The sequence below is a fragment of the Streptomyces sp. NPDC086549 genome (genome assembly GCF_044746205.1).
GTDB lineage: Bacteria > Actinomycetota > Actinomycetes > Streptomycetales > Streptomycetaceae > Streptomyces.
In genome coordinates, this window is record NZ_JBIVBS010000014.1 from 1 (window position 1) to 54,275 (window position 54,275).

Genomic DNA, 54,275 nt, shown 5'->3' on the forward strand with positions numbered 1-54,275 from the left:
CGGTGCGGTGAGAGTCGCACGCCGGGTTCGGCGAGCGGCACGGAGAAACGGACCGGTGGCAACACCGGCACCGCGCTCCGTGCCGACTCAACAGTTCTTGCGGTTGTCCGTCCCGGTGCGGCGGCGGGTGCGCACCAGGGTGCCGTCCAGCAGGACCACCGCACCGCCCCGACGGGCGATCTTCTTCAGGGCACGGTCCAGACGCGGGGCCCGGGCAGCGAGCAGGCCGAGGACTTCCAGGACCCAGCGGCGCACGGTGGAGGCGGAGACGTCGTTGCCGCCGGCCATGTCGAGAAGCCGCTGGTCGTGACGGAGCACGGCGAGCACGATGATCGCCTGGGTCCCCGGGGTGACCTTGCGCCAGCGGGTGCCGAGCTGTTTGCGCCGCCCGCGTATCAGGCCGGCGACGAGTTCGATGGTCCGCTTCGACACGGGGAGCCGAACCTGGTAGACAGCATCGCGAGTGCCCTCGACGGGGCGGTGAGTCTTCACACGCGAACCAACTCCCGCCGGGGGCCCTCGCGTTACGGCGGGAACCGGCCGGTCCGCTGCCTCCCTCGCCGGTCAGCGCGGCAGGTAGCGCCCCGATCCGGTCCGCTTCAGCCAGCCCCGGTCGGCGAGTTTGCGCAGCTGACCGCGGACCGGCTCGACCTTGCCCGGTGTGAGTTCCCGGCCCAGTGCCATCGCGACGTCCTTGGCCATCACCGGACCGTCGGCCCCGGCCACGATCTCCATGATCCGCTGATACTCCGAGGTCAGGGACGCCAGCCCCATCCCCTCGACACGGTCCGGCACCAACCGCATCCCGCCCGCACCCGGCCCAGCCGCGACGCGCTCCGGCTCCGGCTCCGGCTCCGGCTCCGGCTCCACGATGCCCGACGGCCGCCGTCCCCCGTCCGTCGCCTCGGCCCACTGCCCGAACACCACCTCGGCCGCCTCCAGCCGGCCCAGCTCGGCGTCAACCTCCGCCAGCTCCTTGCGCAGCAGCTCGGCCCGCTCAGTCAGTCGCATCCGCCGCTCGATCGTCCACGTCAGCACGTCCACCATGCGCCTCCCTCCCGTTGCGGAACCTACGAGACGCCTCAAGCGGACCACCCCAGAACCCGCGAACCGGCCCGTGACAGACGATCACCTGCTAATGATCACGTCCTAGACCAGCACGAGCGAGTCAATCTCCACCCACGCCAGAGACCCGACCTGCGAGTTCAAGATGAAACGATCTCATTGGGCAGGCGGTTGCACCGAGCGGCAGGGAGGCAGCGAACTCCGGTGTCCGGCCACGGCCGAAGGCCACTTCGAAGGAGCCGCCGCCTATGTCGAAGAGGGCCCGCGGGCCTGAGCGGAGGCCTTGTCGACCGCGATCACCCCGCCTCGTCGCTCTCGTCGCCGGAGCCGGCCCGAAGCTGACACACCGCTACCGATCCTGTGTCCGTGCCGGCGATTAGTGTTCGGCAGCATGGGTGAGCCGAGAGGGGTAGTCATGGCTGAGGATCCGATCGACCTGATCCGCCTGGAGGGGGACGGCAATAGCGTCATTCTCCGGATCGTGGGGAAGGCGGAGCGGAAGCGTCCCAGCGAGGCCAATGTGCTGTCCGGAGAGTTCGTGGTCGATACGCCCTTCGTCCGAGGCACCGTCAAGACCTGGCTCCTCCCCGAGGACCTGCGGCAATGGCAGGAGGCCCTTGACTCGCTCGACGCGGGACAGGACATCGCCTGGTGCGAGGGGAAACGCATTCCGTGGCTGTTCATCGAACTCGACGAGGACGATGACCGGTGCCAGGTAACGATCAAGGAGCACTCAATGTCCCTGACGACGGTTACGGTTACCGTCCCCCTGGTCGATGACTGGTTCGACGACGCATACCGACGCCTGGACTTGGTCTGGGAGAGCTGGCCCACGACAGAGGACTGACCCCTTCTACGCCCACCGCATACCGATGGCGAAGAGCTGTTCCATCCGCTCCGGCGACAGCGTGGCGGCTCTGCTGCGGTGGTTTCCGATCCATGCCCCCAGCCGGAGCTCCCGCGCTTCCTGGTACTCGCCGAGGATCCGCTTGACCGTGCCTCCTGGGCACCGGTCGGTGTCCTTCGCGTTCGTAGGACTGCTGGGCGGCGGCGAGGTTGGTGGCCCATGTGTCGGCCCGCGTACGGCGCGCGGGCGGCTTCTCGTCCTTGGCCACGGGCTCGATGCCGAGGACCTGTTCGCACAGCCACTGCTGCACCGCGGACGGTGGCTGCAGGCGCAGCGGCTCGGACACTGGCGTACAACCTCACCCCGCGACGTATGCAGCGCACCGCCCTCTTCCAGGTGGAGCCGGGTGAGGTGGAAGGCGCGCTGCCATTCCACAGGCCAGATGGGCACCACGACGGGTCGATGTCGTCCAGCTGTTCGCGGCGTTCCTCGGACAGGGCGCCTGCCGACGGCCCGGCCGGGAGGCTCTCGGCACGTCGCTGCTCGATCTCGGCGGCCCTTCTCGCGGCGGCGCGAGCGTTCTTGAGCCAGGTGCCAAACTTGTCATCCCCGGTAGGTGGTGTCGGTCAGGGCGAGCAGGTGTCCGTGTTCGGCTGCCCACCCTTGCGCGGCCGCCAGGCCTTCTTCCCATGTGGTGTCGTAGTGCGACCAGACCATGTCCGGCTTTTCCAACTGTGCCAGAGGGGCCTCGTCCAGACGGTCCTCGTCGAGACGGCCGCGGGTGTGGAAGCGGCGGGCATCCGCGATCCACTGCCCGAGAGGGAAGCCTGCGAGCGCGGCTGGCCATCCGGCCTCCGCTGCTTTGGGCCCGACGGGCACGCGGTAGGTGAAGGGCATGCGGTAGGTGAAGGGCACGCGCAGGTCGCGGAGTTCGTGGGCGTACAGGTAGGCGGCTTCGATGCCGCGGCGCCAGTGTGCGTGTTCGGGGTTGAAGACGCGCAGAATGATGAACGCGGCCAGCTGCGCGGCTTCGAGCGGCGTGGAGAACTCCAGCGGGGTCCGCGCGGGGCTGCTCACGCTTGCGAGCCCGTCGTCCTCGTGACCGAGGTCCCGGCCGGTGCGCCGAGTCGACCACGATCAGGTCCCAGCCGGGCAGTCCGGCGGTGTGGGCGCGCTTGAGCGTGCCCGGCCTCAGACTGGCGTAGGTGGCGAACTCCGTGACCCTGTCGAACGGGCGAACCCAGGCGACCAGCTCGTCCACGTCCGTGGTGTTAGGGAAGGCAGCCTCGCCCCCCCCGCACAGGGAAGAGACCCCGATCATCGGCCCGTACGGCCTCTCTCACACCACGCGGTCTCGGTCTGCGCCAGCAGATCCAGCGAGGGCACGAGCACCGCCCCGCGCCAACTACCGGCCGACGTCGAAGGGGCGGGGATGGCCAAGCTCCGAAGGGAGATGCACCGCCGAATGCTCGGCAACGGCTACTGCGCTCGCCCCGTCGAGACGGACTGCTACTTCGAGTCGATCTGCGAGTCCTGCACGTTCTTCGTCACCACCATCGAGTTTCGGCCCATCCTCGAACGCCAGCGAGACGACGCGGCAGCCAAGGGACAGATCGTACGGGAGCGGATCTTCGACGGACTCCTCAGCCGCCTCGACGAAGATGCGTCCTGACAGACATCAGTCACCGAAGGCTGATGACCACCAGTTTCGTGGGACTGAACTCTGCTCAGACAAGGCGAGACCTCGCGATGCCGCCCGAGATTGGCTGCCAGCCGGTTTCGGCTGCCCAGCGTTCGGCTGCCATCATCAGAACGTCCGTGGCTGGGGCCTTGATCTGCCCATAGTCCAGCAGGCCCGGCACGCTGAGGGCCAGGCGCTTCTTGAACGCGGCGGCGCGAACACCAGCTTGCGGCACTCCTGCCCGCCCGAGAGCTCAGAGCGGTTCCACGGTTCGGGGCGGCAGCGGAAGCCGATGGCGGCAAGCAGCCCAACCTGCGGGACCTCGTCGATCACGGCGACGCGCACCTGGATGTCCACGCAGTCCTTCGCGGCCAGACCCGGCACCGCGGTGGATCCGAGGTGGTCGATCGCGCGAGCGTGGTCGCCAAGGGCGCCATACAATCTTCCGGCCAGCTGCTCGAAGTCCACCGCCCACTGCGGCTGGTGGTCCAACACGGCCACTGCTGTCGACTCATCGGGGAAAGGCATGCCCCCATCTTGGACCGACCGCTCGTACGTCGTGGGTGTCCCGTCTCAAGTGATCTGGTCCGAAGCCGCGGCTGTGACCTGGGGCGACCAGAACGGTTGAGACACCTGGGTGGACGAAAATCTCAGTTGATCTGGACCCTGGCGTATGAATACTGGCTGTCGTCTCAGTTGATCTGGTCTGCTTCCGGCGTTACGAATTGGGCTAGTGGAAGGGCCTGCGAGAATGACCATGCACGATGACCAAGTGGACGTGACCACCGACATCGTTGCGACCTTGATTCAAGAACAGTTCCCTCAGTGGAGCGGCAAGGCGATCCAACTCCTGTCGTCGACCGGGACGGTCAACGCCATCTTCCGCATCGGGAACGACCTCTCTGCGCGTTTCCCACTGCGTCTGGCAGATGCTGCCGAGGCGCTGGCGGTTCTGGAACAGGAAGCCCAGGCGAGCGCGGAGCTGGCACAGGTGTCTCGGTTCCCCGCCCCGGAACCCGTCGCCTTGGGAAAGCCTGGAGCGGGTTACCCCATGCCGTGGTCGGTCCAGACATGGCTGCCGGGAACGGTCGCCTTTGACGCCGACCCGAGTGGGTCGGACGCTTTTGCCGAGGACCTTGCGGCCTTCATCGCAGCCCTGCGGGACGCCGAGACGCGGGGGCGGCTTTTCAGCGGCGAAAATCGTGGCGGCGTCCTCGCTCACCACGACGATTGGATGGCGAAGTGCTTCGAGGAGAGTAAGGGGCTGCTCGACGTGCCCCGGCTGCGTCAGGTGTGGAGCCACCTTCGGGAGTTGCCACGCACGGGTGCCGACGTGATGAGCCATGGTGACTTGATTCCCGGCAATGTACTGGTCGCGGGAGACCGGCTCAGCGGCGTACTCGACACCGGCGGCTTCGGGCCGGCCGACCCCGCGCTGGATCTGGTCAGTGCCTGGCACCTGTTGCAGCCAGGCCCGCGGGAAGTGCTCCGGCGGACACTGGTCTGTGACGATCTGGAGTGGGAGCGCGGCAAGGCATGGGCGTTCGAACAGGCGATGGGTGTTGTCTGGTACTACGTCGAGAGTAATCCGACGATGAGCGGAATGGGGCGCCGGACACTCGACCGCATTCTGGAGTCGATGGAGTGATGTCGCCCCGATCGTAGGCCGTGAAAGAGACGATCGCTTGCCGCCCCCACCGACAACAGCACCAACAGGGACAGATTGGCTGAGACGGGACAGGGGGCACAGGACAACGAGCGGTGGCTTGACATCGAGACCCGCACATCAGAGGCATCCCGAAGGCGATCGTCTATGACCGCACCAGGACTGTTGTGCGCCGACACGTCGCCCCTGGCGAGGCAGTGCCGTTGCACCCGGAGGCGGTGGACTTCGCCGGGTACTACGACTTCGATATCGACGTGCTCGCCGCCTACCGACCGCAGAGCAAGGGCCGGGTCGAACGGCAGGTGAGCATCGTGCGCGATCACGTCTTGGCCAGTCGGGCCTTCGCCTCACCGGAGGAGCTCGATGCGGGGTTCACCGCCTGGGTGCCGATCCGCAGGGCCCGTACCCACCGCACCCACTGCGAGGGTGATCGGCCTCCCCGCCGCCCGCGACCATGCAGCCTTGCGGCCGCTGCCGCCGAGCCCGTATGTGGCCGCTGACCGGCACCTGCGGCACGTCGGCAAGGACTGCCTGGTCGCCTTCGATTCCAACTTGCGGCCGCTGCCGCCGAGCCCGTATGTGGCCGCTGACGGGCACCTGCGGCACGTCGGCAAGGACTGCCTGGTCGCCTTCGATTCCAACCTCTGCTCCGTCCCTGCCCGCCGGGTCCGCCATCGGCAGCTGGTCGAGATCCGCGCTTCCGCGGCGACCGTTACCCTGCACGCCACCGTCCCAGAGCGCGAGGGCAACACCCTGCTCGCCGTCCACCCACGCGCGGTGAGCCGCGGCGCCCGTATCATTGGCCCAACGCACTGGGACGCCCTGCCCGACGGCCACAGCCGCGCAATGATCTTGGGCCCAGACCCAGGCCCGGGCCCCGAGGGCATGCCACCGAGCACACCGCCCACCGAGGAGTATCGGCCGCTGCAGGCCCTGCTCAAACGATCCGCTGCCGTCGAACAAGAGCTTCATTGAATTCGGGCAGGCCTTCGGCGGTGAAGTCCTCGCCACCGCGATCCTCGACCGGCTCCTCCACCACTGCGACGTCGTCCCGATCAATGGCCCCAGCTACCGCTTCAAGAACCGCCTCACCGTCATGGAGGGCGAAGTCGGCGTTGCCTGATCGGGCTCCCAACGATCTCGCTTCCGACGGTCAGCTGGGAAATGTCTCAACCGCCGCCCTGACTGAGTACTGCCGGAGCCGGGCGGCGATGAGTTCCATCTCGACCAGCGTTCCCACCAGCCCGGTCGTCTTCAACTCATCTGCCAGGACCTTTGCTTGCGCGAGTGTCAGGCCATGCGCCTCTCGAAGAGCACGCAGGACGGCCACCGGACTCGTCTCGGGCCCAATCAGGCGGAGCCGGGCAGGTCCATGTTCGGCCAGGAGTGCCTGGCGGATCTCCTCCGGAGTCTCGCCGCCGCTGTCCTGCTCGCACCACGCGACGGTGCAGGACTGGCAGGCCCCTTCAGTTCCCCACCACAGGCGTCCGCGGTCGATGAACTGGCCGATGTCGCGTGTCAGCACACCGCCGCAGGCATCGCATCGCGTTGCGATCTTCACGCCCTGGGTGATCACCTTGCTCCTCGTCTTCGGCTCCTGCCCGAGTGGTGCTGCAACAGCTTCCGCTCGTCGACCGCTGATCGCACTCCGCATGTTCAGCCGTACTTCGCTCTGCACACTCACGAGTACGCGATACCCCCGCCCACCACTTCGCCCGCGGCCGGGCCGATCCGGCCTTTCGCACGAAACCGCAGCCGGCCGCTGCTCTCGCGGCCCGCGGGAAGGAGGCGGGCTTCGGCTGCCGGGCGGTGGTCGCCGATGCGTCTACTCGGTCAGCGACGACTGGTACCTCGCGCTACGCGAGGCCGGCCTGGCCTACGTGGTGGCGCTCAAGCCGCGCAGCGGTGTCTGGGCCCCGGTCCACCAGCCGCACACCCCCATTGAGGCTGCCCGCGTCCTGACCTGGAAGAATGCCGGTCATCCCGGCGACTGGACGCTGGTGGAGCGTCACTTCCGTGACGGGCACACGGAGACCTGGTGGGTTGCTGATGCCCGCCTGGGCGGCTGCGGCCCCGACGCACCCTGCCGCCTGATCGTGGCCACCACCGACCCAGCCCGGCTGCCGGAGAAGGCCACCTGGTACCTGGTCACCAACCTGCCCCACCCCGACGCTCCCCACGCGCCACCAGCCTGCACCCGTCGGCCGACCTAGCTGAGATCGTCCGTCGCTACGGTCTGCGGCCGTGGATCGAGCAGAGCTACAAGCAGGTCAAGGACGAACTCGGCTGGGACGACTTCCAAGTCCGCTCCGACCGCGCCATCGGGCGCCACCAGACCCTGGTCAACTGCGCCTTCTCCTCCTGCTGGGACAAGTGGTTCGCTCCACCGGGACCCCTGGATGCCGCCGCGCCGGACCCGTGCCCCGGCAACGGGCCAGAGGGGGGCCCAGGCACACCCCACCAGCCTCAACTGCCTTGCCAGCCCAGGGCCTTACGCGCCATCCGTTCCCGGCTCACCCCGCCGTCCCTCAACCGGTGGTGGCTCGCCTGGACGGACAAGGACCCACCCTCAGAGCTCCAGGCGCTGATCGACACGGTCACACCGGAAACGGTCAGCTCGGCGGCGACCCCACCGACGCCCGCCACCTGTGGGTGGAGCCGCCGGACTCGGGCCACGGGACGGGCGGTGGGGTCAACAACAAGAAGGACCCGGTGGAGACGAAGCCGCGTACCGGGGTCTGCTCCGGCGGGGTTGCTCTCGCGGCCGCGCGGCGCGCCATCGTGACTGACTGGGCCGCTGCCCTGAGCGGCAGTGTCGGGCTCGGCTGAACCCGGTCGGCTGCTGTGCCGCGATGCACGGTGCCGTTGGCGTGAGCGCTTGGGGGCACCGTGCATCGCCTTTGGCGTCGGGTCAGGCGGGGGTGATGTTCTCCGCCTGCGGGCCCTTCTGGCCCTGGGTGATGTCGAAGGTGACGGCCTGGCCTTCCTGGAGTTCACGGAAGCCGCTTGCGTTGATGTTGGAGTAGTGCGCGAAGACGTCGGGGCCGCCTCCGTCCTGCGCGATGAAGCCGAAGCCCTTTTCGGCGTTGAACCACTTGACGGTTCCGCTGGCCATGTCTGTGCCTTCCGGTGGATGGCGGGTCCGCACCGCGCGGACCCGGAGGTGATCGTCCTGGTCCTCGGGCACTGCACAGCAAAACGCCCGCGCCACAGCGCGGGCAGGAACTGCGAACCACGACATCTGACAGCGACGTTACACTGCGACTCCCGTTCGTCACCAGTGAGTAAGTGCCACCGGATCAGGCAGCGCCGCGACTTGGGCTGAGCCGTGCGGCACGGACAGCGGACAGTTCCCGCGCTTCTGCTGGTGGAGGAGAGCGGCTGGGGGAGGGGGCGCTGCCGAACTCTGGGTGCAGCTGGCATGTGATGGGGAGTGGACCTGGTCCATGCTGATGGGACGAGGGAGCGCCTGGAGAGGCTGCACGAGATCGCGCGACGGAGCTGATCATCTCGCCGGCCGGTTTGGAACCTCGGCGCGCCTGCCCGCATCTAGTTGTCCGGTGAGGCGGGAGCGGCGGCGCCCGGCCCCGCGGGAGTGGCATCACCCGGGGGAGATCTCGTGTCACGGCGGACAGCGGCGGTCTGCACGGTTGGCCTGGTGATGCTGTTGGGTGCCGTCGCCTGCCGCCAGTGCGACAGCGTCTCGGGAACCCGGATTGCCGCATGCGGAACGCCCCAGCTGAGCTGGAAGATGACCCTTCTCCCGGGCAAGCCGCACAACACGCCGACGGCGATGCTCAGCGCCGCGCACAAGGGATCGAAGCCTTGCACCTTCGACGGTTACCCGGAGCTCAGTGTGTACGTCGGTAAGGGGCCGTCGGCCGACTCCAAGCCGAAGGAGTCCACGCCGGTGCATCTGGTGCTGAAGCCGGGCCAAAGCATCGCGATTCCGGTCTTCTACGATGCGATCGGGTCGCCGTCCGGGTCCTGTGAGGTCATGGCCGAATACAACCCTCGCGTCGACGTACGGCCCCCGCACCCCACGGCGCACGACTACGGCTCTCCCGTGCAACTGACCGATGCGAAGGGGCACCACCGGCGGGCACAGGTGTGTGACCTCGACATGCTGCTGGGAGCACCCCAACTGCACTGACACAAAGCCGGATGAACGGTGTGCATCCGTGCGTCGACCATGCGATCATGACGGCTGCGACCGCTGACCACGGTCTATCGGAAGCCGCCGTACGGCGGCACGGGGGAACGCATCGGGGGTTGCTGTTGCGCGCGGTGAGCGCGGAGCAGGTCATCGGCGGAAGATCACGCGTCGGACTTCGTAGCAGCGTCATGCCTGCTGTCCCATAACAGGCACCTGCCCTTCAAGTCATCGCGCCGTTCGGCCTGCCTCTTGGAGAAATCTGAATGCAGAACCCTGAATCGCTCCGCAGACGAATACGTCTCGGGGCCCTTGCAGAGCGCTGCCCCAGAGCCGAAGCCACCGACCGGCCCCGCTCCCACAGACTCGACCGGCCCGGTGCCCACAGACTCGACCGGCCCGTCCGCCGAGCCCTCGGCTTCGGATACGACGGTGACGGCCGCTGATGACGACACGGAGGGCGATGAGTTCGGGTCCCGCCGCCGGTAGGTATCCGTGGAGCCGTACATGACTCCCGGCGCGTCGCAAACCGCGGCGATCCGCAACAGTACGACGAAGCGAGGGAAACCTTGACTGCGCACCAGAAGCATACGGCGGATGAGTCCGCCATCCTCAAGGTGCTCACGGGCGTCTATGACGCATGGGACGCGCACGACGCCGATGCGTTCGTGGCCAACTACACCGAGGACGCCAGCGCGATCTTGCCCGGGTCCTACCGGAAATCCCGTGACGAGATTCGCGAGAGCATGGAGGCCGGCTTCAGCAGCTTCCTCAAGGGCTCGACCACTACCAACAAGGTGTTGAACATCCGCTTCCTCAACGACGACGCCGCCGTGGTCGTCAGCGAGACGAATGTCATCTTCGCGGGCGAGACTGAGGGGCCGGACGACCGGCTTGCGATCGCGACCTGGGTACTCACCCGGCAGGACGGCAAGTGGCTGCTTGCGGCCTACCAGAACTCTCCCGCTGTTGTGAACATGGGGTGACGCTGCTCTAGGCCTGGCGCCCCCTCGTCTGCCGTTGCGGACGAGGGGGCTTCGGCTCGGCCCAGCCATGGGGAGGCGAGCCTCGATCGCGGATCAGGCTCGAGCATGATCCGCCCGGCTCGATGCGGCGCACGCGGACAGCAATCCGCACGTGACGCAGCTACTGACCTGCCTAAACGCGCTAGGTCGCCGGCATTGCAGTTCAGCGGCACATTTCCGGGATCGGGGCGTCAGACCACCCAGTTCCGCTACAGCCGGGGCTACTGACCGTGCTGGCGTGTTGTCGTCCGGGTGAGGCCGGTTTCGGCGAGACATCCATCGATGAGGTTGCTGCGGTACTGGATCTGGCGGAGGCCTTGCCGAAGAGCGCGCAGCAGGTGGTCAGGATCGGTGAAAGCGGTGTCGGCCTGGCTGCTGCGTCGCAGCAGTGACCAAACGCCCTCGACGTGTCTACGTCGACCGCACCGGCATCCCCTGGCGCTACCTACCCCACGACTTCCCGCCCCACCAGACCGTCTACGGCTACTTCGCCCACTGGGAGGCCGACGGCATCATCGACCACCTCACCGGCCTGTTACGCGGCAAAGCCCAAAGCCTGGGCCGACAACGGCTACAAGACCAAAGCCGTCGAGCACGCCGCCCAGCTCGGCATCGACCTCGAAATCGTCCAGCTCCATGGCCAAGGCGTACTTGAAATCGATGCGGCAGCGCACCGCCTCGGCCACTTGACGGTCCGACAGATCGAGCAGGGACTGCAGCACACAGACGGTGGGCAGCTGGGCGGGCGCGAGGCCGGGGTTCCCGTCGCCGGGTACCAGTTGGCGAAGTCTTCGTCGCGCCACAGCCCGTCCCGCCGGTCTCTCGCCCACATCGCTGTCGTACCGCCCGGGTTGCTCGCCCGCGCCACCTGCGCAGTCAGAGGCGGGACCTGCTCACCAGAACGGGGACGGAGGGACAACGCACACCTCGACAACTGCAGCGGCCTTCGAAGCAGTCCCGAGCATGCCCTCTGACCATGCCCCCGCACCCGAAAACACCAAGATCCCCGACAGGGTCAAGTCAGCGCTGACGTGTGCGGGAAGCGGCCCGGCAGCCGCGGTCACGCCGGCCCAGGTCTGGGCCTGGCCCGTGGTGTCCGCGACGCCGGGGTTCTCCCGGGCTGTTGTCATGCCCCGCAGCGGGTCTCAGAAATCGTCAGCGCCGTTGCGGAGCTCGAAGGTCCAGTAGCCGGTGAGGGCCTTCGCCGGGTCGACGGCGATACCGGCGTTGCCGGGCGCGGTGACGGCGATGACCGTGGAATCGCCCTCCAGCCTGACGGAGAACGCCGACACGGCCTCGTTGTCCTCGTCGACCCCGCCGTCCGACAGCTTCACCAGGGCGTAGGCAGGGTCTCCCGCCTTGAGTACGACCGGCGCGGCCGGCTTGCTCTTGGCGACGGCCGGGACGTCCTGCTGGTGGCTCTTCAGGAGCTGGATGTGCGGCGCACCCGCCAGCCGGCAGGAGTGGCCGGAGGTGTTCCTCGCCGTGAGGACGAGGTGGGTGTAGGGAGGACCATCCTGTGTGGCGGCGGTGACGGTGACGTCCCGCGCGGTGCAGACCCGGGTGGCGGCGTTCGCCTGCTCGCCGGTCGAGCCCGCGGAGCCGCCGGCGTCGGTGGGGTCCGTCGACCCCTTCGATTCCGTCGAGCGTGCCGGATCGGCAGAGCCCGTCGTGCCGGACGCGCTGGTGTGCTCGCTGTCCGCCGCCTTCCCGGTTGCCGAAGAGGTCGCCGCCGGGGCCGACTTGGTCTGCGTGTCGCCCTGGCAGGCGGTGAGGGACAGGGCAAGGGCCGTGGCCGTGGCCGCGGTGGCGAGCAGGGTGGAGCGGTGACGCAGAGTGTTCATGGAGACTTTCCCGTGAGTGGTGTGTGGTGTGTGGTCCGCGGCTCGGTGCCGTCGGCCGAGGTCGTCCTGGTGGCGTTGTGCGGTTATCAGTTGCCCTTGCCCGGCCGGTAGTCGGACGGCAGGGTGTACACGAATTCGCGCGGATCGGCGTGCGCGGGCTCCAGCAGCTCGGGGACGCTGTGATAGCCGAGGGCATACAGGTTCCGGCTGGGGTCCCAAGTGTTGTAGGCGTATATCGCGTTGCGTTTGATGCCCATGTGGGCGCTGGGCATGTTGAGCACGTATGCCGCGCCGTCCGCGCGCTGGTCCCAGGGGCGCTCGTAGGCGTAGACGTGGTTGAAGCGCACGTCGGAGATCGTGCCGTCGTTCATCAGGCGGTAGGCCACGTCGCTGCACGCCTTGTGGGTCTCGGTGTGCTCCAGCCAGCCGGCCGTGAACTTGTGCGACGCGCCGGGGTACTGCGCGGCGAGCGCCCTGACCTTCGCGTCGATCCGGTCGACCAGATGGCCGCTTTCGCCCCGCTCCTGCTGAAGTTGAGGGTGGGGGATGGGCGGAGCGGACCGGGGCCGGGAACCGCGTTGCGCTCGATGGGCCGCCCAGTTGCGCGTCGGCGCCGCCATCGCGCTGGCCGGGGCGCTGACGGTGCGGCGCCAGGGCTCAGAAGTCGCTGGAATCGCCGATGTGGCCGAAGCCGCGTTGGCCAATGCGCGGGCCGGCAGCGCAGGAATGCCGGGACGTCCTCTCCGTACGAACCCCGTCTTCCGGCACGTCCGGGAGCAGGGCTTTCTGCTGTTCCGTGTTCTGACGGCGGGTCAGTGGTCGTTGCTCACTTTCGGGGGACGGCGCGCACGTCCCGCGCCACTTGCGGACCGTCTTCACACCGGCGCCAACAGCCTGCGCGGCACCCGCATTCGACATCCCATCAGCGCACGCCAGGATGATCTGGGCCCGCTCAGCCATGCGCCGGTCCGGCAGCCCAGCCCGGCGCATGCACGGTCTGCCCGCGCTTGCCGTGGCAGATGTCCCTCGCCCAGTCCCCGATCCGGCCGGAGCGCACCTGGGGTGGCTTCTGGACGACCGACCGGAGTCGTTGCTCATCCTGGACGATGTGTGGGCCGTCGAGCAGCTCGCGCCGTTCGTGATCGCAGGTGCTCGTTGCGGGCCTTTGGTGACCACCGGACTCCCCGAGCTCCTGCCTGTGGGTGCGCTTCAAGCGAAGGTCGATCAGATGTCCCCGCCCCAGGCTGGACGAGTACGGATCTTCGGCCTGCCCTCTGTGCGGGAGCAGACGCTGAACAAAGGTGGCCACACCCCGCGGGCCGCGGCCGAAAGGGGCCGGCGGTGTACGTCCGGGTGCGCGGCGTGCTGGGCTGCGCCGAGGCGGTGCCGCGGGGCCGCCGATTGCCTGAGGGCTGTCGCCGACTTGGTAGGAACACACAATCTCGTCCGCTGAGGGATAGCCACGGGTGACTCACCGCGTCGTGGTGGTCGTACAGAAGGGGAGGGTCCATGGAGGCCTCGAGTCACGATGAATTCCGGGAGTTCGTAGCGATGCGCTCAACCGCGCTGCTGCGGCTCGCGGTGCTGCTCACCGGCGGGGACCGGCACGCCGCGGAGGATCTGCTGCAGATCGCGCTGATGAAGGCCTATGGGCGTTGGGCGCGCATCGAACAGCCCGAGGCGTACGTCCGGCAGATCATGTACCGCCAGCAGGTCAACCGCTGGCGGCTGCGCAGACACCACGCCGAGACCACGGTGCCGGTGCTGCCCGAGTCCGGCGGAGAGGTAGGCGCCGGGGCGGACCTGGAGCTGCGGATCGCGTTGTGGGCGGCGCTCGGCCGTCTGTCGAAGCGCCAGCGAGCCGTGGTCGTACTGCGCTACTTCGAGGACCTGCCGGAGGCCGAGGTCGCGGCGCTGCTGGGATGCCCGGTGGGCACGGTGCGCAGCACGGCGCACCGGTCGCTCGCGAAGCTCCGGGCGCTCGTACCGGAGCTCGAGCCCGAAGGGCCTACGGAACAGTTGCTGCCGCTCAGCTACACGGCGAAGGAGATCCAGGGATGACGACAGAGCGGGTGGAGGAGAAGGTCCGGGAGACGCTGCACGCGGTCGCCCTGGACCGGGTGCGGGCGCCGGGGAACCTGGCGCAGCAGGTGGTACGGCGGCGTAGTCGGCGTCGTTTCTCGCAGGCCGTGGGGGCTGCGGTGGCCGTCGCCGCGATCGCTGCGGGGGCGATGCTGGGCCTTGGGGGCGGCGGTGTGGCAGAACAGGGCCGGCCTGTGCAGCCGGCGGCGTCGCCGGAGGGCTGGCACCCGTGGCAGAGCGGCGTGGCGGGAGCCAGCGAGCGGGGTTGTCTGGTGGATGGTTCCGCGCTGTATTGCAGCGGGTCGGAGTATGACGTTGCGAAGTTCGACGCCAACACAGGCGAGCGGCAGTGGACCGTCAAGGTCAATGGCGAAGGCGACGGGAACGACCGCCCGTTCGCCGTGCGCGACGGTGTGGTCTACGCCTACCGCAACCACACTGCGAAGCACCTGCCGAACGGGGACTACGCCGGCGGCACCGATCTGATGGCGGTGGACGCCGCCACCGGCAGGCGGCTGTGGGCGGTCGAGATGCCGCAGGACGACCGCACCGGCCAGGCCGCCATGCTCATCGACGGAGCGGTATGGGCGAACACCCCGTCCCTGCGTACGATGTCGGCCCTCGATCCGCGGACCGGTCAGGAGAAGTGGCGCCACACCTGGGCCAAGGGCGTTGTATGCCAGCGGGCCGTGCTGAGTGGTGTGCCCTACCTCCTGTGCACGCAGGATACCGAGGAAGTGCACGATACCGACGTCGTCCGTCTCGATCCCGCCACCGGAAAGTTCAATAAAGTCATGACCCTTCCCGGCAGGCAGCAGCTGCTCGGGACCTCGGGGGACCGGATGGTCCTGGTCGGAGCCGCGGATACGGCAGGCGACGACCTTCAGCTGACCACCGTCAGCAGCTCCGGGAAGCGGATCTCACTGCCCGGCCAGGTCAAGGGGCACATGGCCAATTGGACTGTCGTTGGTGATCGTCTGATCTCCGTGTCCTGGAAGGGCAAGGCCTCCGCCTACTCGCTGACCACCGGAAGGACTCTGTGGACCGGCCCGGTGGGCGTCACGATGCCCGACAAAAACACGGGGGCGTCCCTCGCGTCTCCCGTGGCGTCGGCGAGGCAGCAGATCGTGTACTTCTTCAGCCCGTCCGGGGACCTGTCCGGCCTTGACCTGCGCACGGGTAAGCAGCTCTGGCACGGTCACGTCGACACCGGCAAGCCGCAGCACGGCTTCACGGACGCGCCTCAACTCCTGCTCTATGAGGATGTGCTGATCGCCAGGAACGGCAGCAAGATCTTCTCCCTCCTGCCGCGGGTCGGCGGCTGACGCGAGGGACGACAGGCCGGGGCGGCACCTGCGCCCCGGCCGACGGCCCTGCGCGGAGCCGACCCGCGGCACGGACCAGCGGAAGGTCTCACCGGCGGCCCGCGCACGCCCTGGACCGTCCCTCGCACCGGCTCGGGGCGCTGCGCCGGTACGAGAAGGGTCTGATCGCGGCATGGATCCGGAGATGGGATACGCGAGAGAGGCCTACAGCCTGCTCTGCGGGGACAAGCCGCCAAGTCCAGGACTATTCGCTCCTCGTAACACACCCTCATGAATGGTCCGCGACCCAGCGGACCACGCAATAGCGACTTCGGCCCCTGGGATCCCCAGGGGCCGAAGTATTTCCCGCCCTTGCCAGCGGCACGCCGGATCAGCGGTCACCCGCGGCGTGAGGCCCGGGCGCGTGCATCCCGCCCGCGCGCACCTGGTCCGCAGCCAGTCAGCTGCGGCAGCAGCCCGCCTCGCCGGTGTCACCTGGAGGTCCTCGGACAGGGCCCGACCAGCTCCTCGATCAACCGGTTGTCCACGCCCTTCGCCGGCCCAGCTCCGTCGGCTCGACGGCCTGCTGTTGGGTCGCGTTCTCACTGAGGTGTTCTCAGAGGCTGAGTTCAACGTCTATGCAGGATCGGGCGTGGACTACTTCGAGTATGCGCGGCCTTCGCCGGTAGGGAGTCACACCGGGTCCGGTAGGTCCATGAGCGCGAGTTCGGCAGGGTCGACCACGGCGGTGATCTCCGTGATGTGGCCGTCGGCGACAGTGAAGGCCAGGAGGGAAAGCGGGGTGCCCTCCTCGCTCCAGGAGATGACGCCGGGGCGGCCGTTGACGGTCGCCGCACGTCCTCGTGCCGCGCTGCCGGCCACTCGCGCGCGGGTGGCGACTTCGGTGGCCCCGAGCGTGACGAACGTGCCGTTCGGGGAGTGGACGGTGAACTTCACTTCGGGGTGGAGAAGCTGCAGCAGCTGCTCGAACCGACCGTCGCGGGCCGCCGCCAGGAAGGCCTGGACCACCTCGTGTTGTTGTCGTCCGGCGCTTGCCGGCCGCTGGGCGGCTTGTACCTTCCTGCGGGCGCGGCTGGCGAGCATTTTGGTTGCGTCGGCGGACTTGCCGAGAATGGTGCTGATCTCGCCGAAGGACACCGCGAACACGTCGTGCAGCACGAACGCCAGTCGTTCGTCAGGGCGCAGTGAGTCGAGGACCGTGAGAAGCGCGAGGCCGACGGAGTCCCCGAGTGCCACGAGGTCTTCCGGAGCAGGAGCGTCGTCGAGCGTCACGGTGAATTCGGGTAGCTGGTCGTCGAAGGAGACTACTGGGCGCGTCCGGCCTGACCGCAGGACATCGAGGCTGATGCGGCCGACCACGGTGGTCAGCCAGCCGCCGAGGTTGTCGATGGTGTCGGTGTCCTGGCGGGAGAGACGCAGCCACGCCTCTTGGACCACGTCTTCCGCATCGGCATGTGATCCGAGCATGCGGTAGGCGACGGCGCGGAGCCGGTCACGATGGGACTCGAAGGCGTCGGCGATCGGGTCCGCGGGATGGGTGCCGGCCATGTTGTTACCTCCCTGGAAGCTGCTCCGTCATAGGGATGACGCGCACAGGCGCTGCAAGGTAACCCGATGAAGGAGAGCACTCCCACATGGAAAACCGGCTCAAGAACAAGGACACGAACGACCCAGATGTGTGGACCGCGATCCAGCACCTGCAGAAGGCGATCGCCGCCGGGGGCCTCGACCCGAAGCTGCTCGCGCTGGTCCACCTGCGCGTCAGCCAGATCAACAGCTGCTCGGCGTGCGTCTACGCCAGTGTCGCCGGGGGGAAGAGGGCCGGTGACACCGACGAGCGGCTGCACAACGTAGCGGCGTGGCGGGAGGCGCCGTTCTACACCGATGCGGAGCGCGCGGCACTGGCGCTGGCCGAGGCCGCCACCCGGTTGCAGGATGGTGCGCAGGGCGTCTCCGACGAGATCTGGGAAGAGGTCAACGCCCATTTCACCGAGGAGCAGATCGGCGCGATCAACCTGGAGATCGCGCTGACCAACTTCTTCAACCGGATCAACCGCACCATCAAGGAACCGGCCGGCAAGAGCTGGGGCTGAGCCCAGCGGGGCTCTTACCCACTGAGGCTTTCCCAGCGAAATGATCTTCGGGTGGGCCGCGAGGCCGGCCAGGCGTGAAGCCCCTGGTAGGACTGGCATGCCAAGATCATGTCCGCTCGAACCAGAGGCCGCTCACGTCAGGCCGACGCGGTGACCGCTCGGCCGAGGTGCCGGGCGAAGAACCGGACCGCGCTGTCGGCCTCGAACCGGGGCAGTTCCTTGTGCCTGCCCGCGTTGGCGTGCAGGGTCTTCTCCTTCGAGGTGAAGGCGTCGAACAGCGCGAGACCGGCCTCGCGCGGGATGTGCTCGTCGTCCCACTGCATGTCGAACTCGATCGGGATGGTGATCTGCTTCGCCTTCTCGGCCAGGACGTCGGGCCAGTGCTGGCCGAAGACCGCGGCCGTGATCCTGGGTTCGGCTGCCACAAACGGTATTCCGATCGCGGTACCCATGTTGATGCCCCAGTAGCCGACCGGACCGTCGGCGCCGATCTCCGGAAGTTCCTGGAGGGCGTCCAGAGCTATCTGCCACTCGGGCACGGCAAGGTCGGCCAGGTGGGCGTTGTAGCGGACGACGATCGGGCCTTCCGGCTCGCCCGCCGCCCTCGCCCGGAACAGCTCGGCGATCTCTTGCTCGTCGTGTGCCATGCGCGGCCGGTCGCCGTGACCGGGCGCGTCGATGACGGCGACGTGGAATCCGCAGCCGTTCACGAGGAGCTGGGCGCGGCCCGCCATCGCGGGGTGCTTCTTGTGGTTGCCGCCGCCGTGGCCCATCAGGATCAGGGGCGCGTGATCGGCTGTGCTGGATGCGGGCGACCAGAGGACACCGGGGATCTCGCCCACGGTGAAGTCGCGCTCGACCATGCCGCTGGAGGACGACTCGGCGGTGAACTGCAGAGAGTGCATTAGATGTTGCCTTTCGGAAGTGCCTTGATGTCGAGGCGCTCCCGGCGACACCTACGTCAATCGCCGGCCGTGATGGAAAGGGGGAGCACCCACGTCGATACAGCGTTCACGGGTCTCACCTCCTCGGGCGGTTTCACGGTCGGCTGCAAGCTACCAACTTGATCATCATCCCTTCAACCCATTTCCCTGCCACGTGATCACGACTTCAGACAGGCCCTGGCAGCGACGGACAGTTGGGTGACCCGCAGGTGCCACTCCGTGATCGCGTCGCCCGGCTTCGCGCCGTCCTTGTACAGCTCGGGGCCGCTGTTGCCCTTGTCGGTGGCGGCGTACGCGAAGCCCTCCTCGGCGACGACCGTCTGACCGTGACTCTCTACGTCACCGGGGACGAGGCCGGGTACGACGCCGAGTCGCTCACCGCCCTGTACCGGGCCGCCCAGGAGGCGCTCACCAGCGCCCGCCGACACGGGCGGGCGGCCCGCATCGACGTCACGGCCGCCTACGGCGAGTCCACGGCCCGGCTGGTCGTCGCCGACAACGGGCAGGGCTTCACCACCGCCCCGACCGCGCGTCCGAGCGACACCGGCTTCGGGATCGGCGGTATGCGCGAGCGGGCCGAACTCCTCGGCGGGCGCGTCGACACGACGACCGCGCGGCTCCCCGGGCAGCCAGCGGAGCGGTGGTCACCGTCACCGTCCCGCGCAGCCCGATGCTCGCGGGGAGCGTCGGATGAGCGGTCCCGAGGATCTCGGTGCGCCGGTGCGCGTCCTGGTCGTCGACGACCAGGAGCTCGTCCGGGAGGGAATCGCCTCGCTGCTGGGTATCCAGCCGGGCATCACCGACGTCGCCACCGCGTGCGACGGTCCGCAGGCCGTCGAGGCCGCCGTCACCCACCGGCCGGATGGCGCCCTGGTCGACGTCCGGATGCCCGGCATGGACGGCATCGACACCACCGCCGTCCTTGCCACCCGGTTGCCCTCCTGCCGAGTCGTCATGCTGACCACCTTCGGCGACCAGGATTACGTCGCCTGCGCGCTCAGGGCCGACGCCGTCGGCTGCCAGCTCAAGGACTTCCCCTCCGCCGAACTCGCCCGCTCCGTATGCCTGGTCCACGCCGGTGTCGCTCAGCTCGACACCTCAACGGCGAAGATCGAAGGGACGCGGGGGAAGCTGAAGCGACTGGGCGACGTCTCCATGCAGGTCTCGCACGAGGCGATCTACCTCTCGCTCTGCGACCCGCGCCGCTGCCAGGCGATCGATCGCAGTCTCACGCAGTGGCTGCGGATCGCGCGGCCCATGCGCCGGCCCAAGGTCGCCCGTCGGCCCGTCGGCCCGTCGGCCCGTCGGGTGAGGCGTGATCCGCGGCGTGGTGTCCATCAGTGCCTGTCCCGCTGAGGTCGAGGACCGTAAGATGCCTGGTCACCGGGAGGGCGACCTTGTGATGGGCGCACGGCCCTCAGCGGTCGCGACGCTCGTCGAGTGCACCAGCGTGTACACCGCCATCGTCGCGTTGCCCGACGGCCTCAAGGCCGAGCAGGTCGCACCGCACCTCACGCGCAGCCTCCTCGGCATCCCGTCCCAAATGCGGCGGACGCTCACCTGGGACCGGGGCTGCGAGATGGCCGAACACCAGGCCGTTACCGCGCAGAGGGGTATGCCGATCCATCTCTGCAAGCCGCGAAGCCCGTGGCAGCGCGGCACCAACGAGAACACCAACCGGCTGTTGCGGCAATACCTGCCCAAGGGCGCGGACCTCCCCACGTTCAGCCACGCCGACCTCGATGCCATCGCCCACGAGTTCAACCACCATCCCCGCAAGACGCATGGCTACCGCAGTCCGGCAGAGGTCTACGCTGACCTCCCGAACAGCGGTGATGAGTTGAGCGCTTGGGCTCGTCAGGTTTTTGAAAGTTCGTCACGCTACACGTAGTAGACGCACCACCTGACCCGTGACAACGAAGATGGATCAGTTGTCAGTGAAGATGGACTGACGACGTTTTATGCCAATGAAGTTGGACCGAGAGCGGGAGTGGCGGATCAGCACTCCTGCTGTGTGGTGGATCCCCGCTTTCCGTGACCGGGGATCCACCACACAGGTGGGAGCGCTGTGAACCGCCGTCACTGCGGCCGCAGGTCAAGGACGAGGTCACGCGGCAGACCGTGGGTGTCGTGGAGGTAGTGGAAGTCCTCCTCGCTCAACGGTCCTCGGAATCGGGGGCGGGCCAGTACCTGCCGGCCGCGCTCCAGGAGCCGGCTGAAACGGCGCTCCTCCTCGAGCAGCACCTGGCGCACGACGTCCGGATCTCCCTTCTGGCGGAAGCGGTCCAGGGTGTGCTGGATCAGCTCGCCCGGCAGGTCTCCAAGACCGCACGACGGATCGTCCCGCAGCAGCACGGTGAGTACCCGACGTACCAGGCGGCGCAGCACGTAGCCGCGGCCGGTGTTGGCCGGGCTCACCCCGTCGCCAATCACCACGATGGCCGAGCGCAGGTGGTCGCAGACCAGCCGCAGCGAAGATTCGTCCAGCTGCCACAAAGCCGGCACGATCCGGCGCCAGGGGTCGAAGACGTCGCACTCGAACACCGACTGCCGGCCCTGCAGCAGCGAGGCCAGCCGTTCCAGGCCGAGTCCGGTGTCGACGTTGCGCTGAGGGAGCGGCACGAGTGAACCGTCGAAGACCCGTCGATGGCGCATCATCACGTGGTTCCACACCTCCACCCAGCGGTCGTCACCGGTCGGCGTCGACTCCGGCAGGGTGTCGCCGGTCCACAAGAAGATCTCCGAGTCTGGGCCGCATGGGCCGGTCGGTCCGTTGGACCACCAGTTGTCCTCGACAGTGAGTTCCACCGGCACCCCGCGCTCCTGCCACAGCTCCAGGGAAGCGGTGTCCAGGCCGGTCTGGTGATCGCCGCCGAAGACCGTGACATGGAGCAGCCCCGGATCGATTCCGAGCCCCTCGGTGAGCAGTCCGTAGCCCCAGTCGAGGCTCTGCGGTCCCTCGTAGTCGCCGAGCGACCAGGTGCCGAGCATCTCGAAGACAGTCAAATGGGTTTGATCGCCGACCTCTTCGAGGTCCGTGGTACGCAGACAGCGCTGCACATTGACCAGCCGCTTGCCGAGGGGGTGCGGGCGCCCCTCCAGGTACGGGGTGAGCGGGTGCATGCCCGAGGTGGTGAACAGCACCGGGTCGCCGGGAGGCGGCAGCAGGGTCGAGCCGGTGATCCGGCGGTGGCCGCGCTCCTCGAAGTACTCGACGAACGTGCGGACGATCTGATCGGTGTTCATGGGTGGCTCCTTCGCTGGCGCAGCGTGGAGGCACCGGACAACGGGTCCGCACGATCATCGGAACCGGGGCGGGAACACCATGGAACCATCGGCAGACCGTTTCCGGTCGCCGGTGGGAAGTGGGAAGTACGTCAGGCGGCGGCAACCGGCGAGCTGGTCGCTCGCGCGGTCGCGGTGATGCTTCGGCCGGTGACGTTCATAGCGCCGAGGCTAACGCGCCCAGTGCCCCAGGGCCACACAATTTCCGGCTTGGACGTCCTGGCGAAACCCTCCAACTGATGCCTGGGACGGACGGATGGCCTGGGATCGCTCCACGTCGACAGACTCGCCTCCGACCTGGGGCAGTCCATCTTCACTGTCACGAACTGCCGTCGGTCCGACCTCGATGACCACTGGTCCGACTTCGCCGTCACAGGTCACCACCCGGCAAGCCGCGTACCGCCGGTCGCCGCTCAGCCCGCGCCCACGCTGCGGGCGACCCCGACCCATGGGGGCGGCCAAGGCCTCCAGGGGGCCGCGCAGCTCACCCGCCCAGACCCGTCAACCCGCCCGCCGAGCAGGATCGTTGACATCCGATGCGGACCAGCTCACGGAGGCCGCTTGATCGTTCGGCGGACTCCGGTCCGTCGCCCTGAGCAGTCACAGTTGCCCAGCTCTGCCGGGCGCTCCAAGGAGTTCAACAGCATCGGGCAATGTGTGAGAGTTGACTCTCACACATTGTGAGAGAACACTCTCACAACATGGAGCGTGGGAATCGCCTGGGCGATATCGAGATCACTGACCCGAAGGCCATGCGAGCGTTGGCGCACCCAGTACGGCTTGCGATCCTCGAGCGTCTGCAACGGCACGGGCCAGCGACGGCGACGCAGTTGTCACCGGATGTCGGAGCCACCCCGTCCGTGACCAGCTGGCATCTGCGCCACCTGGCGGGCTTCGGGCTGGTCCGCGACGCCGAGGCCGGAACGGATCGCCGGGAGCGGCGGTGGGAGGCTGTGGCACGGGGGTTCAGATTCGAGATGCCGGAGGACGAAGAGGGTCAGTCCGCCGCACGGGTGCTGTCCATGGAGATGTTCACCCGCTCCGCCGGCCTGCCGCATCGGTGGGTGACCGAGACCGAACCTGGACTCGATCAGGTGTGGCGCAAGCCAGCGGGGCTGGCAAACACCCGCGTAGTGGTGTCCCCCGAGGAACTCGCGGCCATCGAGGACGCGATCGAAAGCGTCCTCGCGCCCTATGTGACGCGCGACCCGGCGCAGCGGCCGAGCGGCAGCCGCGGCGTCCGGCTGTTGCGCTACGTCCTGCCGGAGGCCGCCGAGGAGCGCACGGGCGATTCGGCATGAACTCCCCACAGAACCCGGCCCCCTCGATATCACTGTGGCGGAATCGGCGCTTCGTTCGCTTCTGGGCCGGGCAGTCGGTTTCGCAGTTCGGCGACCGGATCTCCGAACTGGCGTTACCTCTGATCGCTGTGGCGGCGCTGCACGCCTCGGCCAGCCAGGTCGCATGGCTGACCGCGCTTGCCTGGGCCCCGAATCTCCTCGCGATCGTGCTAGGCGCCTGGGTCGACCACCGCGTCCACAAGCGGCGCCTGATGATCCTCGCCGATCTGATACGCGCGTGCGTGCTGCTCACCCTGCCCGCCGCATACCTGTTAGGCACCGTGACGCTTCTCCAGCTGTATGCCGTGGCTCTGCTGACCGGTGCCGCAGCGGTGCTGTTCAACACCGCCTACCCGCCCTTCTTCGCCCACCTCGTGCCACGCTCGTCCTACGTCGACGCGAACAGCAAGCTCAGCGCCGGGCGATCCGCTTCCTACGTCGTCGGCCCTGCCGTTGGCGGTGCACTCGTTCAGGTCCTGACCGCGCCCGTCGCTGTGATCGCTGATGCCCTGTCCTTCCTGGCGTCGGCCGCTCTGCTCGGGCGGATCCGGGTCGACGAACCAGCCATCGCCGCCGATGAGACGGCAGGACCTTCGCTGCTGCGACAGGCCGGAGAGGGGCTGGTCTTCGTCATTCGTCACCCGGTACTGCGGGCGAGCCTCGGCTGCGCGACGACCCTCAACTTCTTCACTTTCGTGTCAGGCACCGGCTTAACCGTTCTGTTCGCCGACCGGGTGCTCGGCCTTTCCGCAGGGACCATCGGGCTGGCGTTCGGAATCGGATCAATCGGAGCTCTCGCGGGTGCGGTGATAGCCCCGAAGGTCTCGCGATGGATCGGCGTGGGACGCAGCATTGCGGCAGGCGCCGTACTTTTCCCGGCCCCTATCGCCGTCGCCGCCACCGCGAGCGGTCCCACATGGGCCCGCGCCGGGGCCCTGGGAGTCGCAGAGTTCCTCGCCGGAATCGGCGTGATGCTGTTCGACGTCAACCTCAACTCCCTGCAAGCTGCGGTGATACCAGACGGCATGCGCAGTCGCGTGGCCGGCGCCTACAGCACCGTGAACTACGGCATACGCCCCATCGGCGCCATCGTCGGAGGTATGCTCGCCGCCCTCATCGGACTCAGGACCACCCTGATCACGGCCGCCGTCGGAGGAGCGCTGTCGCTGCTCTGGCTGCTCCCCTCACCGATACCGCGTATCCGCTCCCTGGCTCCGGACGGTTCACTCGTCGACGGCGGCACCGAGGCAGACAGCCGACCGGTACCTCAATGACACATAGGTGAAGCTCCCGGCCGCCCAGCACCTCCAAGAAGTCGAAAGCCGCTGTCCAGGCTTAGAAGCGGGTACTGACAGGCGCTCAGCCTTCGTCGTCGGCGTCGTCCTCGACGGCGTCCGGGTCCGGGAAGGGGCGCAGGCCCTGACCGGGGCCGCCTGCCTTGATGTTGAACAGGTAGCGGTACGGGCCGCTGGAGGACCTGACTCGCAACAAGGTGAACCTGACCAAGGTCACCACGCACTGGCCGGACATGCTGCGGGTCGCCGGCTCGCTGGTGACCGGGCAGGTCCGCGCGTACGACCAGCTGCGGATGTTCGGCCGCGAGGAGGCGTGGGTCGAGTCACCGCCAGCGGGCGTTCTTCCGCCGCGTTCAGGGCGAGCGAGGCTGCTGCCGCCTTTGACACACGCGGACGCCAGTCAGTCCGGGGACAGCTCCTGTTCCGTCCAGATGGACTTGCCCTCTCGGCTGTAACGCGTCCCCCACCGCAGGACGAGCCGGGCAACGATGAGCAGCCCGCGCCCGCCTTCGTCGTCGTCCGCGCTGTGGCGCGGGTGGGGGGCAGTGTGGCTGGCGTCCGCGACCTCGCACACGAGGGTGCGGTCACGGATGAGCCGCAGGAGCAGCGGACCCTCGGCGTACCTGACGGCGTTCGTGACCAACTCGCTGACAACCAGCTCGGTGGAGAACACGAGGTCTTCCAGGCCCCAGTCGGTCAGCCGGTCGGCGACCAGCTCCCGCGCGCGTCCGGCGGAGACCGGCTCAGCGGGCAGACTCCAGGCGGCGACGCTGCGGCTGTCGAGCTTGCGGGTGCGGACCAGCAGGAGAGCCGTGTCATCCGTGGTGGTGCTGCCGGGGAGGAGTTCGGAGATGACGCGGTCGCAGAGGTCCTCCAGGGAACTCGCGTCTTTGCTGAGGGCCTTCCCCAGTATTTCCAGTCCCTTGTCGATGTCCCGGTCGCGCAACTCGACCAGTCCGTCGGTGAAGAGGGCCAGCAGACTGCCTACGGGCAGTTCTACCTCGAGGGATTCGAAGGGCAGCCCGCCAAGGCCCAGCGGTGGGCCGGCCGGCAGGTCCGGGAAGCTGACGCGCCCGCCGGGCTCCACGATCGCGGGCGGCAGGTGGCCTGCGCGTGCCATGGTGCAGCGCTGGGACACAGGGTCGTAGATCGCGTAGAGGCAGGTGGCCCCCGCCGCGACATCGTCATCGGCTGCTCCGTGAGGGTCTGCACCGGCCTCCGCCGACTGCACCACGAGGTCGTCCAGCCGTTTGAGGAGTTCGTCAGGGGGGATGTCCATGGGGGCGAGGGCACGCACGGTCGTACGCAGCCGTCCCATGGTGGCCGCCGCGTGGAGCCCATGCCCCACGACGTCCCCGACCACGAGCCCGACGCGCGCACCCGAGAGCGGGACGACGTCGAACCAGTCGCCGCCCACGCCGCTCAGATCGTCCGTCGGCAGATAGCGATGGGCTACTTCGACCGCTGAGTTCGGCGGGAGGTACTGCGGCAGAAGCTGCCGCTGAAGAGTAAGGGCCGCAGTGCGTTCGCGCGTGTAGCGGCGGGAGTTGTCGATGGACATCGCGGTCCGGGCGGCGAGCTCGTCCGCCACCGCAACGGCAGCCTTGTCGAAGATCCCCGACCCGCTGTGGCGTACGAACGTGACGAGGCCGAGGGCGCTGCCCCCGGCGCGCAGCGGCACGATCAGCGTGCCGTCCTCGAGCGCGAGCCCGCCCGAGGCGAGGCTGCGGTGCTGCGGCGAGCCGCTCGCGTACTCCACCGGATGCGGCCGGCGGCTCGGTGACCCCACGGGGTCCGCCGGGCCGGCAGGTCCGGCCGAGTGGGAGGATACGCGGACCAGCTCGATGCCCGCCGGGCCCCCGATGTCCGGCATCTCACCGTCCAGTACGGCCGGAGCGAGGTCCACGTCGACGAGGTCGGCGAAGTCGGGAACCGCCACCGCGGCCAGCTCGTCCGCCGTGGCGATCACGTCCAGCGTGGTACCGAGGCGACGGCCGGCCTCGACCAGGAGATTGAGCTGACGCTGGGCCTCGTGTCGGTCGGAGATGTCGAACGCGTCCTCGCACACCCCGAGCACTTGGCCGTCCGGGCCCTGCAGCCGGTAGTACGAACAGGACCACACGTGGTCTTTCCCGGGGTCGCTGGGCTGCTGTCCGCGGAAGTGCAGGTCGATGATCGGCTCTCCGGTGTCCAGCACCTGACACATGACCTCGCCCAGCGTTTCCGGGTAGCCCGGTGTCACAAACCTCCCGCCCGGGTACAGCTCATCGGCCAGCCGGCCCCGGACCGCGCCGAGTGGCAGCCCAAGCTCCGCCTCGGAGGCGGCGTTGCACCAGACGAGACGCAGCTGGGTGTCGTAGATGGCGAAGCCCAGGGGCGACTGGGTGGCCAGCCCGTCCAGCATGGCCAGCCGGGACTCCCACTCCCCGAGCCGCCCGCGGTCGGCCGCCACGAGGACCCGCTGCCCGGGTCCGGTCCCGGACAGGTCACAGGCCGCGGTGACGAGTCGCAAACGGTGGCCGTCACGGTGGACGGCGACCTGTACGTCGCGCTTCGGGAAGGGCAGGACCGACGCACCGGTGGGCTGCTCGGCCGAGGCGGAGGAGTGTACGGGTTCGGCGTAGCACTCGGACTCGACTTCGGATGTGGATGGCGATCCGGGCCGGGTCTCGGCTGTGGACAACAGGAACATGCCCACGGGACGCCCGACGATCTCGGCCGGCCGGTATCCGAGAAGCTCCTGTGCCGCGCTGCTCCAGCCGATCACGATGTCCTGGGCGTCGACTACGAATGTGGCAGCCCTCGTCACGTCCAGTGGGCCACGGAATTCGGCGTCCCCGATCGCTCGTCCCGCGTAGCTCATGACGCCCTCACCGGCCTGCCTCATCAGGTCCAGAGTCCGCCTGATGCTGATGTTGCGCAAGCGATCGGATCCGCGGTAGCCGGGCGGCTCTGTCTGCCGGCGACGGCGGGTCGAGGTGCCGCCCGCCGCAGAATGGGACCGAGATCCATCTCCTTGTCGCCGACGACAGTGGGAACGTGTGCCGCGGGCCGAGTGGCATCATCGAGTCCAGTTACGGCGTGCATGTCGTCGCCGAGGCCTGGGGCGGGCGGAGCGCGGTGCTGCCGCCCGGCGGCTCGGCTCGGACGTCAATGCGGGAAGCGGTACGAGCTGGCCGGCCGCGTTGTCGGCGGCAAGTCTCTGCCGCCACCTTCTTCGCTCGAGCCGGTGACCCGCCGACCTGCTGGGCCAAGCGACTGCCGACAGTCTCGACGAGTACCGGCTGGGCCGTTTCGTCCCCGCAGCCGCCGCTCTCTGTCCGCGTCCCCGCCACGCAGCCCCGCGGGTGATGTCCACGGCAGGCTAGCCCGCCTCGCCGCCCACCCGGACAAGCGATCGTCCGCCTCGGGGGTGTCGGCTGTGGTACCGGTGCCCGCACCGACCTCGTCCTGCACCAGTTGTGGCCCATGGCCGGATCCGGCCGGATCCGGCCGGATCCGCGCCGTCGACGCCGTGCTGACTGTGCTCATGGTCTTGCTGCCGTTCGTCCTTGTATGGGCCAGCGCCATGCCGGGGCTGATGATCACGTCTGTTTGGGCCGCCGTCGTGGCCGGCTGCCAAGCAGCACGGGTCCGCGATTGCGTTCCTCACCGCCCCATTCGTCCTGGCCGGGATCGGTATCGGGGCCATGGAGACCGCGTAGTCCTACGCTGTCGCCGCGCTCGCCCCGAAGGACCTGCACGGATCCGCCTTCGGCTCGCTCGCCACCGTCTCGCTCGGCAACCATGCCGCGTCGACTGTTGTGGGCATCTTCTGGTCCGACCTCTCGCCGACAGCCGCTTTCACCTACGTCAGCGCGCGGATGGCTCTCGTCCTGGTCGCACTGCCGATCGCTTTCGCGTAGGAGCAGGTCTGGGCGGGTGCCGGCATGCGGGTCTGGGATGGTGGTGCGATGTCGTCGTCTACGGTGCCGGCCAGTGAGCCCGGCGGCCCGCATCAGCCGTGCAACACGTCGGCGGCCGCAGGTCGTGCCCTCGCGCTTGAGGACAGCGTGGACGCCGGGGGCACCGCAGGTGCCACGGCACTGCTCGTGCACGACGGTGATCTGCTCGGTCAGCTGCGCGTCGCGCACTGCCCGTGGCCCCAAGGCGCCGGTGCGGTGGGCATAGAAGGCGGCACGGGAGACCTTCAACAGCTCGCACGCCCGTTTGACGCTGTGCCCTGCCTGCTTCTCCGCCTCGATGAACGGGTGCACGCTCACCGGGTCTCCTTCGCGAAGAAGGCTGTGGCCCGCTTGAGGACCTCCACGTCCTCCCGCAAGCGCCGGTTCTCCCGCCGCAGCTGGGCCAATTCCTCGCGCTCGCTACTGGTCAGTCCGTCCCGTTCGCCGTTGTCGACCCCAGCCTGCTTGCCGACCTTGATGCCTCCTCCGGCTTCTCCGCTCACGGACAAGTCATCCTGGAGGACGCGCGCATTGAAGGCTCGGTCGATTTCGCCAGGGCCCGGTTACACAACCCGGTAGGCGAGACGCTGTCAGCGCGCCGACTCCACGTCCTGGGCCGGATCTACTTCGGCGGCCTGACCTCGGAAGGACAAATCGTCCTCATCGACGCCACCGTGGGCGCCAGTGTCGAGTTTCACGAGGCCCGCCTGACCAATCGGTCAGGCAGCACCCTGACCACTTGGGGGCTGACGGTCGGCGGCGCACTCGACTGCTGCGAGGGCTTCGTCTCTCACGGCCGGGTCTCTCTCACCAGCAGCCGCATTGCATCAGCGCTGTGTCTGGCGGGCGCGACCATGGTGGGCTCGTTGTCGCTGAAGAAGATCAGGGCCAGTTCGGTCAAGACTGATGACCGCACGCTGCTGCGCGGCCCTGTCGACTTTCGGCATGCCCATGTTGAGGTGCTTGCTGATGTCCCCGCGCGTTGGCCTGACGATCTGCGGTTGGACGGGCTGGTGTATGACCACCTGGAGACAGCGCTGCCCCTCCAGGGCCGGCTTGCCTGGCTGGGCAAGGAGACGCTCGGATATCTGCCGCAGCCCTACGAGCAGCTCGCCGCCACCTACTCCCGTCACGGACATGACGTCGCAGCGCGTGGGGTCCTGCTGGCCAAGTGCCGTCGTCATCGCAGAAGCCAGCCAGCCGCTCTCCGTGTCTGGGGCCACGTCCAAGACTGGACGGTGGGCTACGGTTACCGCCCCGTCCGTGCCGCAGGATGGCTCCTGCTCTTACTGCTGATCGCCTCCATCGCCTTTGGTGTCCATCATCCGCCGGCGGTGAAGGCAAACGAAGCGCCGCCGTTCAATTCCTTCCTCTACGCGCTGGACCTGCTGGTGCCTGTCGTGGGGTTCGGACAGGAGGAGGCCTTCCGTCCGGCCGGCTGGCAGCAGTGGCTGGCAGCGGCTTTGATTGCCGCTGGATGGGTGCTGGCGACCACCATCGCTGCTGGCCTTGCCCGTACGCTCTCCCGACGGTGACCACACGTTTGGTGCACCATCCCGTTTGGGTGCAGCTCTTCCGCTGGGAAGATCTTGAATCATGTTGTGAGGTAGTCGGCTCTGGTGTCGATCCAGACGAAGGCGACGCCGGCGGCCCACGCGAGGAGAAGACGGGTCTTCTCCGGGTAGCTTGGTGATCAGTCAGCTGGTGGCGGGTCAATCCCGAGCACGGGTAGGCAGTCGCCAACGGCGACGAGATGGATGTCGTCGCGCCGCCGCTTGATCCACTGCTCGCGGGTCAGTCTCCACTGTTTGATCTCTGCCGGCTCGCCACGCCGGGTGTCCCAGGTGACGCCGTTCGGCACGTACCCCAGAGCCTGGGAGACACGGTTCGAGGCGTGGTTGTCGAAGAAGGCATCGCTGCTCGCCTCACGGGCCCCCAACCCATCGAAGGCCAGATGCAGCACCGCCTGCCGCATCTCCTTGCCCAAGCCGCCGCCCCGCACGTCCGGGCTGAGCCAGGAAAAGGTGTGGACCGTACCGAACGTGGCGAAGTCGGTGCCGATCAGATCCTGCATGCCCACCGGCTCGCCGTTGATGACCACGACGAAGTACAGACGCCAAAAGCTCGCGCTGACCCGGCCCCGGCCACGCCACACCGCCTGCAGCCAGCCCCACTCGCGCTCCGGGCTGTCCTCATACAGGGACATCGGATCGTCGAAGGGCCACGGGGGCTGCGTGACCACGCCCTTGCGAACCGTCGGGACCAGGCGCTCCAGGAGCTCATCTGTCGCCCCCAGCAAGGACAGACGGGGTGTGTGCACCTGCATGTTCAACGGGGGATATGCAGACAAAGGCGAGGCAGTCATCGGCATGGGCGCAACCCTAGGGGCCGGCCAGCACGGCGCGCATCACATATTCGAGGTGCGGCTCCTCTGAAGGGAACGTGAGCGGAGGCAACTCTGATGGGCTCGTTGTTCGAGGAATTGGAGGCCCGGGAGGCGGTTGCCCGGGCGCGGGTGGAGGCACTTGAGCCGCAGATCGCGGAGCTGACGGCGCGTCTGGAGGCCGAGCAGGAGACGTGGTCGCGGTTGCGGGTGACGCGGGAGACAGTGGCCGAGGTGGTCGCGGAGACGTCCAGTTCGGTCGGGGTATCGGTCACAAAGCAACCGGTGGAGCCGACGGTGGCCGGTGATCAGCCGGTGCGGATGGTCGGGGCAATCATGGTGCCGCGCTGGCGGGAGGGGCTGTCGGTGGATGTGTTACGACATCGCCTGGCAACTGCCGCCCCTGGAGCTGGGGTTCGGCTCGGGCCGGACGTGCCGGTGGCGGCTGGAGGGGTGGCCGCCGCGGCCGTGCGAGCCATCATCGGGCCCCGGTCACGGAAACGCCGTGACCGGGGCCCCAGGATCAGCTACCGCGGAAGGTGCCGACCGCCGCTAGTTCCGGTACCGGAACACGATCCGGCCGCGCGTCAGGTCGTACGGCGGGAGCTCCACCAGCACCCGGTCTTCCAGCATGATCTTGATGTAGTTCTTGCGGATCTTCCCGCTGATGTGCGCGAGCACTTGGTGGCCGTTCTCGAGCTCCACGGTGAACATGGCGCTGCGCAGGCACTCGACGACCTTGCCCTCGACTTCGATGACGTTCTTGTTCTTCGTCATCGCACCAGCTCCAGGTTGCTGCTCATCGGCCGGGCGCCGATGCCCTCGAACAACGCCGAGGCTGCTTGGTTGGACTCGTGGACTTCGGTCCAGGCCGCGGCGAACCCGGAGCGGTGCAGCGTCCCCAGCGCGTGGGCCAGCAACGCCCGCGCGATGCCGCGGCGCTGCTCGCCGGCCCGGACCGCGACCAGCCCGATGCGCGGCCGGTTCACCGTCACCACCCGGATCAGACCCAGGTAGCGGTCCGGCGCCGCGGCCACCGCGTACTTCGACGGGTCGACGATGGTGTCGCCTTCGGGGCGCGGAATTACCTCCGCTGGCATCGACTGCCACCCGACGGTCGCCTCGACTTCGTCACGGATCGCGCGGTCCACCGCCCGCAGCAGAGTCTCGTCCGCCCGACCGGCGGGCAAGATCGTCACGCCCGAAGGCGGCAGGACTGCTTCGAGCCCTGTCACCCGCGGCTCGGTCGGCACGGCGTACTCCCACTCGCGGCGCCGGATCGTGAAACCGGCCCGCCGCCAGCCGGCCGTCAGCTCGACGTCGGCTTCGTCGACCACCGTGTACAGCGGCGTCGGCAGTTCCGCCAGCATCGCCTCGGCAAGCCGGTCGAAGGTGGCGTCGTGCCAGGCGTCGATGCTGACGAACAAGCGTCCGTCGGACCGGTGCTCCGCATGCCCGCGGCCGACCACCAGGTCGTCATCCAGTGCATGCCATTGCCTGTCCGCGACGCGCGTGATCATCACCGCGTTCTCGCTCAGGCCAGATGTGAAAGGCTTCGTGTTCATCGGAGTCTCCTTCCAGGAGTGCCTCGATCTCAGGCGCTCCTGGCGACACCGAAGGTCAGCCGCCGGACCGTGACGGGTTGAGGGAGCACCCATGGGTAACTGTGTTCACGGGGCTCACCTCCATACGACGACTTCACGGTCCACCACGAAACTAGCAGCGGGGCGCCGCCTCGCTCAAAACCTTTTCCTATGAGCCCGTAACGCGATCATGATCCGGTCTTCTTGAGGCGTCTCCAGCAGATGAGACTGCAAGCCAACGAGAGGAAGGAGTCGTGGAGTTCGGTATGTCGTTCCCAGCGGACCGCGAGGCCTTTGAACTGGTGGGGCGGCGCGAAGGCCTGCTCGACGACGTAGGGGAGCTTGCCCAGGCCCTTGATGTTCGAGGAGCCCTTGCGGGAGATCACTGCCCGGATGCGGCGGCGTCGCAGCTCACCGAGCACAGCCTTCGAGTCGTACGCCTTGTCGCCCAGCAGGCACTCCGGCCCCCGTCGGGGCCAACCGGGTCGTCCGTCGACGGGAGGGATGCCGTCGACGAGGTCGAGGGTCGGGGTGATGTCGTTGACGTTGGCGGCGGTCGTGATGACGTGCAGCGGAGTGCCCTTGCCGTCGCAGATCAGGTGGTGCTTGCTGCCCGTCTTCCGCCGGTCGACCGGCGACGGACCGGTCGCGGGGTCCCTCCTTTTTCGCGCGCACGTGGGAGCCGTCTACGCACGCGCGGGTCCACTCGAGCTCGCGAGCCGCGTCGAGCTCGGCGAGCAGGATCCGGTGCAACCGCTCGAAGACTCCCGCACGCTGCCATCGGCCAGGCGCCGCCAGCACGTCTGCCCGGACCCTAACCCCAGCTCCAGCGGGAGGAATTGCCGAGCGATGTCCTGGTGCAGGACATACAGGACGTCCTGCAGACAGAGCTGATCATCCACTGGCCTTGGCCCCGGCGCCCCCTTCGGCCAGGGCGGCAGCAGCGGTTCGATCAGCGCCCACAAATCATCGTCCACGTTCCACGGCCGAGTCGTCACACCCGCCGAACGATGTTGAACAGATTCCGGAGCCGCTCGGAGGCGTCTACGACGCAGTCGCGTATTGCAGACGCTTGATGACTATCCTGCAACGCACGAGCCACTGATACGGCGCGGCGCATGGGGCGGCGTCCCCTTTTCCGTGGCACGGGGGCGAATATCGAGGGGCCTGGGGCCGATCACGCGACCGCGTCGCGACTAGGACCTGCCCGGGGGATCATGCTCGGAGTCGAATGCCCAAAGCATTGGCAAGTAATCCCATCAGGTGTCAGGGCGCCTTCCCGAGTACCGCCAGCGCGAAGCGCACCACCACGAATCTTCACCAGATCGTCAAGGCGCACCCGCATCAGAGGCCCGCCGCAGGCCCGATCAGCAGACCGGACAAGAGCACATCGGAGAGAGTGAAGTGGGCAGCGAAGACGTTCAGCAGCCGAGGTGCGCGGTCCTGGGGCAGCACCTGCCGTGGTCTGACTGCGGTATTCGGGTCGGGGGACACCGTAGCGATGCACGACGGGAGCCAGGCCAAGAAGCTGCCCTGGGGCGCGTGGTCGGGTGGTGGTGTGTATGAGCCTGTCCAGGCCGTTGAGACTCCGTCAGCGCGAGCGGGCAAGGGTTGGACGCTCACCCCCGGACTCGAACTCGTCCCGCCATCGGGCACTCGATGACACGGGCGATACGCGATACCCGTGCCTGCGTTGTCACCCTGCGGATCGAAGTGTCCGGTGCGCGGTGGGACAGTTCCCCGCTCCGCTCGTCAGGGCCGCAGGCCCGCCCGCTTGAGTGCGACGCTGGACAAGTCGGAGATGACCTGCTGGTCCCCGCGGCGCCAGGCATCGGCGAGGCCGCCCGGCGGGATGGCGACCGCGACGAGGTCACGCTGCGGTCCGGTGAGGGTGCGGAGGGCGAGCAGGTCGGCGCCTCCGATGTCGTCGAAGAGGTGTCGGGTGGTGGCGCTGCGCCTGATCCAGCGCAGGCGTGGGGGGAGCCACAACACCAGTACGAAGGTCACCGGCAGGATGATCAGGGCGAGTGCGGTCAGGGTGGCCACCTGGCCCACGATGTGCTGCAGCGACTGTCCGGCATCGGAGAGAGCGGTGCCGGCGCCGGCAGCGGACTGGAGCGGCTTCTTGAGGGAGCCCCCGATGAGTGGCACTTTCGAAGCCGCTTCGGCCGCGTCATCGAGCCCGGAGGCGAGGTTGTCGCCCGCGCTCTGCGCCTTCCGTCCCGGCTCGGCCAGCCGCATGATCGCGTCGTGGACAGTCAGGGCGAACTTCACCGCGGCCGCCATCAGGGCCACGGCGATCAGGTCCGCGAACACCTGACGGCTCCGACGTGCCGGTGTCTGGGCGTAAAATCGCATGGGCGTGCTCCTGCTCCGGTGATGGCATCGGAGATGGCCGGCTGCGGCCAGGTGAGGTATGTCGTTCGTGGCGCGGGGCTCGGCCGGTCGTTTGGCGGTACGTGGGACTCGACTCTTTCACTGGAGTCCACAGGTAAACGTCCTCGACACGGCCTGGGTCGGCGCAGTGGTGCGGTGGGTGCGTGGAGAAGCCGCCAGGTGGACCGTGCGCCCGGGCTCGGGGGCCGCTAAGCCCGAACAGCGAGCCGAAGCCGGGACACCGTGGCGCTCGCCGGAGGTGACGTCTTTCCGAAGACGCATCATGAGGTGGGGGATGGCTTCGAGGGTGGTGTCCAGGGCGTACTTCAGGGCGGCTGCGCTGAGGGATGACGCGCGGTTCGGATGCTGGTCCGGACGGCGCGGTGTCGCCAGGCTGTCTGGGTGGCAGACCGAGTACGCGTCCGCGAGATCGATGACGACGAGGGACAGCGCCTGTTGCGGATCATCCGTAGAGGTATGGGGTCGGTGGTGACCTGGCGTCGGGCGCAGATGGTGTTGCTGTCCGCCCAGGGCATGCCCGTGGTGAAGATTGCCGAGGTGTCGTTCACCGGCGCGGACCGGGTCCGGGATGTGATCCACAACTTCAACACCGACGGCTTCGAGGCGCTCTACCCGAAGTACAAGGGTGGCCGACCCAAGACTTTCACCCTCCCCGAACGCCGGGAGATCAAGAAGATCGCCAAGTCCAAGCCCGCCGAGCACGGCCTGCCGTTCTCGACCGGGAGCCTGGCCAAGCCGGCCGCCTTCCTGGTTGCCGAGGGGGTCGTCGACGACATCGGCCACGAGGGCCTGCGTATCCTGCTCCGCGAGGAAGGCGTCTCGTTTCGACGCATAACGACCTGGAAGACCTCCCGCGACCCCGACTACGCGGGGACCCCGACCGGGAACCCCGGCCCCGCAGGCGGGCGACCTACACCCGCCCCCACGGGGTCCGGCACCTGTTTGCCGCCTACGACCTGGGCAAGGACAAGCTGTACGGCCACATCAAGCCTAGGAAGCACCGCCCGCGGTTCCTGGAGTTCTGCCGCTATCTGCGCAGCCTCTACCCGCCCAAGATCCGCATCGCAGTCGTGCTCGACAACTACTCCCCGCACCTGACCACGAAGAAGGACACCCGCGTCGGTGACTGGGCTGCTGCCAACAACGTCGAATACGCCTACGCACCGATCAGCAGCTCCTGGCTCAACCGCATCGAACCCTAGTTCACTGCCCTGCGCTACTTCACGTTGGACGGCACCGACCACGCCAGCCACAAGGAGCAGGGCAGCATGATCCGCCGCTAAATCATCTGGCGGAACAAGCACACCGCCGATATTCGCTTGCGCACCATCGTCACCCGGGTCAACATCGCCTGACACTTGGCGAAGGCAGAGAAGATGACCCCGCAGACCCACCACATCGATCACGAGCTCATCCGGGCCGCGGCGCATGTGGCTCGCACTCGCTGCCGGGGTGACAACCACACCATGGCAGCCGCCGCCCGCGCCCGGGACGGCCGAATTGTCACGGCGGTAAACGCCTATCACTTCACGGGAGGACCATGCGCGGAACTGGTCCTCATCGGTGCGGCAGCCGCCCAGGGCGCCTACGACCTTGACACAATCGTCGCTGTGGGCGACCGCGACCGGGGGGTTGTCCCCCCGTGCGGCCGGTGCCGTCAGGTCCTTCTCGACTACTTCCCCGCCCTCAAAGTCATCGTTGGCGAAGGCGACCGCGTCCGCACCGTCCCTATCGCCGACTTGCTGCCCGAAAGCTACGTCTGGGCCGACCACCAGCTCGACGCTGAGTAACCACGACACTCAGCACGGGCCGGCACCGCAAGGCCAGCCACTTCCTGGCCTTCACCGCCCTCGCCGCCACGCTCATCTGCTACCGCAGACTGCCCAAATGAAATGACCTGTAAGTGACGTACATAGACCTCGAGAGTCGAGCCAAAGCTAAGGCACACGGTCACCCATATGCTTCGGAGGAAGTCATCGCCGCTGGGTACGACCTGGCAGGCCGGGTCTGCCGAGAACTCCACCGCGCCGGTCTTCCCGCGTATGTCGAGCGTCCGGGAGTGCCGAAACAGCCCGGCGTCGGGGTGGAAGTCGACAGCCAGGGTGAGTACGCCGGAGGCCTCTACGTCCGCTGGAGCGCCCCAGAACTGGGAGAAGCCGGTATGCGGGCAGTGGCAGAACGGCAGGACCCGGCGGCGCCGGAGTGGAAGCGCTACGCCGAGGTCGTTCTACTCATGCAGACGGCATTGATCGGGATCCTGCGGCTGGCCGGCTTCTCTGTCGTGCGGGCCGAGGAGGTCGACGACGTCGCCGAGGGTGATGTGTACGTTCACGCCGATGCAATTGGCAGGGAAGATTCTTGAGCCGAGCAGGCCGCGAAGGACGCACGCGCCGCGGCAACCACGTCGATCCAGCCCTCGGTCACCAAGCGTGTTCCGCTGACTTCCATCCTCTCGGCGACCCTCGCGGGAGCACCATCGCCGACATCACGAGTTCAACTTCAGCAACGTCCTCCGGCCACACGCGCCGCCACAGGGTGCTGTCCGCTCCCGTCCTCTGTTCGACTCCCGGCGCAGGAGCGACGCCTCCCGAAGTCGTGAACAAGTGGGTGCACCTGGCGAGGCGGCTTGTCAGTGGCTGCTGCTAACTTCCGCTGCGCTGTCGGAACTGGATGCAGAGGCGGGGCTGTCGTGGGTGCGTCGGGGTGGGAGTACTACGTTCCTTACCAGGAGGATCTTGGAGCGGCGTTGGATGCCCTGAGGCAGAAAGTCTTCGAGGGGCAGGACTACTACTGGGATCCCTGGGGCGCAGGCGACGCTGACGAGGCCAGGGTGCGACCGTCAACGCTCGGCCAGCTGTGGGAGGATGAGCAGGTGCAGGAAGAAGGAACGCACACGATCCTGGACATGCACAGGGTGTTGCGGCCAGGTGAGGATCCTGACTATGGCACCGTGCAGCCCGTTCAGCCTGTCGAGGCTCACCGGATGGCCGGGACCGACCGCCTCACGCGGGCACACGTGCAGGCGATAGAACCGCTTGCCAATCGACGCTGGTTCGGCAGATGCGCGGTCCTGCACGACTCCTACGACCGTCCGGAGGAAATCTACTTCTGGGGCTTCTCCGGTGACTGAAAGGGCCTTGCTGCCGAGTCTCAGTTTGATGTCCGGAAAAACTCTCATCCCTATGTCTTGTGTTCTTCTGTTGCTGCAGCCCTTGTTGCGTGCTCATTTGCTGATTCTTGGCGGAATCAGGAGTGGCCAGGGGCTGGGTGACCGGTGGTGGGCGCGTGGGTCCTGTGAAGAAGGGACCAAAGGGATCAACTGAAGAGATCTTGCTGCTGAATGACTCCTGCTAAGGCGGGCATATGCAAGATGGCTTCTACGGTCGGCGCACCAGCAGCCGTACCCGGCGCAGCATGTTGCGCGGAAGGCAGTGCAGCAGCGCCGCCAGGAACAGCCGATCACCTGGAGTGAACCACACCCTGTCTTCACCGAGTTGGCGTTCCGGCACCGTGATCTGATGACGCAGCGCCAGGATCTCCACGTCCTTGCCGTCGTCGCTCATCGGCAGCAGGCGCAGCACGGCTTCCTGTTCGGGATCGGCTTCGACACCACGACCGAGGTCCTGCTTCTCGCCCTGGCCGGCAACGGCGCCGCCGCCGGCCTCCCCTGGTACGCGGTCCTGTGTCTCCCGCTGCTGTTCGCCGCCGGCATGAGCCTGTTCGACACCCCCGACGGCACGTTCATGAACTTCGCCTACCAGTGGGCGTTCTCGAACCCCGTCCGCAAGGTGTTCTACAACCTCACGATCACCGGCCTGTCCATCGCGGTGGCCTTCTTCGTCGGCACCATCGAGCTGGTCGGCGTCCTGCACGACAAGCTCGGCCTGAGTGATGACGTCACCGGCTGGATCGCGGGCCTGAACCTGGACAACGTCGGCTATGTCATCGTCGGCCTGTTCGTGGTCGTCTGGGCCGTGGCCATCGCCTACTGGCGCCTGGCCAAGGTCGAGGAGCGCTGGAGCACCCGCACCGCCGACACCGGCTGAGGGACGGCACACCGCGGCTGTCGCCGCAGCCCACGGCACGCCTAGAGAGCACGTCCAGGGCACAGCGCAACGGAAACACCATGGACCAGTGGAATCCGCCTGTTCACCCCGTCCTCGGCGTGCTCGTCTCCCCGCAGGACGGCTGGACCGCGAAGGTCACCAACACCAAGCTCAAGACGCCGGTCAAGACCGATGACGGCACCATCACCGATGCCGTCTCGGAGATCACCTGGACCGGCGGCAAGATCGAGCCCGGCCACTACGAGGACTTCAACGTGGCCTTCGGCCGGCTGCCCGAGGACGCCGATCAGCTGACCTTCAAGACCCTCCAGAGCTACTCCGACGGCAAGACCGTCCGCTGGATCGAGGAGGCCCAGGGCAACGAGGAGCCGGAGAACCCGGCGCCGGTCCTCAAGCTGACCGCCAAGGGCGCGGAAGAAGGCAGTGCCACGCCGACGGACTCGTTCGCGCGTCCGACGAGCGCCGCGAGCTCCGACTCGAGCGCGTCCGACGACTCGACTGCACGGGGTCTTGGTGTCGCCGGCCTCGTGGTGGGCGTACTGGGGCTGGCCGCGGCCGTGTTCGCCGTCGTGCGCACGCGCTCCACCAGGGGCGGGGACGCGTAGCACGCGTATCCGCCATGTGGCGCACGTCATAATTTCGTGTCGGAACTCGGCCCTCCATCCGTCCGACTCCTAGAACGGTACGGCTGAGACTGGTTCCCGCCGTACGACGGTTCGAGGCGACCAGGAAGGTCGAGCATGGCCGAGTCCCGACACTCCTCCCACATCGCGGGCGTGGTTCCCCGCACGCTCATGCCCCCGCCCGCGCTCTGCGGGTTTCTGTTGCTGCTGGCGTTGGTCTTCTCGGTGTCCTACGCCGTGGGGACGGCCGCCGGACCGGTGGCGCCGGGCATACACGGCACCGGCGCCGGTGGTGACAGTGGCAGCAGCGGGGGCGGGGGCGCCGGTGGCACGGGTGGCATGCCCGGTATGCACGGGGGCGGTGAGTGATGGGAGCCGAACCGGTGGCGCCGCTCGTCGTCACGGATCTGACGGTCGGCGGTATGACGTGCGCCGCCTGCGTGCGGCGGGTGGAGAAGAAGCTCGCCAAGCTCGACGGGGTCACTGCCACCGTCAATCTCGCCACCGGACTCGCCCGGGTCAGCCATTCGGCGGACATCCGTCCGGAGGACCTCGTCACCGCTGTCGAACAGGCGGGATACGAGGCTGCGCTTCCCGACCCCCCCGCGCCGGAGAAGAGCGACGGGAGCGGCGGTGACGAGGACGAATCCGAGGCCGCAGCCCGGCAAGAGCGCGAGCGGCTCATCGTCACCGCGCTGCTCGCCGTCCCCGTCCTGGTGCTGTCGATGGTGCCGTCCTTGCAGTTCCGTAACTGGCAGTGGCTGTGCTTCATGCTGGCGGCCCCGGTGGCGGTGTGGAGCGCCTGGCCGTTCCACGTACGGGCGGTGCGCGGGCTGCGCCACTCGGCGGCCACCATGGACACCCTCGTCTCGCTGGGCGTGGTGGCGTCCTTCTCCTGGTCGACGTACGCGCTGTTCCTCGGGGGAGCGGGCGATCCCGGCATGCTGATGCCGTTCAGTCTGCTGCCGTCCGCGTCGGACGGGCCGGCGCATGTGTACCTGGAAGCCGCGGTCGGTGTACCCCTGTTCGTGCTGACCGGACGGTTCCTGGAGGCGCGGGCCAGGCGGGGGACCGGAGCCGCCCTGCGATCCCTGGCGGAGCTCGCAGCCAAGGAGGTGTCCGTACGCGACGAGCACGGCGAGCGCTCCATCCCCATCGGACAGCTGCGGGTGGGGCAGGTCTTCGTCGTGCGTCCCGGCGAGCGGGCCGCCACCGACGGCCGGGTGGTGGAGGGCAGTTCCGCCGTGGACCTGTCCCTGGTCACCGGCGAGAGCGAGCCCGTCGAGGTGGGACCCGGCTCGGCCCTGGTCGGCGGAGCCGTGAACGCCGGCGGTCTGTTGCTCGTCCGTGCCACAGCCGTCGGGGCGGACACCCAGTTGGCCCGCATCACCCGGCTGGTGACGGAGGCCCAGGCGGGCAAGGCGCGAGCGCAGCGGCTGGCCGACGCGGTGGCCGGAGTGTTCGTGCCCGTCGTGCTGACCATCGCTGTCACCGTGCTCGGGTTCTGGCTCGGTGCCGGAGCCGACCCACAGGCGGCGATCACCGCGTGCGTGGCCGTACTCGTCGTGGCCTGCCCCTGCGCGCTCGGCCTTGCCACGCCGACCGCCCTGATGGCCGCCACCGGCCGCGGGGCGCAGCTGGGTGTGCTGGTCAGCGGCCCGCAGACGCTGGAGGCACTCCAGCACGTCGACACAGTCGTCTTGGACAAGACGGGCACGCTGACCAGCGGCCACATGACCGTCGCACAGGTCACCGCCGTTCCAGGCGGTCTCGGCCAGAAAATCGTCCTTCGCCTGGCCGGTGCTGTGGAACAGGGCTCGGAGCATCCGCTGGGGCGGGCCATCACCGCATGCGCACGACGCTCCGCGGCCGAGGAGCCACTGCCCGCTGTGCGGGACTTCGTGGCCACGCCGGGGCGGGGAGTACACGGCCGCGTGGAGGGCCGTACGGTCGAAGTGCTCGTCCCGGACGATGAGTTGCCGGCCGCCCTGGCGGATGCCCTCGTCGCGGCGGAGACCGCCGCGCACACCCCGGTCCTCGTCCGGGTGGACGGGGTGGCCGAAGCGCTGATCGCGGTCGGCGACGTCGTCCGGCCCGGCAGTTACCGGGCCGTGGACCGGCTGCGCAGGCTCGGGATCCGCCCGGTACTCGCCACCGGTGACCGAGAGGCACCCGCCAGGGCCGTCGCCGACACGCTCGGCATCGACGACGTGCACGCCCGCTGCACGCCCGAGGACAAGGCCGCCCTGGTGCGGCGGTTGCGGGACGAGGGCGGCCGGGTCGCGGTCGTCGGAGACGGCGTGAACGACGCCGCCGCGCTCGCCTGCGCTGATCTGGGCATCGCCATGGGCAGCGGTACGGACGTGGCCATCGGCGCGGCCGACCTGACTCTCGTACGTGGGGACATCGAAGCCCTGGGGGACGCCGTCCTGCTCGCCCGGCGCACGCTCGGCACGATTCGGGTCAACCTGGTGTGGGCCTTCGGCTACAACGTCGTCACCGTGCCGCTCGCCATGGTCGGACTGCTCAACCCCATGGTGGCGGCGGCCGCGATGTCGGCCAGCTCCGTGCTGGTGGTGGGCAACAGCCTGCGCTTGCGGGCCTGGCGGCCTGCGCCGGCCCCGGCGCGCGAGCGACGTCAGAGGGGGGCCGGTCGCCGGTGAACGGGCTCCTCACCCACCTGTCGGCACAGTTCACCGATCGCAGGTGGCTGACCGACACCCTCCTCGCCGTCCTCGTGCCCGTCGCCGCGTCCAGCCTGGCCCTGGCGGGCCTGACCACCTGGGTCGGTGCGGGCAACGCGGGCAGTCCGGCCCGCATACGCGTCAGCGAAGGACGCGTTCTCCTCCCGACCGCCGGTTCCTCCGAGACGGCGGCGTTCTTCCGCATCACCAACGAGGGCGGCTCGGCCGACCGTCTGGTGGGGGTCACCTCGCCCGATGCTCACGGCGGAATAACGCTGGCCCGCCATCGCATGGGGAGCGGAGCTACGGCCTATCGGTCCCCGGTCGACTCGATCGAGATACAGGCGGGGAAGAGCGTCGCGATGTCGCCCCGCGGCGTGGACCTGACGGTGACTGCCGCGGACGGCGAGTGGCGGGCGGGCGACCTCGTGTCGTTCACACTGACGTTCAGCCGCAGCGGCCGGGTGAAGCTGCCTGCTGTCGTGGTCCGACCTGGAACGATCGCGTTCTAGCAGCAGCTGCCATCGAACCGTCATGTTCCAGAAGTCGCTGCTGAGGCCCGTTGAGTTCCCGCCCTGCTGCTGTGGCGTGTGTCACTCTGCTCTGGTTGAGTCCGGGGGCAGGTGTTTGTACGTACCCTCTGACAACGATCGGACCACGGGTGCGAAGATGAGCGCGTCATGACTGTCGGAGGGTGGTGCCGCACGCTGCGGGCCGGTGTGTTCGCCGCCGCATGCGTGCTGCTTGCTGCCCTCGGCCACGTGATGATGTCCGGTGCCACAGTGCCCTGGTGGGCCATGGCGACGGGCGCTGCCGGGACGGGTGCCGCCGGATGGTGCCTCGCCGGCCGTGAGCGCGGCCGCACGCTGATCGTCACAGTCGTGATAGCGGCCCAGGCGGTGCTCCACGAGACCTTCTCCCTGGCGCAGTTGCTCGCGTCCGGCACGCACGCGGGTTCGTCCGCCATGGCAGATGGCATGGACTCCATGGACATGGGTTCCATGCACATGGACGCGATGGGCACGGTCGGCATGGGACATCTGGGAGCGGGCTCCGTGGCCCACATGGAGCCAGGCACGCATGGTGTGCACGGCATGGGAGGCAGCGGCCTGTTCGGCATGTTCGCCGCCCACCTGCTCGCCGCGGTTCTCTGCGGCCTGTGGCTCGCGTACGGCGAGCGCGCGGTCTTCCGCATCCTGCGGGCCGTCGCCGCCCGCCTGGTGGCACCCCTGCGGATGCTGCTCGCCCTGCCTGTGCCGTCACGCCGGCCGTCCGTGCGAAGGCGCCGCGACTCCGGTCGTCGGACCCTGGCACGACTCCTTCTCTGTTACGCGATCATCTCCCGGGGGCCGCCCGTAGGTCCCGCTGTCGCCTGAGACAGCCGGATCCACTGGGGCTCCCCCTCCTTTTTCCTCTCAGAGGGCCTTCTGAGCCTTCCTCAGAAGAGTTCATCGGTCGTGTCGCGAGCGGTTCCTGAGAACCCATGAGCACTGCTGCACGCACACGAGTCCGCACGAGCCCCGGGCACCGCCGTACCACCCCTACGGCTGCACCCCACTCACCGGAGAACCGTGGTCTCACCATCGCCTGGGCTCCGGATGACCTGAGAAGGACACCTCGTGATCACTTCTGCCCTGCCTGCTTCGCGACCGCAGAAGGCCTCGGCGGACGCCTCGGCGACCGCCTGGGCGCTGGCCGCCCGGAGCGGTGACCCGGACGCGGCCGAACGCTTCGTGCGCGCCCTGCACGCCGACGTGCTGCGTTACGTCGCCCACTTGGGGGCGGACCCCCAGAGCGTCGACGACCTGACGCAGGACACGTTCGTGCGGGCCCTCGACAGCCTGCACCGGTTCGAGGGGCGTGCCTCGGCCCGTACTTGGCTGCTGTCCATCGCCCGCTGCGCGGTCGTCGACAGCTTCCGCCGCGCCGCCGTCCGGCCCCGGACGGCGCACACCCAGGACTGGCAGACGGCCGTGGAAGGGGCTCAGCCCCGTGGTCTGCCGGGCTTCGACGACGGCATTGCGCTCCTCGACCTGCTGGACGCACTCCCCGACGAACGCCGTCAGGCGTTCGTTCTGACCCAGGTGGTGGGGTTGTCCTATGAGGAGGCGGCCCGGCTCGGTGACTGCCCGGTCGGCACTGTGCGGTCCCGCGTGGCCCGCGCCCGGATGACCCTGATGGCACTGCTGGTCGAGGCCGAAAGACCCGGCCCGATCGTGGACGCGGAGGAGCCCGCTCATCGCGCACCCGTTCCGGTCGGCGCACCGGCCTGAGCGTGACGGAGCCGGCGTCACCCGCGGACGATTGCGCGAGGCGGCGTCGGCGCCCGACACCTGTTGGCCTGTCACTTCGGATCCGCGACCACCTGCGTCCGCACGGCGACCCTGCCCGCGTAGCGGAACCAGAGGTTGTAGTCGACCGTCGCTCCGGGGGCCAGGGGCGGCGGATCCAGGATGACGACGCCGAGACCTCCGGGGGCCATCCGTACACGACCCCCGGCCGGGACCGGGACGGACCGCACCCGGTCGGTCCTCCCTGGACCAGTCGTACGGATCATGCTGATCCCCGTGTCCGGGGAGTCGGCGTACAGCAACGTGTCGCCGACGGCACCGGTGTTCCGGATCTCGAAGTACGCGACGGCGGAGGCGGCTCCGGCCGGGGCGACGAGCCGCGCGTCGACGATGGTGATCCTCGGAGGGGGATCACCGGCGGCCCCGGTCGCCGTGTAGGCGACCAGCAGAGCCAGTGCTCCGCCGCCCGCGGCCAGGGGAGCGAGAACCGGACCGGCGGCCCTTCTGAGGAAAGCGACGACGCATGTGGTGTTCCAGGTCACGTAGAAGTAGTCGGGAGCCGGTGGCCGTGAGTTCCCGGTCCGATTCCGATGAAGCCGGGAACCTGATGGGCCAGGCGCACGACTACTGGGACGTGGGACAGATCAGGCGACGGCCACGTCGCGCCAAGGAGTATCTCGCCTGGCCCTCGGACGATCCGGTCGCACTGGACGTGGGGCTGCGTGACGTCCGCTGCCGAGCGGATGCGACGACCGAGGTTCGGGGCGTGCACCTCGACGTACGCATAGGGGAGCGCGTCGCGCTGACAGGCGTAGCGAACTCGGCCGGTACGGCGATGTTGACCGCGCGCCGGGTCGCGGCGGTGCCTGCGCGGTGGTCGGGCTCCACCAGGTGAGCGGTGGCCAGGTCAGCGTGGGCGGGCGGGACAACCGGAACCCCGCCGAACGGGCGTGGCGCAGCACGGCCTGTGCGTGGCTTCCGTGCGTGACCGAGGTGCCTGGCTCCATGGCGAGCGCAGACACGGTGTCGGTGCGCATCCGAGGACCGGCGCCGGTGGCATCGTCCGTTGCATACGGGTCGGGGGCCGGTGGGCTGTCGCACGGGCCGCCGAGCCAATCGGCACGAAGCCTCCGACTTGGTGTCGCCCTGGCCCTCTCGGCGAGCGGAAGCGCCAATTCCACGGAGGCCGCGGCACATTGACCGAAAGTCGCGGGAACTCACTCGGTCGCCTGTCCGACTACTGATGCGACGGCGCGGCAGAGCGCACGGTCGCGGCAGCAGTCAGGAGGGCCTCATGACACCCGAGATAGAGAACGCGTTCGCAGCGATCAGAAGCGACCACGGCGCGGAATCCCTCAGCCGGGTGGAGCGGATGCTGGAACCCGGAGGGGCAGGGCCACGGCATCCGCTCCAGAAGGGAGCCAAATGGATCCTGCCGGGCCTGTCTCCCACTCCGTGGCACGATCCCCACGCCCACCCGGAACTGACATCCGTCGTCGATGCGCTGGAATCCGCTCATCCGGTCATCAAGGATGAGTTGAACTCGGCCTGGGAGATGCGACGGGAGGCGTTTTCCGACTACGAGCACTATCTGACCCGGCAGGAGGACTGGCAGGCTCTCTACCTCTACCGCGATGGGGCAATGGTCGAGGAATCGGCCGGGGCCGTGCCCACCGCCCACAAGGTGCTCAAAGAATTCGCCGTCGACGCGGAGAAGATCTGTCCTCTCCTGGAAAGTCACTTCTCCACCTTGCTGCCCGGTGCGTCCATTGCCCCGCATTGCGACCTGTGGAACTTCAGCATCAACCTGCATCTCGCCGTGGACATCCCCGACGGGTGCAGCATCACCGTCGCCGGTGAGACCCGCACCTGGCATGAAGGCCACTGCCTGCTCTTCGACTACTCCTTCGAGCATGAGGCGCGCAATGACGGTGATCGTCCACGCACCTGCCTCCTCGTGGACCTCTGGCATCCGGAAACTACTATTCCGGAACGGCGGGCGCTGGTGGCGCTCATCTCGGAAATCAGGCGACTGATGGGGGAGAGTTGACCGCCTGAAAGTTCTGCAAAATTCAACCGACGGTTTTGCATCGTCGGTTTTCAGTGCTGCCCTAAAAGTGAATTCCCGATCCCAGGAAAGTTTTCAGAGCAGTCATTCTCAAGTTCTCTTCGGGGTGCTATCGTGACCGAAAATGATCGACGGATTCGGTATTCGTTGCTATTTCTATTCTTCTGGTGAGGGGGGACCGGACAATGTCGGCACGGCTGCCCCTTTTAGCCCTCGCGCTGGCTCAGCTGGTCATAGCGCTCGACTACAACATCGTGTACGTCGCGCTCCCCGACATAGGCGCCGGCCTCGGTTTCTCGGAGCACGACCTGCAGTGGGTGGTGAGCGCCTACGTCGTCACGACGGGTGGCTTCCTGCTGCTGGGCGGACGAGCCGCGGACCTGCTCGGCCGGCGCCGGATGTTCGTCACCGCGGCACTGATCTACGCGGGATCCTCGCTGGTGGGAGGGCTCTCGGCTACCCCGGAGGCGCTGGTCGCCGTGCGGGCGGTCCAGGGCATCGGCGGATCTCTGCTGTTCCCGGCCACCCTGTCCCTGATCAATACGATCTACGCCGAAGGACCTGATCGGAACCGGGCGTTGGCGGTGTGGGGCGCGGCGGGGGCCGGTGGACTCTGCTTCGGCTCCCTCCTCGGCGGGGTCCTGGTGGAGGCGTTCGGCTGGCCGTCCGTGTTCTTCGTCAACGTTCCCGTGGCGGGGGCCATCGCCTGGGCGGGCTGGGTGCTGTTCCCTGCGGATGCCCCACTGATCGGGGCGCGGAGATTCGACCTGACGGGCGCCCTGACCGGCACCGGAGGCATCATCCTCCTGGTGTTCCTGTTGGTGCACGCACCCGAGGTCGGCTGGAGCAGCCCCTCCGCCGTCACAAGTGCGGTGCTGTCGCCGGCTCTGCTCACGGTATTTGCCGTCGTCGAGACGCGTTCGCGCAATCCGCTGGTGCCGACCCGGCTGTTCAGGCATCGCGGGCTCGTCGCGGCGATGGCGGTGACCGCTGTGTACAGCGCCACCTTCAGTTCCCTGCCGTACTTCCTGACCCTGTACTTCCAAACCGTGCGCGGCTACAGCGCGTTCGCGACCGGTCTTGCCTTCCTCGTACCGGCCGTGGTGGTCGCCGCCGGAACCCAGGCCGGGGAGCGGGCCGTCGCAGCGGTCGGTGTGCGCCGCATGCTGGTCGGCGGTATGGCACTCGGCGCGATGGGAGCAGTTGCCCTCGGCCTTGCGCTCACCCGGCACGATCCGTACGCCATGCTGTTGCCGGGAATCGTGCTGCTGGGTCTGGGCCAGGGAGCCGCCTGGACCGGCATGTGGATCATCGCCGCCGCCGGTGTCGCTCCCGATGACCAGGGCGTGGCGTCGGGGCTCGCCTCCACCAGCCTCCAAGTCGGCGGCGCGGTGGGTCTCGCGGTGCTGGTGGCGCTGGCCGGCGCTGCCGGGCAACACCCGGCCGGCGGCGCCTCGCTGGTCGGCATAAGAGCGGCCGTGTTCGCGATAGCGGCCGGAATCGCCTGCGCGGTGCCGCTCGCCCTTGCCGTGCGCAGAACCACCACCGGTCCCTGAACCACCACTGGTTCCTAGACCACCACCTGTCCCTGAACCACCACCGCTCCCTAGACCACCACCGGTCCCTAGACCACTCCTGCCTCCCCGTCTCCTCCGGACGTCCCCGGAACTCCCCACACTTGGAGATCAGCCGTGCCCAATAGCGCCCCCAGCCCACCGGCCGCCGTTCTGTCCGGCCTGGCCGGATGTGTTCCGCCCCGTGTGGTCACCAACGACGAACTGGCCGAGCGGCTCGCCACCGACGACGCCTGGATCCGCACGCGCACCGGAATTCGCCGCCGCCACGTCATCGAGCCGGGCCAGGCGACCTCGGACCTGGCCGTTGAGGCCGGGCATCGGGCCCTGGGCAATGCAGGCGTCGACTCCGTCGACGCGGTGATCGTCACCACGACCACACCCGACCGGCCCTGTCCGGCCACGGCGCCGACGGTCGCCGCCCGGCTCGGGCTCGCCGGAGCGGCCGCCTTCGACGTCGGTGCGGTGTGCACCGGATTCGTGTACGGACTCGCCACCGCCGCCGGGCTGATCACCTCCGGTGTGGCCGGACGCGTCCTGCTCGTCGGCGCGGACACCTACTCAACCATCGTGGATCCGCTCGACCGGGCCAACGCCATCATCTTCGGAGACGGCGCCGGCGCCGTCGTCCTGCGCGCCGGACGCGCCGACGAACCCGGTGCCGTGGGCCAGTTCGACCTCGGCAGCGACGGCGCGTACGAGGACCTCATCACGGTCGCCGCGGGCGGTTCCCGCAAGCGCTCGACCGGAGACGAAGTACAGCGCAGCGAACGGCACTTCGCGATGCGCGGCAGCGAGGTCTACCGTCACGCGGTGACCCGCATGGCCGAGTCCGCGCGCACCGTCCTGCGCACCGGCGGCTGGAAGATCGACGACGTCGACCACTTCGTCCCGCACCAGGCCAACCTGCGCATCCTGCACTCGGTCGCCGACGACCTGGGCCTGCCCCGGGAACGCTGCGTCGCCAATGTCGACTCGGTCGGCAACACCGGGGCCGCATCCATACCCCTGGCGCTAGCCGACGCGGTCGCCCAGCAGGTGATTCGACCCGGCGACCGACTCCTGCTCACCGCCTTCGGCGGTGGACTCACCTGGGGCTCCTGCCTGCTGACCTGGCCCGAACTGCCCCTGCCGGCCCATCCGTACGACCGAGGAGAAGAAGCCCCCTCATGAGCACCACCTACGACCGGCTGGTCGAGATCCTGGCGAAACTGCACGACGCCCCGGCCGACCGCTTCACCCCCGAGGCCACCTTCGCCGACCTGGACGTCGACTCGCTGACGATGGTCGAGATCAGCATCCGCATCGAACGCGACCTCGGTGTGACGGTGCACGACAGCGAGCTGCGGCCCACCCTCACCCTCGGCAGCACCGCGGCACTGATCGACGCCAAACAGGCCGGCTGACCGACCCCACGAAGGAAGACACCCATGAAGGTCACCGAACAGCTCGGCTCGGCGCTCGGCGCCACGATCGACGACTTCGACCACACCAGCGCCTCCGACGCGGACATCGAGACGCTCAAGCAGATCATCTACACGAAGAAGATCGCTGTCCTGAAGGGACAGAACCTCTCTCCCCAGCAGTTCCTGGACCTCGGCAGGCGCCTCGGGCGTCCCGAGACGTACTACGAGCCGATGTACCACCACCCCGAGCTCCGGGAGATCTTCGTCTCCTCCAACGTCCCGGAGAACGGCAAGCAGATAGGCGTGCCCAAGACCGGCAAGTTCTGGCACGCCGACTACCAGTTCATGCCCGATCCCTTCGGCATCACCCTGATCTACCCCCAGGTCATTCCGCAGAAGAACCGCGGCACCTACTTCATCGACATGGGCCGGGCCTACGAGAGGCTGCCCGAGGACCTCAAGAAGCAGGTCGCCGACACCTACTGCCGGCACTCGGTCCGCAAGTACTTCAAGATCCGCCCGCACGACGTCTACCGCCCGCTCTCCGAGATCATCGAAGAGGTCGAGCGCAAGACCCCGGCCGTCCGTCAGCCCACCACGTTCACCCACCCCCTCACCGGCGAAACCGTCCTGTACATCAGCGAGGGCTTCACCGTCGGCATCGAGGACGGGGACGGCAAGCCGCTCGACGACGACCTGCTTCACCGCCTGTTCGAGGGCACCGGTCAGCTCGACGACACCTTCGAGCACGACAACATCCACCTGCAGAGCTTCGAGCAGGGCGACCTGCTGATCTGGGACAACCGCAGCCTCATCCACCGCGCCCGGCACACGACCACCCCCGAGCCGACCGTCTCCTACCGCGTCACCGTCCACGACGAGCGCAAGCTGCATGACGGGATACGGGTGCCATGACCACGGCCTCCGTCGACCGCTCGTACGCCACCGACACCGACCTGCTGGAGCGCGTCCTGGCGCCGTACAAGGCACACTGCAAGTACTTGAAGTCCGCCGTCGTCACGGCCGGCCCTGAACGCACATCGGCGCGCTGCGAGTTCGCGATCCCCGAGTCCTGCTACATCGATGACACAGGCCACCTGAACTCGGTCGAGGTAAACATCGCCTACAACCAGATGATGTACTACCTCGTCGCGAAGTCCGTACAGGAAGGGCTCCTGGCCGGGTTCGAGAACTGGACCCTGGATGACTTCTGGCGGCACCAGCTCCCGGACATCCTCATCGCCCGCTTCGCAGGCAACTTCCGGCGTCCGGTCAACCCCCGTTCCTTCACCGGGGAGATGGAGCTCCTGTCCGTCACCCGGCGCGTGCCCGGCGGCGGCAAGCCGTTCCTCCACGCCGAGACCTCGTACCGCTACTGGGACGCCGACGGCGGCCGGTGCGACGGCGAGGCGACTCTCGCATTCGTCAACGTCCCCTGAACGACCGAAGGGATCGCCCATGGAGACGCTCGTCCAGACCATCAGCTTCCATGCCGACCACCGGCCCGAGACCCCGGCCGTGCTCTGCGAGGGCCGCAGCCTCTCGTACGGCGAACTGCACCGCGAGAGCAACCGCATCGCCCACGCGATCGAGGCCGCCGGACTCACCGAGGGCGACCGCGTGGCGTACCTGGGCAAGGAATCCGAGTACTACTACGAGCTCCTCTTCGGCTGCGCCAAGAGTGGCACCGTCCTGGTCCCCGTCAACTGGCGGCTCACCGCACCCGAGGTGAGCCACATCCTCCAGGACTCCGGCACCAGACTCCTGTTCCTCGAGTCGGAGTTCGCGCCGATCGTGGAACGCATGCCGACCGCGCCACCCGAGACGGTCGTACCCCTCGGCCCGGACTTCGCGGGCTGGAAGGCCGAACACGCGGACACCGACACGAAGTCCGACGCCACTGCCGACACTCCGGTCGCCCAGCTCTACACCAGCGGTACCACCGGCCTGCCGAAGGGCGTGGTCCTCGCCCACCGCAGCTTCTTCGCCATCCGTGAGGCCCTGGTGCGCGAGGGGCTCGACTGGATCGACTGGCGGGACGGTGACATCGCGCTCGTCGGTATCCCCGGCTTCCATATCGGCGGCCTGTGGTGGGCCACGCAGAACTTCAACGCGGGGACGACCATCGTGGCGATGCGCGCCTTCGCCGCCCGCCATGCCGTGGACCTGATCCGCGATCTCGGTGTCACCACGGCCTGCGTGGTTCCGGCGATGCTCCGCATGATGCTCACCGAACCAGGTGTCAGCGCCAAGGACTTCACCACGCTCCGCAAGACCGTCTACGGCGGCTCACCGATCTCCGAGAGCCTGCTGGAGGAGAGTCTCGCCGTACTGGACTGCGACTTCGCGCAGATCTACGGTCTCACCGAGACCGGCAACACCGCCGTGTGCCTGCCACCGGCCGACCACGTTCCCGGCGGACCGCGCATGCAGGCCGCCGGCCACCCCTATCCGGGCGTCCGCGCCAAGGCGATCGACGACGAGGGCAACGAACTGCCGCCGGGCGAGATCGGCGAGGTCTGCCTGCACACCCCAGCCAGGATGGTGGAGTACTGGGGCCTGCCCGACAAGACCGCGGAAACCCTGGTCGACGGCTGGATCCACACCGGCGACGCCGGGTACATCGACCAGGACGGCTACATCTTCATCCGGGACCGGATCAAGGACGCCATCCTCGTCGCCGGCGAGAACGTGTACCCCGCCGAGATCGAGAACGTCCTGGAACACCACCCGGGCGTGGCCGAGGCGGTGATCGTCGGAGCCCCCGACGAGCAATGGGGCGAGCGGGTCCACGCGTTCGTCGTCCCCGTCCCGGAGGAGCAGCCGAGCCCACGGGACCTGCACACCTTCCTCGTTCCGCGTCTCGCCGCCTTCAAGCTGCCGTCGGCTTACGAGTTCATCGACCACGTGCCGCGCAACCCCAGCGGCAAGATCCTCCGCCGCGAACTGCGTGACCGCTTCTGGGGCGACTCCGCCCGCAAGGTCAACTGACGCCGCTGACACCGTCGTAGAGAGAGCCCATGCCTGAACCCCTCACCCCGGAGAGCTTCCGCGCCGACCTCGCGGAGTTCCTGTACCTGCGGCCCGACGAAGTCGACCTGGAGGAGAGCCCGTTGGACGCGGGCCTCGACTCCCTGCGCATCGTCACCCTGCTCGAACGGTGGCAGGCCGCCGGCGCGGACGTCAGCTTCGTGGACCTCGCCGAGCGCACGTCCTTCGCGCAGTGGTGGCAACTCCTGGCCGAGCGCCAGGGAGGTGCGGCGCATGCCGACACCTGAGCCCGTTCGCCGATACCCGCTGCTGGCCGCCCAAGAAGGCATCTGGACCGGCCATCAGCTCGACCCGGACAGCCCCGCCTACAACACGGCCGAGTACGTGTGCATAGACGGCCCGGTGGACGCGGCCGTCTTCGACATGGCGCTCCACCACGTCGTCGCCGAGACCGAAGCCCTCAACGTCACTTTCGCAGCAGACGGGGAAGGGCGCCCCTGGCAACTCGAAACTCCGTTCCGTGTCTGGCAGTTGCACACTGCCGACCTCACCGACGACCCAGATCCGGACACGGCCGCCCGCGCATGGATGGCCGCGGACATGGTCCGGCCCGTGGACCTGACTCGCGGTCCGGTGTTCGGCCACGCCCTGCTGAAGACCGGAAACGACCAGTATCTCTGGTATCACCGAGTGCACCACATTGCCCTGGACGGCTTCGGTCTCTCCCTGGTCGCCCGCCGTGTAGCCCAGGTCTACACGGCCCTCATGGCGGGGGAGCCGGTACCGGACAGCGGCTTCGGCACACTGGAGTCGGTCCGCGCCGAGGAACGCGCCTACCGCGAGTCCGCCCGCTACGCCAAGGACCGTACCTACTGGACTGACCGGTACGCCGACCGTCCTTCGGTGGCTACGCCGGCCGACCTGTCCGCCCTGCCCGCCCGCACCTTCCACCGCTGCGTCACCGATCTCGACGCGACCCGGGCCGACGCCCTGCGCACGGTCGCCCGTGAGCTGTCGGTCACCTGGTCCGAGGTGCTGCTCGCGGCGACCGTCGCCCAGCTGCACCGGGTCACCGGAGCGCCACAGATCGTCCTGAGCCTGCCGGCCATGGGCCGTCTCGGCTCCGTGTCACTGCGCGTACCGGCGATGGTGCGCAACATCCTGCCGTTGCGTGTCGCCGTCTCCGCCGATGACAGCCTGCGCGACCTTGCGGCCCGCGTTTCCCGCGAACTCCGTGCCGGTCTGCCGCACCAGCGCTACCGGTATGAACAACTGCGCCGCGACCTGAAGCTGGTGGGCGGCCAGCGCAGGCTCTCCGGGCCCGGCGTGAACATCATGCCGTTCGAGTACGACCTGCGGTTCGCCGGACACCGCAGTACCGTCCACAACGTCTCCGCCGGTCCGGTCGACGACCTGGCGGTCAACGTGTACGACCGCTCCGACGGCACGGGCCTGCGCATCGCGGTGGACGCCAATCCCGATCTGTACGAACAGACTGAAGTCGTCGCGTTTCAGGAGGGGTTGCTCGCTCTGCTCGACGAGGCAGTGGCCGCCCCCGACCAGCCCCTGCCCCTGAACTCCGCAACGGTCCTGGACGGCGGCCCGCTACCAGCCCCCGT

General features: G+C 68.3%; 58 protein-coding genes and 10 pseudogenes (1 of these 68 running past the window's edge). 41 read left to right on the forward strand and 27 right to left on the reverse strand.

Translation table 11 applies throughout. The features are described from left to right. Nucleotides 1-87: 87 nt before the first annotated feature. From ACIPSA_RS34980 to ACIPSA_RS34990, 3 genes and pseudogenes are all read right to left on the reverse strand, one after another. Complete coding sequence (locus ACIPSA_RS34980) at nt 88-432, reverse strand: hypothetical protein (RefSeq protein WP_402642081.1); 345 nt, start codon at nt 430-432, stop codon at nt 88-90. A 132-nt stretch (nt 433-564) separates the two neighbouring features. Then, nucleotides 565-1,047, reverse strand: coding sequence for a hypothetical protein (locus ACIPSA_RS34985; protein WP_402642082.1), 483 nt, complete (start codon nt 1,045-1,047; stop codon nt 565-567). A 121-nt stretch (nt 1,048-1,168) separates the two neighbouring features. Next, nucleotides 1,169-1,351: pseudogene (locus ACIPSA_RS34990) on the reverse strand (hypothetical protein); the annotation flags it as partial. Nucleotides 1,352-1,480: 129 nt separating this feature from the next. Between ACIPSA_RS34990 and ACIPSA_RS34995 the strand changes: the two are divergent. Then, nucleotides 1,481-1,912, forward strand: a complete 432-nt coding sequence (locus ACIPSA_RS34995; protein WP_402642084.1) for a DUF5959 family protein — start codon at nt 1,481-1,483, stop codon at nt 1,910-1,912. Nucleotides 1,913-2,515: 603 nt separating this feature from the next. Here the strand turns inward: ACIPSA_RS34995 and ACIPSA_RS35000 are convergent. Then, complete coding sequence (locus ACIPSA_RS35000) at nt 2,516-2,989, reverse strand: helicase associated domain-containing protein (RefSeq protein WP_402642086.1); 474 nt, start codon at nt 2,987-2,989, stop codon at nt 2,516-2,518. 355 nt (nt 2,990-3,344) lie between these two features. On the opposite strand from ACIPSA_RS35000, the gene ACIPSA_RS35005 reads away from it, so the two are divergent. Then, entirely contained in the window at nt 3,345-3,584 is a 240-nt protein-coding gene (locus tag ACIPSA_RS35005; protein ID WP_402642088.1) for a hypothetical protein, read from the forward strand. A 135-nt stretch (nt 3,585-3,719) separates the two neighbouring features. On the opposite strand, the gene ACIPSA_RS35010 is transcribed toward ACIPSA_RS35005, so the two are convergent. Then, nucleotides 3,720-4,121, reverse strand: a complete 402-nt coding sequence (locus ACIPSA_RS35010) for a GrpB family protein (RefSeq protein ID WP_402642091.1) — start codon at nt 4,119-4,121, stop codon at nt 3,720-3,722. Nucleotides 4,122-4,344: 223 nt separating this feature from the next. On the opposite strand from ACIPSA_RS35010, the gene ACIPSA_RS35015 reads away from it, so the two are divergent. The 3 genes and pseudogenes from ACIPSA_RS35015 to ACIPSA_RS35025 all read left to right on the forward strand — a co-directional run. Next, complete coding sequence (locus ACIPSA_RS35015; protein ID WP_402642094.1) at nt 4,345-5,241, forward strand: aminoglycoside phosphotransferase family protein; 897 nt, start codon at nt 4,345-4,347, stop codon at nt 5,239-5,241. Nucleotides 5,242-5,375: 134 nt separating this feature from the next. After that, nucleotides 5,376-6,228 (forward strand): annotated as a pseudogene (locus tag ACIPSA_RS35020) (Mu transposase domain-containing protein); the annotation flags it as partial. Next, nucleotides 6,209-6,382 (forward strand): annotated as a pseudogene (locus ACIPSA_RS35025) (ATP-binding protein); the annotation flags it as partial. The pseudogenes ACIPSA_RS35020 and ACIPSA_RS35025, both read left to right, overlap by 20 nt. Before the next feature lie 30 nt (nt 6,383-6,412). Here ACIPSA_RS35025 and ACIPSA_RS35030 read toward each other — a convergent pair. After that, entirely contained in the window at nt 6,413-6,835 is a 423-nt protein-coding gene (locus ACIPSA_RS35030) for a hypothetical protein (RefSeq protein WP_402642097.1), read from the reverse strand. A 304-nt stretch (nt 6,836-7,139) separates the two neighbouring features. Here ACIPSA_RS35030 and ACIPSA_RS35035 point away from each other — a divergent pair, with 304 nt between their 5' ends. After that, a complete protein-coding gene (locus tag ACIPSA_RS35035) occupies nt 7,140-7,472 on the forward strand; it encodes a hypothetical protein (RefSeq protein WP_402642100.1) in 333 nt (110 codons plus the stop codon). Nucleotides 7,473-7,794: 322 nt separating this feature from the next. After that, on the forward strand, nt 7,795-8,088 hold the full coding sequence (locus tag ACIPSA_RS35040; protein WP_402642103.1) for a hypothetical protein: 294 nt from the start codon (nt 7,795-7,797) through the stop codon (nt 8,086-8,088). Nucleotides 8,089-8,170: 82 nt separating this feature from the next. On the opposite strand, the gene ACIPSA_RS35045 is transcribed toward ACIPSA_RS35040, so the two are convergent. After that, nucleotides 8,171-8,374 (reverse strand): cold-shock protein, encoded by a 204-nt coding sequence (locus ACIPSA_RS35045; protein WP_037751662.1) that lies wholly within the window; start codon nt 8,372-8,374, stop codon nt 8,171-8,173. 546 nt (nt 8,375-8,920) lie between these two features. Here ACIPSA_RS35045 and ACIPSA_RS35050 point away from each other — a divergent pair. Beyond that, a complete protein-coding gene (locus ACIPSA_RS35050; RefSeq protein ID WP_402642694.1) occupies nt 8,921-9,412 on the forward strand; it encodes a DUF4232 domain-containing protein in 492 nt (163 codons plus the stop codon). 569 nt (nt 9,413-9,981) lie between these two features. Continuing rightward, nucleotides 9,982-10,398, forward strand: a complete 417-nt coding sequence (locus ACIPSA_RS35055) for an SgcJ/EcaC family oxidoreductase (protein WP_402642106.1) — start codon at nt 9,982-9,984, stop codon at nt 10,396-10,398. 260 nt (nt 10,399-10,658) lie between these two features. On the opposite strand, the pseudogene ACIPSA_RS35060 reads toward ACIPSA_RS35055, so the two are convergent. Further along, nucleotides 10,659-10,844 (reverse strand): annotated as a pseudogene (locus tag ACIPSA_RS35060) (IS630 family transposase); the annotation flags it as partial. Nucleotides 10,845-10,846: 2 nt separating this feature from the next. Between ACIPSA_RS35060 and ACIPSA_RS35065 the strand changes: the two are divergent. Further along, a pseudogene (locus ACIPSA_RS35065) lies at nt 10,847-10,963 on the forward strand (transposase); the annotation flags it as partial. Here the strand turns inward: ACIPSA_RS35065 and ACIPSA_RS35070 are convergent. From ACIPSA_RS35070 to ACIPSA_RS35085, 4 genes are all read right to left on the reverse strand, one after another. Then, a complete protein-coding gene (locus tag ACIPSA_RS35070) occupies nt 10,962-11,267 on the reverse strand; it encodes a transposase (RefSeq protein ID WP_402642109.1) in 306 nt (101 codons plus the stop codon). The pseudogene ACIPSA_RS35065 and the gene ACIPSA_RS35070 sit on opposite strands and share 2 nt — an antisense overlap. 315 nt (nt 11,268-11,582) lie before the next feature. Continuing rightward, entirely contained in the window at nt 11,583-12,281 is a 699-nt protein-coding gene (locus ACIPSA_RS35075; protein WP_402642112.1) for a DUF4232 domain-containing protein, read from the reverse strand. An 86-nt stretch (nt 12,282-12,367) separates the two neighbouring features. Then, a complete protein-coding gene (locus ACIPSA_RS35080; protein ID WP_402642113.1) occupies nt 12,368-12,901 on the reverse strand; it encodes a hypothetical protein in 534 nt (177 codons plus the stop codon). Nucleotides 12,902-12,938: 37 nt separating this feature from the next. Then, entirely contained in the window at nt 12,939-13,241 is a 303-nt protein-coding gene (locus ACIPSA_RS35085; RefSeq protein WP_402642116.1) for a helix-turn-helix domain-containing protein, read from the reverse strand. A gap of 549 nt (nt 13,242-13,790) precedes the next feature. Here ACIPSA_RS35085 and ACIPSA_RS35090 point away from each other — a divergent pair. Then, complete coding sequence (locus ACIPSA_RS35090) at nt 13,791-14,342, forward strand: SigE family RNA polymerase sigma factor (RefSeq protein ID WP_402642118.1); 552 nt, start codon at nt 13,791-13,793, stop codon at nt 14,340-14,342. Further along, nucleotides 14,339-15,688, forward strand: coding sequence for a PQQ-binding-like beta-propeller repeat protein (locus ACIPSA_RS35095; protein WP_402642120.1), 1,350 nt, complete (start codon nt 14,339-14,341; stop codon nt 15,686-15,688). Before ACIPSA_RS35090 ends, ACIPSA_RS35095 begins: the two co-directional genes overlap by 4 nt. A gap of 672 nt (nt 15,689-16,360) precedes the next feature. Here ACIPSA_RS35095 and ACIPSA_RS35100 read toward each other — a convergent pair. Continuing rightward, a complete protein-coding gene (locus ACIPSA_RS35100; protein WP_402642123.1) occupies nt 16,361-17,236 on the reverse strand; it encodes a sigma-70 family RNA polymerase sigma factor in 876 nt (291 codons plus the stop codon). Nucleotides 17,237-17,322: 86 nt separating this feature from the next. Here ACIPSA_RS35100 and ACIPSA_RS35105 point away from each other — a divergent pair, with 86 nt between their 5' ends. After that, nucleotides 17,323-17,781, forward strand: coding sequence for a carboxymuconolactone decarboxylase family protein (locus ACIPSA_RS35105; RefSeq protein ID WP_402642125.1), 459 nt, complete (start codon nt 17,323-17,325; stop codon nt 17,779-17,781). A gap of 137 nt (nt 17,782-17,918) precedes the next feature. On the opposite strand, the gene ACIPSA_RS35110 is transcribed toward ACIPSA_RS35105, so the two are convergent. Continuing rightward, nucleotides 17,919-18,686, reverse strand: a complete 768-nt coding sequence (locus ACIPSA_RS35110) for an alpha/beta hydrolase (protein ID WP_402642127.1) — start codon at nt 18,684-18,686, stop codon at nt 17,919-17,921. Between the two features lie 197 nt (nt 18,687-18,883). Continuing rightward, nucleotides 18,884-19,153 (reverse strand): hypothetical protein, encoded by a 270-nt coding sequence (locus ACIPSA_RS35115; protein WP_402642129.1) that lies wholly within the window; start codon nt 19,151-19,153, stop codon nt 18,884-18,886. Here ACIPSA_RS35115 and ACIPSA_RS35120 point away from each other — a divergent pair. The 3 genes and pseudogenes from ACIPSA_RS35120 to ACIPSA_RS35130 all read left to right on the forward strand — a co-directional run. Further along, nucleotides 19,052-19,276: pseudogene (locus ACIPSA_RS35120) on the forward strand (sensor histidine kinase); the annotation flags it as partial. The gene ACIPSA_RS35115 and the pseudogene ACIPSA_RS35120 overlap by 102 nt on opposite strands. A gap of 139 nt (nt 19,277-19,415) precedes the next feature. Then, nucleotides 19,416-20,081, forward strand: coding sequence for a response regulator (locus ACIPSA_RS35125; protein ID WP_402642132.1), 666 nt, complete (start codon nt 19,416-19,418; stop codon nt 20,079-20,081). Nucleotides 20,082-20,097: 16 nt separating this feature from the next. After that, on the forward strand, nt 20,098-20,616 hold the full coding sequence (locus ACIPSA_RS35130) for an IS30 family transposase (RefSeq protein ID WP_402642134.1): 519 nt from the start codon (nt 20,098-20,100) through the stop codon (nt 20,614-20,616). Nucleotides 20,617-20,804: 188 nt separating this feature from the next. Here ACIPSA_RS35130 and ACIPSA_RS35135 read toward each other — a convergent pair whose 3' ends face one another. Continuing rightward, complete coding sequence (locus tag ACIPSA_RS35135; protein WP_402642137.1) at nt 20,805-21,971, reverse strand: alanine--tRNA ligase-related protein; 1,167 nt, start codon at nt 21,969-21,971, stop codon at nt 20,805-20,807. Between the two features lie 740 nt (nt 21,972-22,711). Between ACIPSA_RS35135 and ACIPSA_RS35140 the strand changes: the two genes are divergently transcribed. Together ACIPSA_RS35140 and ACIPSA_RS35145 are read left to right on the forward strand one after the other, a co-directional pair. Beyond that, the gene (locus ACIPSA_RS35140) at nt 22,712-23,311 is read left to right on the forward strand and encodes an ArsR/SmtB family transcription factor (protein ID WP_402642139.1); all 600 of its coding nucleotides are present in this window, start codon (nt 22,712-22,714) and stop codon (nt 23,309-23,311) included. Further along, nucleotides 23,308-24,624: an MFS transporter gene (locus ACIPSA_RS35145; protein WP_402642141.1), complete on the forward strand. Its 1,317-nt coding sequence runs from the start codon at nt 23,308-23,310 to the stop codon at nt 24,622-24,624. Before ACIPSA_RS35140 ends, ACIPSA_RS35145 begins: the two co-directional genes overlap by 4 nt. A gap of 85 nt (nt 24,625-24,709) precedes the next feature. On the opposite strand, the gene ACIPSA_RS35150 is transcribed toward ACIPSA_RS35145, so the two are convergent. Then, the gene (locus tag ACIPSA_RS35150) at nt 24,710-24,838 is read right to left on the reverse strand and encodes a hypothetical protein (protein ID WP_402642144.1); all 129 of its coding nucleotides are present in this window, start codon (nt 24,836-24,838) and stop codon (nt 24,710-24,712) included. On the opposite strand from ACIPSA_RS35150, the pseudogene ACIPSA_RS35155 reads away from it, so the two are divergent. Beyond that, nucleotides 24,810-24,953 (forward strand): annotated as a pseudogene (locus ACIPSA_RS35155) (Tn3 family transposase); the annotation flags it as partial. The gene ACIPSA_RS35150 and the pseudogene ACIPSA_RS35155 sit on opposite strands and share 29 nt — an antisense overlap. Before the next feature lie 92 nt (nt 24,954-25,045). Here ACIPSA_RS35155 and ACIPSA_RS35160 read toward each other — a convergent pair. The 3 genes from ACIPSA_RS35160 to ACIPSA_RS35170 all read right to left on the reverse strand — a co-directional run bounded on the left by ACIPSA_RS35160 (nt 25,046) and on the right by ACIPSA_RS35170 (nt 29,092). After that, the gene (locus ACIPSA_RS35160; RefSeq protein ID WP_402642146.1) at nt 25,046-27,532 is read right to left on the reverse strand and encodes a SpoIIE family protein phosphatase; all 2,487 of its coding nucleotides are present in this window, start codon (nt 27,530-27,532) and stop codon (nt 25,046-25,048) included. A 697-nt stretch (nt 27,533-28,229) separates the two neighbouring features. Next, nucleotides 28,230-28,907 carry an IS3 family transposase gene (locus ACIPSA_RS35165; RefSeq protein ID WP_402642149.1) on the reverse strand — a complete coding sequence of 226 codons (678 nt, stop codon included), beginning with the start codon at nt 28,905-28,907 and terminating at the stop codon, nt 28,230-28,232. Then, complete coding sequence (locus ACIPSA_RS35170; RefSeq protein WP_402642151.1) at nt 28,904-29,092, reverse strand: hypothetical protein; 189 nt, start codon at nt 29,090-29,092, stop codon at nt 28,904-28,906. The genes ACIPSA_RS35165 and ACIPSA_RS35170 overlap by 4 nt, the downstream gene beginning before the upstream one ends. Before the next feature lie 171 nt (nt 29,093-29,263). Between ACIPSA_RS35170 and ACIPSA_RS35175 the strand changes: the two genes are divergently transcribed. Beyond that, nucleotides 29,264-30,124 (forward strand): hypothetical protein, encoded by an 861-nt coding sequence (locus ACIPSA_RS35175; protein ID WP_402642152.1) that lies wholly within the window; start codon nt 29,264-29,266, stop codon nt 30,122-30,124. 158 nt (nt 30,125-30,282) lie between these two features. On the opposite strand, the gene ACIPSA_RS35180 is transcribed toward ACIPSA_RS35175, so the two are convergent. The 5 genes and pseudogenes from ACIPSA_RS35180 to ACIPSA_RS35200 form a co-directional block, all read right to left on the reverse strand. Then, a complete protein-coding gene (locus ACIPSA_RS35180) occupies nt 30,283-30,960 on the reverse strand; it encodes a GNAT family N-acetyltransferase (RefSeq protein ID WP_402642156.1) in 678 nt (225 codons plus the stop codon). Between the two features lie 564 nt (nt 30,961-31,524). Next, nucleotides 31,525-31,749 (reverse strand): translation initiation factor IF-1, encoded by a 225-nt coding sequence (infA, locus tag ACIPSA_RS35185; RefSeq protein WP_010981942.1) that lies wholly within the window; start codon nt 31,747-31,749, stop codon nt 31,525-31,527. After that, entirely contained in the window at nt 31,746-32,537 is a 792-nt protein-coding gene (locus ACIPSA_RS35190) for a GNAT family N-acetyltransferase (protein ID WP_402642157.1), read from the reverse strand. Before ACIPSA_RS35190 ends, infA begins: the two co-directional genes overlap by 4 nt. Nucleotides 32,538-32,743: 206 nt before the next feature. Next, nucleotides 32,744-33,532 (reverse strand): annotated as a pseudogene (locus ACIPSA_RS35195) (IS5 family transposase). Between the two features lie 775 nt (nt 33,533-34,307). Then, entirely contained in the window at nt 34,308-34,913 is a 606-nt protein-coding gene (locus ACIPSA_RS35200) for a hypothetical protein (RefSeq protein WP_402642160.1), read from the reverse strand. 420 nt (nt 34,914-35,333) lie between these two features. Between ACIPSA_RS35200 and ACIPSA_RS35205 the strand changes: the two are divergent. The 4 genes and pseudogenes from ACIPSA_RS35205 to ACIPSA_RS35220 all read left to right on the forward strand — a co-directional run bounded on the left by ACIPSA_RS35205 (nt 35,334) and on the right by ACIPSA_RS35220 (nt 38,082). Beyond that, a pseudogene (locus ACIPSA_RS35205) lies at nt 35,334-36,307 on the forward strand (transposase). Between the two features lie 21 nt (nt 36,308-36,328). Further along, nucleotides 36,329-36,742 carry a cytidine deaminase gene (locus tag ACIPSA_RS35210; protein WP_402642696.1) on the forward strand — a complete coding sequence of 138 codons (414 nt, stop codon included), beginning with the start codon at nt 36,329-36,331 and terminating at the stop codon, nt 36,740-36,742. 113 nt (nt 36,743-36,855) lie between these two features. Continuing rightward, nucleotides 36,856-37,314: a hypothetical protein gene (locus ACIPSA_RS35215; RefSeq protein WP_402642163.1), complete on the forward strand. Its 459-nt coding sequence runs from the start codon at nt 36,856-36,858 to the stop codon at nt 37,312-37,314. 327 nt (nt 37,315-37,641) lie between these two features. Then, the gene (locus ACIPSA_RS35220) at nt 37,642-38,082 is read left to right on the forward strand and encodes a hypothetical protein (RefSeq protein ID WP_402642166.1); all 441 of its coding nucleotides are present in this window, start codon (nt 37,642-37,644) and stop codon (nt 38,080-38,082) included. A 247-nt stretch (nt 38,083-38,329) separates the two neighbouring features. Here ACIPSA_RS35220 and ACIPSA_RS35225 read toward each other — a convergent pair whose 3' ends face one another. After that, nucleotides 38,330-38,494 carry a hypothetical protein gene (locus tag ACIPSA_RS35225; protein WP_402642169.1) on the reverse strand — a complete coding sequence of 55 codons (165 nt, stop codon included), beginning with the start codon at nt 38,492-38,494 and terminating at the stop codon, nt 38,330-38,332. On the opposite strand from ACIPSA_RS35225, the gene ACIPSA_RS35230 reads away from it, so the two are divergent. From ACIPSA_RS35230 to ACIPSA_RS35260, 7 genes and pseudogenes are all read left to right on the forward strand, one after another. Beyond that, nucleotides 38,471-38,998 carry a HoxN/HupN/NixA family nickel/cobalt transporter gene (locus ACIPSA_RS35230; RefSeq protein WP_402642171.1) on the forward strand — a complete coding sequence of 176 codons (528 nt, stop codon included), beginning with the start codon at nt 38,471-38,473 and terminating at the stop codon, nt 38,996-38,998. The two genes, ACIPSA_RS35225 and ACIPSA_RS35230, sit on opposite strands and share 24 nt — an antisense overlap. 95 nt (nt 38,999-39,093) lie before the next feature. After that, nucleotides 39,094-39,624: pseudogene (locus tag ACIPSA_RS35235) on the forward strand (YcnI family protein); the annotation flags it as partial. 135 nt (nt 39,625-39,759) lie between these two features. Further along, the gene (locus ACIPSA_RS35240; RefSeq protein ID WP_402642173.1) at nt 39,760-40,011 is read left to right on the forward strand and encodes a hypothetical protein; all 252 of its coding nucleotides are present in this window, start codon (nt 39,760-39,762) and stop codon (nt 40,009-40,011) included. After that, complete coding sequence (locus tag ACIPSA_RS35245) at nt 40,011-42,305, forward strand: heavy metal translocating P-type ATPase (protein WP_402642175.1); 2,295 nt, start codon at nt 40,011-40,013, stop codon at nt 42,303-42,305. The genes ACIPSA_RS35240 and ACIPSA_RS35245 overlap by 1 nt, the downstream gene beginning before the upstream one ends. Then, nucleotides 42,302-42,838, forward strand: a complete 537-nt coding sequence (locus tag ACIPSA_RS35250) for a copper chaperone PCu(A)C (RefSeq protein ID WP_402642177.1) — start codon at nt 42,302-42,304, stop codon at nt 42,836-42,838. Before ACIPSA_RS35245 ends, ACIPSA_RS35250 begins: the two co-directional genes overlap by 4 nt. 168 nt (nt 42,839-43,006) lie before the next feature. Next, the gene (locus ACIPSA_RS35255) at nt 43,007-43,702 is read left to right on the forward strand and encodes a hypothetical protein (RefSeq protein WP_402642180.1); all 696 of its coding nucleotides are present in this window, start codon (nt 43,007-43,009) and stop codon (nt 43,700-43,702) included. Nucleotides 43,703-43,945: 243 nt separating this feature from the next. Continuing rightward, complete coding sequence (locus ACIPSA_RS35260) at nt 43,946-44,599, forward strand: sigma-70 family RNA polymerase sigma factor (protein WP_402642182.1); 654 nt, start codon at nt 43,946-43,948, stop codon at nt 44,597-44,599. A gap of 71 nt (nt 44,600-44,670) precedes the next feature. On the opposite strand, the gene ACIPSA_RS35265 is transcribed toward ACIPSA_RS35260, so the two are convergent. Beyond that, nucleotides 44,671-45,159, reverse strand: coding sequence for a copper chaperone PCu(A)C (locus ACIPSA_RS35265; RefSeq protein ID WP_402642184.1), 489 nt, complete (start codon nt 45,157-45,159; stop codon nt 44,671-44,673). Between the two features lie 26 nt (nt 45,160-45,185). Here ACIPSA_RS35265 and ACIPSA_RS35270 point away from each other — a divergent pair, with 26 nt between their 5' ends. The 10 genes from ACIPSA_RS35270 to ACIPSA_RS35315 all read left to right on the forward strand — a co-directional run. Beyond that, nucleotides 45,186-45,512 (forward strand): hypothetical protein, encoded by a 327-nt coding sequence (locus tag ACIPSA_RS35270; protein WP_402642185.1) that lies wholly within the window; start codon nt 45,186-45,188, stop codon nt 45,510-45,512. A 399-nt stretch (nt 45,513-45,911) separates the two neighbouring features. After that, entirely contained in the window at nt 45,912-46,667 is a 756-nt protein-coding gene (locus ACIPSA_RS35275) for an aspartyl/asparaginyl beta-hydroxylase domain-containing protein (protein WP_402642188.1), read from the forward strand. Nucleotides 46,668-46,870: 203 nt separating this feature from the next. Further along, nucleotides 46,871-48,241: an MFS transporter gene (locus tag ACIPSA_RS35280; protein WP_402642191.1), complete on the forward strand. Its 1,371-nt coding sequence runs from the start codon at nt 46,871-46,873 to the stop codon at nt 48,239-48,241. Nucleotides 48,242-48,376: 135 nt separating this feature from the next. Further along, complete coding sequence (locus tag ACIPSA_RS35285) at nt 48,377-49,432, forward strand: beta-ketoacyl-ACP synthase III (RefSeq protein ID WP_402642194.1); 1,056 nt, start codon at nt 48,377-48,379, stop codon at nt 49,430-49,432. After that, nucleotides 49,429-49,665 carry an acyl carrier protein gene (locus ACIPSA_RS35290; RefSeq protein ID WP_402642196.1) on the forward strand — a complete coding sequence of 79 codons (237 nt, stop codon included), beginning with the start codon at nt 49,429-49,431 and terminating at the stop codon, nt 49,663-49,665. Before ACIPSA_RS35285 ends, ACIPSA_RS35290 begins: the two co-directional genes overlap by 4 nt. A gap of 24 nt (nt 49,666-49,689) precedes the next feature. Further along, nucleotides 49,690-50,580, forward strand: coding sequence for a TauD/TfdA dioxygenase family protein (locus ACIPSA_RS35295; RefSeq protein ID WP_402642198.1), 891 nt, complete (start codon nt 49,690-49,692; stop codon nt 50,578-50,580). Then, entirely contained in the window at nt 50,577-51,104 is a 528-nt protein-coding gene (locus tag ACIPSA_RS35300; RefSeq protein WP_402642200.1) for an FcoT family thioesterase, read from the forward strand. The genes ACIPSA_RS35295 and ACIPSA_RS35300 overlap by 4 nt, the downstream gene beginning before the upstream one ends. A gap of 19 nt (nt 51,105-51,123) precedes the next feature. Next, nucleotides 51,124-52,656, forward strand: a complete 1,533-nt coding sequence (locus ACIPSA_RS35305) for a fatty acid--CoA ligase (RefSeq protein WP_402642202.1) — start codon at nt 51,124-51,126, stop codon at nt 52,654-52,656. Nucleotides 52,657-52,685: 29 nt separating this feature from the next. Continuing rightward, nucleotides 52,686-52,943 (forward strand): phosphopantetheine-binding protein, encoded by a 258-nt coding sequence (locus tag ACIPSA_RS35310; protein WP_402642205.1) that lies wholly within the window; start codon nt 52,686-52,688, stop codon nt 52,941-52,943. Further along, nucleotides 52,930-54,275: the start of an amino acid adenylation domain-containing protein gene (locus tag ACIPSA_RS35315; protein ID WP_402642208.1), read on the forward strand. It continues 2,908 nt past the right edge of the window; only the first 1,346 of its 4,254 coding nucleotides appear in the window; it begins with the start codon at nt 52,930-52,932; its stop codon lies beyond the right edge, outside the window. The genes ACIPSA_RS35310 and ACIPSA_RS35315 overlap by 14 nt, the downstream gene beginning before the upstream one ends.

Excerpts from the sequence above, each read along its gene's own strand:
- ACIPSA_RS34985 (WP_402642082.1), bottom strand. The coding sequence starts at position 1,047 with ATGGTGGACGTGCTGACGTGGACGATCGAGCGGCGGATGCGACTGACT.
- ACIPSA_RS34995 (WP_402642084.1), top strand. The coding sequence starts at position 1,481 with ATGGCTGAGGATCCGATCGACCTGATCCGCCTGGAGGGGGACGGCAAT.
- ACIPSA_RS35005 (WP_402642088.1), top strand. The coding sequence starts at position 3,345 with ATGGCCAAGCTCCGAAGGGAGATGCACCGCCGAATGCTCGGCAACGGC.
- ACIPSA_RS35010 (WP_402642091.1), bottom strand. The coding sequence starts at position 4,121 with ATGCCTTTCCCCGATGAGTCGACAGCAGTGGCCGTGTTGGACCACCAG.
- ACIPSA_RS35015 (WP_402642094.1), top strand. The coding sequence starts at position 4,345 with ATGACCATGCACGATGACCAAGTGGACGTGACCACCGACATCGTTGCG.
- ACIPSA_RS35045 (WP_037751662.1), bottom strand. The coding sequence starts at position 8,374 with ATGGCCAGCGGAACCGTCAAGTGGTTCAACGCCGAAAAGGGCTTCGGC.
- ACIPSA_RS35050 (WP_402642694.1), top strand. The coding sequence starts at position 8,921 with ATGCTGTTGGGTGCCGTCGCCTGCCGCCAGTGCGACAGCGTCTCGGGA.
- ACIPSA_RS35075 (WP_402642112.1), bottom strand. The coding sequence starts at position 12,281 with ATGAACACTCTGCGTCACCGCTCCACCCTGCTCGCCACCGCGGCCACG.
- ACIPSA_RS35080 (WP_402642113.1), bottom strand. The coding sequence starts at position 12,901 with ATGGCGGCGCCGACGCGCAACTGGGCGGCCCATCGAGCGCAACGCGGT.
- ACIPSA_RS35085 (WP_402642116.1), bottom strand. The coding sequence starts at position 13,241 with ATGGCTGAGCGGGCCCAGATCATCCTGGCGTGCGCTGATGGGATGTCG.
- ACIPSA_RS35090 (WP_402642118.1), top strand. The coding sequence starts at position 13,791 with ATGGAGGCCTCGAGTCACGATGAATTCCGGGAGTTCGTAGCGATGCGC.
- ACIPSA_RS35095 (WP_402642120.1), top strand. The coding sequence starts at position 14,339 with ATGACGACAGAGCGGGTGGAGGAGAAGGTCCGGGAGACGCTGCACGCG.
- ACIPSA_RS35100 (WP_402642123.1), bottom strand. The coding sequence starts at position 17,236 with ATGGCCGGCACCCATCCCGCGGACCCGATCGCCGACGCCTTCGAGTCC.
- ACIPSA_RS35105 (WP_402642125.1), top strand. The coding sequence starts at position 17,323 with ATGGAAAACCGGCTCAAGAACAAGGACACGAACGACCCAGATGTGTGG.
- ACIPSA_RS35110 (WP_402642127.1), bottom strand. The coding sequence starts at position 18,686 with ATGCACTCTCTGCAGTTCACCGCCGAGTCGTCCTCCAGCGGCATGGTC.
- ACIPSA_RS35125 (WP_402642132.1), top strand. The coding sequence starts at position 19,416 with ATGAGCGGTCCCGAGGATCTCGGTGCGCCGGTGCGCGTCCTGGTCGTC.
- ACIPSA_RS35130 (WP_402642134.1), top strand. The coding sequence starts at position 20,098 with ATGCCTGGTCACCGGGAGGGCGACCTTGTGATGGGCGCACGGCCCTCA.
- ACIPSA_RS35135 (WP_402642137.1), bottom strand. The coding sequence starts at position 21,971 with ATGAACACCGATCAGATCGTCCGCACGTTCGTCGAGTACTTCGAGGAG.
- ACIPSA_RS35140 (WP_402642139.1), top strand. The coding sequence starts at position 22,712 with ATGGAGCGTGGGAATCGCCTGGGCGATATCGAGATCACTGACCCGAAG.
- ACIPSA_RS35145 (WP_402642141.1), top strand. The coding sequence starts at position 23,308 with ATGAACTCCCCACAGAACCCGGCCCCCTCGATATCACTGTGGCGGAAT.
- ACIPSA_RS35160 (WP_402642146.1), bottom strand. The coding sequence starts at position 27,532 with ATGAGGCAGGCCGGTGAGGGCGTCATGAGCTACGCGGGACGAGCGATC.
- ACIPSA_RS35180 (WP_402642156.1), bottom strand. The coding sequence starts at position 30,960 with ATGCCGATGACTGCCTCGCCTTTGTCTGCATATCCCCCGTTGAACATG.
- infA (WP_010981942.1), bottom strand. The coding sequence starts at position 31,749 with ATGACGAAGAACAAGAACGTCATCGAAGTCGAGGGCAAGGTCGTCGAG.
- ACIPSA_RS35190 (WP_402642157.1), bottom strand. The coding sequence starts at position 32,537 with ATGAACACGAAGCCTTTCACATCTGGCCTGAGCGAGAACGCGGTGATG.
- ACIPSA_RS35200 (WP_402642160.1), bottom strand. The coding sequence starts at position 34,913 with ATGCGATTTTACGCCCAGACACCGGCACGTCGGAGCCGTCAGGTGTTC.
- ACIPSA_RS35210 (WP_402642696.1), top strand. The coding sequence starts at position 36,329 with ATGACCCCGCAGACCCACCACATCGATCACGAGCTCATCCGGGCCGCG.
- ACIPSA_RS35230 (WP_402642171.1), top strand. The coding sequence starts at position 38,471 with ATGACGCAGCGCCAGGATCTCCACGTCCTTGCCGTCGTCGCTCATCGG.
- ACIPSA_RS35240 (WP_402642173.1), top strand. The coding sequence starts at position 39,760 with ATGGCCGAGTCCCGACACTCCTCCCACATCGCGGGCGTGGTTCCCCGC.
- ACIPSA_RS35245 (WP_402642175.1), top strand. The coding sequence starts at position 40,011 with ATGGGAGCCGAACCGGTGGCGCCGCTCGTCGTCACGGATCTGACGGTC.
- ACIPSA_RS35255 (WP_402642180.1), top strand. The coding sequence starts at position 43,007 with ATGACTGTCGGAGGGTGGTGCCGCACGCTGCGGGCCGGTGTGTTCGCC.
- ACIPSA_RS35275 (WP_402642188.1), top strand. The coding sequence starts at position 45,912 with ATGACACCCGAGATAGAGAACGCGTTCGCAGCGATCAGAAGCGACCAC.
- ACIPSA_RS35280 (WP_402642191.1), top strand. The coding sequence starts at position 46,871 with ATGTCGGCACGGCTGCCCCTTTTAGCCCTCGCGCTGGCTCAGCTGGTC.
- ACIPSA_RS35290 (WP_402642196.1), top strand. The coding sequence starts at position 49,429 with ATGAGCACCACCTACGACCGGCTGGTCGAGATCCTGGCGAAACTGCAC.
- ACIPSA_RS35295 (WP_402642198.1), top strand. The coding sequence starts at position 49,690 with ATGAAGGTCACCGAACAGCTCGGCTCGGCGCTCGGCGCCACGATCGAC.
- ACIPSA_RS35300 (WP_402642200.1), top strand. The coding sequence starts at position 50,577 with ATGACCACGGCCTCCGTCGACCGCTCGTACGCCACCGACACCGACCTG.
- ACIPSA_RS35305 (WP_402642202.1), top strand. The coding sequence starts at position 51,124 with ATGGAGACGCTCGTCCAGACCATCAGCTTCCATGCCGACCACCGGCCC.
- ACIPSA_RS35310 (WP_402642205.1), top strand. The coding sequence starts at position 52,686 with ATGCCTGAACCCCTCACCCCGGAGAGCTTCCGCGCCGACCTCGCGGAG.